The sequence below is a fragment of the Amycolatopsis sp. NPDC051102 genome, assembly GCF_040682815.1.
In the GTDB taxonomy this organism is placed as follows: domain Bacteria; phylum Actinomycetota; class Actinomycetes; order Mycobacteriales; family Pseudonocardiaceae; genus Amycolatopsis.
This window is the reverse complement of the sequence record NZ_JBFBBT010000013.1, coordinates 115344-173014: the sequence shown is the minus strand read 5'-3', so window position 1 is coordinate 173014 and position 57671 is coordinate 115344. Positions and strand designations below refer to the sequence as shown.

Here is a 57671-nt window from a genome sequence, read left to right as displayed (position 1 = left end):
CGGGCCGCAGCACCCGTACTGGGCCCTCGTCAACGACCTGCTCGGTTCGGTCCGGGAGCGGATCGGACGCCGGGACGACGTCGAAGAGACCGGCCTGCTCGCCCAGCGCAGCTACGCCTGGCGCGTCCTGCTGGAGTCCGACGCGGCCGGGGCGAAGATCACGATCCGCGACGCCGCGCGGGACGCCTTCGACCTGGCGCGCCGGTGCTTGAAGGCGGACAACCCCGCGGCCGCGTTGCGCGCGCTCGACACCGGCCGCGGCCTGATGCTGTTCGCCGCGACGGAGCTGGCGAAGGTGCCCGCCCGGCTGGCCGCCGCCGGGCACGCGGAACTGGCCCGGCGCTGGGAAACCGAGGGCGCCGGGTCCGGCGGTCTCCGCCGCGAAGTGCTCTCGGTGCTCACCGAAGAGGCCGGGGACCTGCTGGATCCGCCGAGCGTCGGCGAAATCCGCTCCGCACTCGCGCGTCTGGGCGCGGACGCGCTCGTCTACCTGGTCCCCGCCGAGCCGCCGTTGCCGGGCCTGGCGCTCATCGCGCCGGCCGACGGCCCGCCGGCGTGGATGGTCCTGCCCGAGCTCTCGGTGCGGGACGACGACGGCGCGGAGCGGTACCTGGCGGCCCTGGCCGCCCGGTCGGCTCGCGACCTCTCGCCCTCGCCCGACGACGAGCTCGTCGACAGCTTCGGCCCGCTGTGCGACTGGGCGTGGGGCGCGGCGATGGGGCCATTGCTCGACGGGTACTTCGGGGCGCGCACGCGCGACGGCGGCCCGGTGCCCCGGATCGTGCTGATCCCGATGGGTGACCTCGCGCGGATCCCGTGGCAGGCCGCACGGCGCCGGGACGGCGTGTACGCGGTCGAGCTGGCCGCGTTGTCGCAGGCGGTTTCGGCGCAGCTGCTGTGCGAAAACGCCGCCCGCGAACCGGTTCTCCCGTCCGGCGGGGGACTGGTGGTCGGCGACCCGGACACCGGCGACCCCGAGCTCGACCTCGACGCCGCCCGGCTCGAGGCGTACACCGTCCGGCAGGCGTTCTACCGGGGCGCGCGCTATGTCGGCCGCCGTCCCAACGGGACGGTCAGCCCGTCCGGGCGCGGTACCGCGGACGAGGTCCGCCGGTGGCTCGCCGATCCCGGCCCCGGCGCGGGGGCGATGCTCCACCTCGCCTGCCACGGTTCGTTCGCCGCCGGGCTCGAGGACGCGAAGGCGTTCCTGCGGCTGGCCGGCGGCGAGCTGTCCGCCGAAGAGATCCTGGAGCTGCTCGTGGCTTCGCCGGAGCGTCAGGTCGGGCTGGTCGTGCTGGCCGCCTGCAACACCGGGCGGTCGGTGCACGGCTACGACGAGGCGTACAGCCTCGGCACCGCGTTCCTGACCGGCGGGGTCCGGTCGGTCCTGTCCACCCAGTGGAGCATCCCGGACGCGCGGACGCCGGCGCTGATGTACCTGTTCCACCACTACTGCCGCCGGGAGGGCCTGCCGCCCTGGCAGGCGCTGCGGCAGGCCCAGATGTGGATGCTCGACCCCGGCCGGGTGCCGCCGACGGGCATGCCCGCGGACCTCGTGGCGGCCGTGCCGCCCGGCGAACCGGCGCCGGTGGCCGACTGGGCCGGCTTCCTCCACTTCGGACACTGACCGGGAAGGACGAACCGTTGACAGACACCGTCGCCGAGTTGCGGGCCGAGCTGGAGAAGCTGCACGGCCCGGCCAAAGTGGCTCCGCTGACCCGGCTCGCGCAGATCCTCGCCCAGCAGTACTGGCGGACCGGCCCGGGCCGGCCGGAGGCCCAGCCCGACCTGGACGAAGCCATCGCCGCGCTGCAGGAGTGCCTCGAACACCTGCGGGCCGGCGACAGCGTCCGCGGCCAGGTCGCCGCCCAGCTCGGCTGGCTGCTGGGCGCGCGGTACGGCGCGCACACCCAGGACGAGCGGGACCGGGTGGCCGGGCTGGAGGTGCTGACCGAGGCGCTGGAATCGCCGCACCTCACCCGGGTCCACCGGGAGATGTGCCAGGTCCAGCGCGGGCAGCTCTGGCTCGGCCGGGCGACCGGGGCGCTCCGGTCACCGGACATGGCGACGCAGCTCATCGGCGGGGGTGTCGCCCCGGAGGTCCGGGCGGACGTCGACCGCGCGGCCGCCTGCTTCCGGCAGCTGCTCGCCGACGGCCCGTCCTCGCGGGAACTCGCCGACGGCGTCGAATCGCTGCTGGCCGTGGCCGAGATCCTGCAGACCATGCTGAGCGGAACCGCCGGGGCCGGCATCGACGTGCCGGCGATGCTGGGGCTGATGACCAAGGTTCAGCAGCTCCAGGACCGGTTCCGGCAGGCGGTCCCCGGCCGCCGCGGCTCGGACACGTTCTTCTCGTTCGCGGACATGAAGTCGCTCATGGAGATCGAGCCGATCGACCGCCCGGTCGCCGTCGTCGTGCAGCCCGAGCCCGAGCCCGAGCCCGCGGAGCCGGTTCCGGCACCGCCGGCGCCCGACGGCGACCGGTTGCGGCGCTCCCTGCACGAAAAGCTGGGCGGTGCGGAGCCGATCTGGGCCCGCGCGGCCGAACTGCTCCGGCCGGACGCCCCCGCCCTGTCGGTCGAGGCCGTGGACGAGCTGGTCGCGTTGGCGACCATGGTCGCCGAAGGGCAGCCCACCGCCGTCGACCGGTTCGTCCTGGCCGTGGCCTTGGCGCTGCGGGACCGGCTCGACGACGGCGGCGACCGGGCCGATGCGGTGGCCGGGGCCGAGAGCCTGCTGGCGGCGGTGCGCGAGCTGCCCGCCGGGCACCCGGCCCGGCCGGTGATGCTGCTGTCGCTGGGGGCGTTCCTGGACGAGGAACGCCCGTTCGGCGGGCCGCTGGAGGTCGTGGCGGGCGAATTCGCGGACCGGGCCGACGCGGCGATCGCGGCCGGCATCGCCGATCCGGCGGACCTCGCGGCGCTGCACGCCCTGCGCTGCCTCTGCCGCGCCGCCGAGGCCGTCGCCGAGTTCCGGCGGGCCGCGGTGCCCCCGGACTACCCGTGGCGCAACGCGCTGAAGGCCGCCGCGCAGGAGGCCGGATGAGCACCCGCCGGGCGCTGCTGATCGGCGCGCAGACCGGCCGGCTGGCCGGCGTGGGCCGGGACGTCGCGGCGATGGCCGGGGCGTTGGCCGGCTGGGGCTTCGAAAGCACCCCGTGCCAGGGCGGGGAGGCGACCCGGGCCGGCATCCTCGCCGCGTACTCGCGGTTCATCGCCGGCACCCGCGAAGGCGATGCGGTCGTCGTCTACTACTCCGGCCACGGCGGCCGCAGCGTGGCGCCGTCGGGTGGCGCGGTGCCGTTCCTCGAGCCGGTCGACTACGACGAGTCCACTGTGGACGACTTCCGCGGCATCACCGCGCTGGAGCTGTCACTCCTGCTCCGGCAGCTGACGGCGAAGACGGACAACGTCACGGTCGTGCTCGACAGCTGCCACGCCGCCCACCTGTCGCGGGATCCGGAGAAGGTCGTCAAGGCCCGCGGCCCGCTGCCCTTCCGGCTGCTCGCCGCGCACCTGGATCGCCTGCGGCGCACCGAACCCGGGCTCGACGGGTGGACGCCGGCCGGCAACCCGCACGCCGTGCGCATCGTGGCTTGCGCGCCCGAGCAGTCCGCGTACGAGTACGTCAACCCCGAAGGACTCCGGGCCGGGCTCCTGACCGACACGCTGGTCCGGACGCTGGCCGAAGCCAAAGCCGGCGACGTGGCGGTCTCGTGGGCGACGGTCGCCGACCGGGTGCGCCGGCGGGTGCTCGCGCTGCTGCCCGTCCAGCGGCCGGAAGCCGAGGGACCGGCCCGCCGGCTGCTGTTCGACGTGGCCGAGACCGACCCGGTCGCGACGCTGCCCGCCGCGCTGGTCGCGGGCCGGGTGCGGCTCAGCGGCGCCGCGCTCCTCGGCGTCACGCCCGGCGACGAGTTCGTCATCCTGCCGGGCGAGTCCGACGGCCGGCGGCTCGGGGCGGTGCGGGTCGACCGCGTCGACCTGGCAGCCGCCTGGGGCGACCTGCGGCCACCGGCGACGGCCCTGCCGATCGGCGCGCGGGCCCACCCGGTCCGCACGGCCGCGCCGGTGCTGCCGGTCCGGGTCGTGTCGTCCGGTCCGTGGCCGGCTTCGCTCGCCCGGGCCATCGAGCTCGCCCCGCTGATCCGGTTGACCGGCCCCGGCGAGGACTGCCCCGTCGAGGTCGGCCACGACGCCGGCGGCTTGACGGTGCGCGACGAATCCGGGCCGCTGCACCGGCCCCGGCCGGCCGGGGAGGACGGGATCCGGCGGGTCGTGCGCGACCTGACCCGGCTGGCCAGGGCCCGCGCGCTGCGGCGCCTCAGCGAGGGACCGGGTGAAGCGCTGCCGCTGCCGGTGTCGATCGAGTTCGGGCGCGTCGAGGGCGGCCGAGCCGTGCCGCTGTCGCCCTGCGGTGCCGTGCTGCACGTGGACCAGCCCGTCTACGTCCGCGTGGGCAACGAAAGCCCGGACCCGGTGTACGTCTCGCTGCTCGACATCGGCGTGGCCGCGGGGATTTCGGTGCTGAACCCGGCGTCCCCCAGCGGCGTCCGGCTCGCCCGCGGCGGCCGGTACACCTTCGGCGGCAACGACCTGACCGGCTCCCTCAAGGGAGTGGCGCTCAGCTGGCCCGCCGACCTGCCGCGCGACCGGCCCCGCCCGGAGACGATCGTCGTGCTGGTGACCGCCGAACCGGTCGACAGCCGCGTGCTCGAACAGGACGGCGTCCGGGCGGCGGGTCCCGGTTTCGGGCGGAGTCTCCGTTCGCCCTTCGCGGTACGCACCATCGATTTCGACCTCGTCCCGGCCCAGCCCGACCCAGGGAGAATCCGTGAGTTCGTTGTCTGACCACCGGACGGCGGCCAGTGTCCCGCTGTTCCTCGACGTCTTCGTGCGGTCCGTCGAGCCGGCGCCCAACGAGATCGAGATCGGCCTCATCCGGTTCTCCGGCTGGCAGCTGCACCGGATCGATCCGCTGCCGGCCGGGTTCGCCGGGCACGCGGCCTACCTCGTCCGCGTGAACTACGAATTCGACGTGCCTGCCGGGGAAACGCCGCCGGCCTGGGCGGAGGTGCAGTTCGCCTTCGACGCCGCCGAGGTGATGGTGGTCGACGCGATCCCCCGCGCGGTCACCGGGCCCGAACCCGCGCGCACCTACGAGCTGACCGAGCAGCTCAACTTCGTCCGCCGCACCGACGGCCGTGCCCGCTGGGCGGCCGACGCGAGCGAAGCCAACGTCGCGCTGCCCGCCGTCGGATCGCCGGTGGCCTGCTTCGGCCTGGGGAACGCGCGGGTGCGGTGGCGGCATTCCGGCGGCGTCCAGGCCGGCACGCACACCGCGTGGCTGGTCCTGCTGACCCCGCCGGACCGCACCGAGCTGCCGGTCCTGGCCAGCGGGGCCTACCACCTCTCGGCGGACGGCGAATCCGGCATCCGCGCGAGCGGCGAACCGGATGCGTTCACCGTGCGCCTGCCCGAAGCGCCGGAACCGGACGTCCCGGCCACACCGGCGGGCGACGGCAGGCCACGGGTGTTCGTCTCGTACGCGCAGGAGTCCAAGGCGCACAAGAAGGCCGTCATGAAGCTGTGCCGGCTGCTGGTCCGGACCGGCGTCGACGTGCGCGTCGACCAGGACGACCTGGGCCGCCGCCGCAACTGGGACGAGTGGACCACGACCCAGATCCTGCGCACGGACTACGTGATCGTCGTGGCGTCGCCGGCGTACCGCGCGGTGGGCAACGGCGAACTCGCCGATCCCGCCCGCCACCGCGGCATCCGCTCGGAGTACAGCCGGCTGGCCGACCTCCTGCACCGAGACCGGGACCACTGGACGAGGAAGGTGCTGCCGGTCGTCCTGCCGGGCCGCTCGCCCGACGACATCCCGCTGTCGTTCCTGCCCGCGATCGCCGACTACTACGTCCTTTCCGACTTCACCCTGGACGCGGCGGCGGAGCTGCTGAAGGTCCTGTTCACCGACCCTGCGGGGTGAACCCGGCCCAGGTCTCGATGCCGGCCGGGCCGGAGCCGGCCGGGCGCAGCTCCTGCAGCGCGTCCGGCATCCCGTCGAGCGACGGCGACCCTTCGAGCAGGGCGACCTGGGCCTGACACAGCGCCTCCGCCGGCGCCAGGCCGTGGCGGCGCACGTTGTCGTGGAACAGCCACATCAGCGCGGCCGTCGACCAGCCGGCGGGCACCCGCCACAGGGAGCCGACGACGGTCCGGGCGCCGATGGCCAGGAAGGTCGCCGACAGCGACAACGCCTCGTCGTAGTCCACTCCGGACACCTGCGTCGTGCACCCGGCCAGGACGACCAGCGCGAGCTCGAGGGGCCGCGCCGGGCTCAGCTCCAGCAGCTCCCGCGCCGAGAGGGCGCCCCCGGCCAGTTCGATCCGGGACCGCAGCGGGCTGCCGACGTCCGCCACGGCGTGACAGGCCAGGTGCAGCAGCCCGAGCGGGCCGCGCAGGTGGTCCCGCACCTGGCCGGGGGAGCCCGGACCGGCCGGGGCGGGGACCCACCACCGTGCCCGCCCGGTGCCGCCCAGGAAGACGCCGCCGGGGTAGCTGGAGTCCCGGATGGTCACCGCTTCGGCCGCGCCGTCGGACAGGTTCCCCGCGGGATTCCCGACCAGCAGGGCGACGTCGCCGGGCACGTCCGGGCGCGCCACGGCTTCGCAGAGCAGCCGTCCCGAAGGGACGTACGAGACGGTCGCGTCCTGGACGAGGTGGCGGTCGCGGCCGTCGACCGGGCGGTACGCCGCGTGCCAGGGCACCAGCCCGAGGACACCGAGCGGCACCAGGACGAGCCGCGAATCCCGCCCGGCGTACGCGAGGAGCTCACCGGCCGCGGCGTCCCACGCCCAGCCGCAGACCTCCCGCAGTTCGGCCCGCCACTGCCGGTACTCGGGGCCGGCCGGGTGATCCGCGGCGTCCCAGGCGGCGTAGGCGTCCTGGTACCGCTTGACCGCCTCGGCCGTTCCCAGCGCGGGCAGCGGGCGCACCTCCGGGTCGCCCGCCGCGGGGACGAGGACGGCGAGGGAGCCGTGGTGGGCGTTCGCCGGCAGCAGGTAGGCGAGCACGTCGGCGCCCTGCGCCCGCAGCGCGTGCTGGAGCTCGTCGACGGTGGGCGGGCTGAGCAGGTCTTCGGAGTCCGCCGTCAGGGCGCGCAGCACCTTGCGCCGCAGGGCACCCCAGCCGGCGCCCGGACCGCCGTGCTCGGGCACCAGCGGCTGCTCGGCCCCGCCCGCGGACTCCCATTCGCGCGCGAGCCCGTCCTGGGCGAGGGTGCCCAGCTGCGCCGAGACCGACCGCGTCGTGTTCGCCGACCGCAGCACGAGGCTGCGCCGCGCGTCGACGATCTGCACGAGCTCGGCCACGGCCCGGTCGTCGACGCACCAGGCGGTGAGCCGGTCGGCAGCCTCCATCGCCGTGCGCGCGATCTCCATCGCGTGCTCGCTCTCCGACTGGATCAGCACCCGCCAGGCGGCGTTTTCGACGACTTTCCGGGCGAGCCGCCGGCTTTCGACGCGATCTTCCGGACGCCCACGGCGACGCAGCGCGGCGGCGAGCGACGTCGCCTGGTACCCGAGAAGCGGGCTGCCGTCCCGGCCGATGGCGGCGAGACTCACCCGGTAGGCGGCGATCGCGCGCTCCAGCGCTTCGGTGTCCCCCGGGGCCAGCTGGGAGAGGCTGTCGTGGGCGATGGCCCGCGTGCTCTGCAGCAGGATCGCTTCATCGCCGTGGACCGGCATCTCCGTGGTGGCCAGCCGGGCGCAGATGACCCGCAGCGCACCGATGTCCTTGTTCTCGAAGGCGGCGACCACCTCGGCGTTGATCGCCATCGGCTCCAGCAGGTGCCCCATCCACGTCCCGGCGCCGGCGGTACCGCGGATCGGGGGCGGAGCGGTGCCGAAAGCGGCCGCGCAGGCGCGGGTGATCGCCTCGACCAGGCCGAGGATCGGCTCGATGGCCGGTGACGGCGGCAGGGCGTCGAGCAGGTCCCAGGCGCTCCGGGCGAGCTCGTAGGTCTTCCGGGGGTCCTCCTTGGTGTGCACGGCCCGGGTCAGCTGGAAGAACCGGTGCATCGCCGCGGCTTCCGCGCGTTCTCCGGGCCCGGCCGTCTCGTCGTCGCACACATCGGCGAAGAGCGCCAAGCCCGCGTCCAGGGCGCTCAACGACCCGGTGACCGCCCCCACCATCGGGAGCACGGCGGTCATGAGGGCCACCAGATCGCCGCGGGTGTCCGACAGGGCCGGATCGGCGAACGCGTGCCGGAGAGAGGAGAAGTCCGCGTCACCGTCTCCGGCGACGACGCGGGCGGTGTTGTCGAAGAACTCGATCAGCACTCCGAAAAGCATCCGGAGCTCGGGTGGCGGATCCAGGACGAGCCCGTTCCGGAACAGCCCGCTCATCGAACCGATCAGCGTGCGGAACGCGTCGAGGTCGGCGCTCAGCTGGTCGCCGCCGTGGAGCACGAGGTGGTACCAGGACAGTCCGACCTTGTACGACAGCACCGCGGCCATCTCGGACAGCTCGCCCGCGGCCGCGGCGTGGTCGACGGCCGCGTGGGCCTCTCGTACCCAAGCCATGGCCGGTTGGGTGGCCAGGAACTCCCTCAGGTCCGGCCGGTTGCCGTCCTGGAAGGCCGCGTCGAGGCGCCGGGTGTGGAATTCGTACGTCAGGTCCGGGTCGGGGACGGGAAGGCCGATGCCGTGGCCGACCGCCTCGATCACCGCGTCCGCATGGCGCTGGTCGCCCGTCCGCTCGAACAGGTCGCTGTGCGTCTCGGCGAGCTGGCTCCACACGTACCACGCGTCCTCGGCGGCCGGGTCCTGCTCCGCGGCGCCGCGGGCCAGCCACTCGGTGGCCGCGGTGAGATCGGCGACGCTGCCGGTGTTCTGGCCGCGCTCGAGCAGCGCCTCGCCGTACCACGTCAAGATTTCCGGGTCGGCCGTTTCCACGGCGACGGCGAGGCTGTCGATGATCCGGTCGAGGTCGTCGGGGTCCGGTTCCGCCGCCTGGCCACGGCGGATCAGGACGAGCCTGGCGTATTCGAAGTGCCGCTCCGGCCGCGCGGGATCGTCGTACGGCGTGGCCCCGATCGCCGCCGACGCCAACGCGATCGCCGTGTCGAGGTCGGCCGGGTCCTCGTCCTTCAGGTGCCGTTCGCGGTGGAGGCCGGCGAGCAGCGACATCCCCTCTGGCAGCGCCGGGTGGCCGGCGGGCAGGTGGCCCAGCGCGTCGTCCACCAGCGTGATCGCGTGCCGCAGGTCGGTGTCCTTCGACAACAGGTCGTGCCGCGCGTCGAGCAGCCGGCCGCGGTGCAGGTCCAGGACCGCCCGGTCGGCCGGGTCGGCGAGCCGGTCGCCCAGCTCGGTGACGGCGGCCAGGGCGCCGTCGAGCTCCTGCCGGCGGGTGTCCGCGGAGACGTGCTCGTCGGCCCACAACGCGCCGAGCCGTTCCGTGCGGATGCCGGCCACCTCCAGCACCGCTTCCGCGAGCTCGTCGGCGTCACCCGCGGTCGCGACCGCCTGCTCGCCCCAGTACAGCGCCGCCGCCCACTGCGCGGGGTCGCCCGCGCCGGCGCGGTAGGCGTGGACCCGGGCCAGGGCGATCCGCCAGGAACACGCCAGCGGATCGTCGGCGGCGAAGGCGACGCCGTGCCGGAGCAGGAGGGCCGCGGTGTCCAGATCGGCCGCGAAGCCGGGGTCGGCCTCGTCGAGCACGTCGAGCAGCAGGTAGCCGAACGCCCCGGTGCGGGCCGGATCGACGGTGCCGGCGTCGTGCTCGACCAGCTTCGCCAGGTCGGCCGCCCACCGGCGGACCTCCGCCTCGCTCAGCCGGTCCTCGTCGGGCATCAGCCGAGCACCACGCGCCGGGAGCCGGCCTTCTCGGCCGAGTCGCGCACCTTGCCCGACGCCGGGATCGCCCGGTCGCGCAGCTGCCGGACCTCCTCGATGCGCTCCGGCGCCGAGCGCACCAGCGGCACGATGTTGCGGAAGGCGTCGCGGTAGAACTCGACCGGCACGTCCCGGTCGTCGGCGGCGGCGATCGCCTCGTACCCGATCTCCTTCACGGCCGCCTCGACGTCGGAGCCGGCGAACCCGTCGCTGAGCCGCACGAGCTCCTCGACGACGTCGTCGGCCACCGGGACGCGCAGGTACTTGCGCAGGTAGATCCGGATGATCTCCTGCCGCTCTTCGGCGTCGGGCAGGTCGACGAAGAACATGTCGTCGAACCGGCCGCTGCGCAGCAGTTCCTGCGGCAGCGCCCGGACGTCGTTCGCGGTCGCCACCACGAAGACCCGGGCGGGGGATTCCTGCAGCCAGTACAGGAACTGCCCGACCAGCCGCGTCGTGATGCCGGTGGTGTCGGTGCCCGAGCCCGCCAGCCCCTTCTCGATCTCGTCGATCCAGAGCACGCACGGCGCGACGGCGTCGGCGGTGGCGAGCGCCTCGCGCAGCCGGCCCTCCGACTGGCCGACGTACATGCCGAGCACCGACGCGATGTCGAGCCGGTACAGCGGCAGCTGCCAGTCGCTCGCGATCGCCTTGGCCGACAACGACTTCCCGCACCCCGGGACCCCCACCAGGAGCACCCCGCGGGGCGGGCGCATCCCGCGGTCGCGCAGGTCCATGGTGAGCAGCGGGCGCTTGCGGTCCAGCCACCGCCGCAGCCCGGCCAGCCCGCCGACGTGGTGGTCGCCGGCCCGCACCGGGACCCGCTCGATGCCGGACAGCTCGCTGAAGATCGAGTCCTTGGCCCGGCTCAGCTCGACCAGTTCGGCCTTGGTGATGGACTTCCGCACCACGAACGTGGCCAGGATGTTCAGCGCTTCGATCTTCGTGACGCCGGTGAGGATCGACGCGGCTTCCTCGCACTCGGCCGGGCCCCACTCGATCCGGATCTCGCCCGCGTACTGGTGCAGGAAGTCCTCGATCTCCGCCCGCATCTCGTCCACGTCCGGCAGGTCCAGCGTGACCGCCATCCCCATCCGCTGCAGGGTGTTCCAGGTCGGGTCGGCGGTGATCACCATGATGCACCCGCCGTGCTCCTCGGCCAGCTGGGCGAGGTCGACGAACCGCCGCGAGATCTCGTTGTCGTCGCCGAGGTGCTGGACATCGGTGAACACGACCGTCTGGTTCGCCCGCGCCTGGAACCATTCGCCCGCCAGGTCGAGCGCGCCGAGCAGCGACTTGTCGTCGGAGAGCACCTGCCGGTTCTTCAGGTCGCGCAGGCCTTGGCTGAGCGTGTGCACGACGATGTCGAGCTGCTTCTCCCGGGCCAGCTCCCCGAGCATCTCCAGCGCCCGCCCGCGTTCGACCGTGCGGACGGACACGAACGGGATCCGGGCCAGCAGGTAGGACTCGATGCGGGCTTTCGTTTCCGCCCCGTTGGGCATTTCGCTGTTCTCCCTAGTCGAGGATGACCCGCCGGCCGCGCGCCGGTCCGGCCGGCGGCGGTGCGGCCGGCCGGGTCAGTGCGGGCTCGAGGCTGTTCTGCCGGACGGCGTTGCGCAGTTCGGCCGGCGCGTCCCGCACGGCGTCTTCGAGGCTCTGCTGCGCCGACGAAATCGAGTCGCGGAGCGAATCGGCGAGGCTGGTCCGCAGCTCCGCCGGGAGTCCCGGGTGGACGGTGAACGCGACCAGCGGGCCGAGCCGTTTCCGCGCGTCCGCCAGGACGACCGCGAGCACGGTCACCGCCTGCTCCGGCCGGGCCGTCAGCAGCTGCTGGTCGCGCGAAAAGGCGGTCTGCCAGCGGCGCAGGCGGTCGTGGAACGCCTCCGCGACGTGCCGGGCCAGCCGTTCGGCCATCTGCGGCCCGAGGTCGGCGTCGATCGGCGTGAGGTGCCCGGCGGGCAGGTCCTCGCCCCGGCCGAAGGCCGCCAGCCAGCTCACCCACGCGGCGTACGGGCCGGGCGTCCGCTGCACGGCGTCACTTCCGGGGGTGCCGGTGGAGGAACTCGGCGGGCGGCAGCAGATCCCAGCCGGGCAGCTCCAGGGCGACCTCGTCGTCCCGGAGGACGTGCTTCGGGCCCGGTTCCTCCGGGCGCTCGGGGACTTCCGGACGGCCGGTGATCGCTCTCGGCATGTCACGCTCCTCGCTTCGCGCCGGGTGCCGGTGCGGCGAACGCCGCGCTGTTGAGCCGGTTCAGGTACGCCGTCAGGCTCGCGGCGAGCGCGAGCTCGCGCTCCCACTCGGCCCGGAGGTCCACCAGCTCGGCGATCCCGCCCCGCAGCTTCGCGACCGCGGCGGCCCGGCGTTGCTCGCCCTGGCGCCGCAGTTCCTCGCGGCGCGCGGGCAGCGCGCGGGCCTGGTAGGCGGACGCGCCGGCCAGACCGGCCGTGGCGAGCAGGAAGAACACCGCGAGCCCGGGGTTGTGCAGCAGCCCCGCCCACAACGCCAGCAGCAGGACACCGCCGGCGATGATCGCGCTCGCCAGCGGCGGCCCGGTGAACCGCACCTTGGCGACCGCGGCTTCGGTCTCGGCGTCGATGTGCGCCGCCAGCCCCGTGACGAGGTCCGTCTCGCCGGTGCTCTGGTCGATCCGCGCCGACCACCCCTCCAGCGCGAACTCGACGGCCGCGGGCTGCGCGCCGATGTTGGCTGCTTCCAGCCGCCCGGCGCCTTCGGCGATCCAGTCCTTCGCCAGCGCCACCGCGAACCGCTGGGTCCCCGGCGAGGTCCCGGTCCGCGGGTCGCCCACCGCCGCGTTGCTGAGCAGGGTGAGGAAGTCGACCGTCTCCTCGTGCAGCGGTGCGGCGGCCTGGACCGCCTTCGCCGCCTTGCCCTTGTCGCCGTCGGCCTTGACGATCTCCTGCAGCTCGTGTTCCTTGCGCCGCAACGGCGCTTCCTCGACGTCGTAGCCGGTGACGAGCCCGTCGAGGATCTCGTCGACACGTTCGCGCAGGTCTTCGCTCTGCGGCAGCTCGCCGGTGAACATCTTGCGGAACCGCTCCTCCGCGGCGCGGTGCACGGTCGCCCCTTCGTAGAGCTCCTTGAGCTGCGGCCAGGTCGGGCTGATCGCCGGGAGCACGGTGTAGCGCGGGTCGACCGGCCGCCGGTCGGCGTCGAGCAGGCGGGCCCACCGGTCCACCTGCCGGTCGACGATCCCGCGGTCGTCGGCGAGCCGTTCGTACCACTCGCCGAGCTGCCGCATCACCAGGTGCTTCGACTCGTGCCCGAACGCGCCGGTGCTGACCGCGTCGAGGATCACGGTGAACTCACGGGACAGCCCGGTGGGGTCCTGGCGCGCGGTGTACTGGCGCAGCCACCGCGCGGTGGCCTCGTTGCGGCGGTGCCGGCGCAGGACGAGCGCGAAGAAGAGGGCGGCCTTGTCGTTGTCCCGGCGGGTCGTCTCGGCCAGCGCCTTCCGCGCCAGGTCCGGGTCGTCGCGGATCCAGGCGGCGACGGCCACCAGCGCGGGCGCGAGCCAGTACTGCGGGGTCACCAGCATCAGCTCTTCGGAGAGCTGGCGCAGCGTGCCGTGCGTGACGATCCCGACGTCGAGGGCCTGCAGCGCGCCGGTGGCGAGCCGGCGCACCTCGGCGAAGTGCCCGAAGCTCGTTTCCAGCTCCTGCCGCACCTGGATGATCTCGGTGTGCGCGACCTGCAGGTTGTGCCGGAGCTCGTCGCGGCGCCGGTATTCGGTGAACTCCGCGCGCAGGTCCAGCAGCTCGCTGCGGGTGCGGTCCTGCACGTCGGCGACCCGGCCGATCGACTGCTGGAGCACGGCCTGCTGCTGGTTCAGTTCGTCCTGCGAGTCCGCCAGCCGGCCGACCACCCGGCTGATCTCTCTGACGGCGTTGGCGACTTGGGCGTCGTTCACGAATCACCTTCCAGGAGCACGACCGAGCCGTCCGCGCGCACGCAGACGAGCCGGTCCGGGTAGACCTCGACAGCCAGGTAGGCCGGTGACACGGCGAGGGTGCGGGCGCGTTCGAGCGCGGGCGGCAGCGCCTGCCCGCGGCGGTAGTGCTCGATGATCGACCCGTCCAGCGCCAGGGTGTGCACTTCGAACGGTTCGCCGAGAAAACACTCGGCCACGATCCCGAAGGGAATCGTGTGATATTTTTCCTCGAATTCCCGGCGTACTCCACCGACGAACTCGTCGATCTCGACCGCGCTGAGTTTTCCCGACGCGTCGAGGGCGCGAACCGCGCGGAGGTAGTTGCCGGACCGGCGGCCGGATTTCAGTCCGCGTCCGGCAGGCACCGCGCTGTTCGTCGTCCGCCGCGATCGGGAAAACGTCCCGTCCTGCCGGGTGATCAATGGTTTCGGCACCGTGCCGGCTCCTTGGGGTGAGGCATTCCTGTCCCTAGTCGCCGCGCCGGGCGCGGCTATTACGGCCGGTCTCGATGTCACCCGGATGGCGCAACGAGTCACCGGGTCGCGAGGGCGAGCAGCGCGGTGGCGGCCGCGAACCAGGCCGCGGCGGTGGCGGCCGCGGCGATCCGCGTGAGCCGCCCGGCCGCGGACAGCCGGGGCCGTAGGACCTGACCGGTACCGGCCAGCACCAGCTGCCGCACGACCACCCGGCCCGCCCGGTCACGCCGTCCGTAGACCTCGACGCCGGTGCCCGGCCCGGGCGGCGCCGGGGTCAGCCTGCCGGTCACGACGCAGCCGTGTTCGGTGCCCGTGACGTCCTTGACCACGAGGTCCGAGACGTCCGCGGTGCGCGCCCGCGCCCGCTCCTGCAACGCCAGGACCCACGGCCACCAGGGCGTTCCGGTCCGGCGGGCGGTCGCGGGCAGCGTCGACCGCAACGCGGCGCCGAGCAGCGGGAGCACCACCGCGGCGACGCCGCAGACCACCAGCAGCGGCCCGATCGGGGCGTGCGCGACCACGGCGACGGCCAGTGCCGCGGCCGTGAGCGCCGCCCCGGTCCGGGACGCCACCACCAGGCTCCGGCCGATGACCGGCTCCTGGCGGACGGCGCCGGCCCGCACCACCGTCCCGGTCGCCACGCGCCCGGGAACCCGCGGCGGCGGGCCGGCCGCGGCGGCGGTCCCGGCCGGGACCGCGCCGCCCGGGGCGGGCGGGTGACCGCCGCAGGCCGGGCAATCGGTGTCCGTCGTGCTCAGTGGGGTGCCACAGGAAAAACAGGAAGCGGGCATGATCGTCATTCCTCGCCATCGCGTGTTCGCGGTATCGGCCGGCGCCGGTGCGAAACAGAACACGAACCGGATGCGATTGTGTCGGGTGACGGCCCGCCCCGGAAGTCTCGATTGGGAAACACCGCACCCGGCGCGGCCTCCGAGGTGAAAGGTGCCCGAAGTGAATGGATCTCCGGTTTTCGACGACGCCGGGAACGAACCGGGAACGCGGGGTTCTCTGTGGGGCCCGGCGCGTGCTCCCGCCGGTTTTCCCGGCCGCGCGGAAGACCCGGGACCCGCGGCCGCGGGCCCGCCGACGGAGCCGATCCCGGTGGTCCGGCCCGAACCGCCCGGTGCGCCCTCGTTCGACGAGCCGTCGTTCGACGAGCCCTTGTTCGACGAGCCGTCGCCCGGCGAGCCGAAGAACCGCGGCCGGACCAGGCTCGTGATCGGCGGTGGCGTGACCGCGTTCGTCGCGGTGACGGCGGTCGTCGTGGTCGCCACAGTCACCTACAAGCCCGCGCCGGCATCCGGCTCCGGCAGCCAGTTCCTGGGCGCGGGCAGCGGCGCGGGCGCTTACTCCAGCTACGTCCCCACCGAAGCCCTCACCGGTACGCCGACGACCTCGGCGTACCCGACGGACACAGCGTCCACTTGGGACACTTCGGGGACATCGACCACCTCGGACACCTCGGCGGCCGAGTCGTACTCGCCGGGGGCGGTGCCGGACGGCTACCAGCGGGTGACCGGCCCGGCGGGCGTGTCGGTCAGCATTCCCGCCGGGTGGTCGGTGCAGCGGGGCGCGTTCGCGACGACGGACGAGGCCGACGCGCCCGACGGATCCGGCTCGCTCATCCGGTACAGCGGCAGCCCGACCCCGGTGATGTCGCTGCTCGACGCCGTGGAGCGGCTGGAGCGGACCACGCCCACCATCCGCACCGGTTACGAGCGGCTGCGGCTGGACGAGCTCTCCTCCGGCGACGTCGTCTGGGAATTCCGGTTCACCACCAAGGCCGGTGTCCAGCGCCACGCGCTCGGCCGGTACTGGCGCGCGGACGGCCACGACTACGCGGTCTACGCCTCGGTCGACGATTCGCTCTGGGCGGAGTTCCAGCCGACCCTCGACGTCCTGGTGCAGACCGCGGCCCCGAGGTGACCGGCCGGACCGGCTGCCACGAGGACAGCCGGCCCGGGGCGGACGGGACTCAGCCGCAGGAGATGCCGTTCAGGGTCGGGGACTGGAACGGTGGGGTGCCGCCCGCGTAGTTCGCGTTGTACCCCAGCGTTGCCGTTGCTCCCGTGCCCAGATTGCCGTTCCACGAGGTGTTGTCCACCTTGACCGTGTCGCCCGTGTCGGTCCACGTGCCGTTCCAGCCCTGGGTGACCGTCACGCCCGGCGCCGAGAACGTCAGCGTCCACTGCGTGATCGGTGCGCCGGCGTTCTGGATCACGATCTCACCCGTGTAGCCGGTCGGCCAGGAGCTGACCACCCGGTGCGTCACCTTGCACGTTCCCGGCACCTGCGTCGGCGTGGTGGTGGTCGGTGTCGTGGGCGTGGTCGTCGGTGTCGTGGGGGTGGTCGGCGTGGTCGGTGTTGTCGGCGTCGTCGGGGTGGTCGTCTGGACGGGGCCCGCCGCGACGGCGAGGTCGTACGCCCGCTGGGGGACGAACTGGCCCGCCGTGGCGATGCAGCCGTCCGCTTCGCCCGGCGGCTTGATCCACAGGAACGCGGCGATCTGGCCGTCTCCCGTCTGGTCGGTGCTCGGCGTGCCGATCGCGCGCCCGGCAGGGTCGCACCACTCGCTGCCCTGCGGGCCGTTGCCGTTGCGGCTCGTGTCGATGACCGCCTTCAGGCGTGAATCGCCGAGCTGGCCGAGGATCGCCTTGTCGTAGGCCACTTCGTCGCTCGTTGCGCGGTAGTTGGACACGTTGGTCGAGAAGCCGTCGGCGCTGTTCGAGACGTCCGCCGCCCGGAGCCGCGTGGCGGCGTCGCCTGCCGAAAGCCACGCCGAGTGCCCGATGTCGAAGTACACCTTCGCCTGCGAGGAGCCGGCTTTCAGCTTCTTGCCCGCGTACGCGATCGACGCCGTCGTCTGGCTCTGCTGGTCGCCGCTCTGGCAGTTCGTCATCAGGGCCAGCACGTCCGGCTCGAGCACGATCTCCGCGGGGCGGCCCGCCAGGCCCGCCGCCACCTGGTCGATCCACGCCCGGTACGCGTCGTGGGACGGCGCGCCGCCGCCGCTCGCGCCGCCGCAGTCGCGGTTGGGGATGTCGTAGACGACCATGATCGGGATCTTCCCCGCGGCCGCCGCGGCGCCGACGTAGGCGTCCACCTCGCCCCGGACCGTGGACGTGTTCGTCGTGGTGAACCACCTCGCCTGCGGCACCGAGGCGATGCGGTCACGGATGACCGCGGTCCGCGAGTCGCCGGGGTTCGCCGCGACCCACTTGGCCGCGTTGGTGCCCGGGTCGACGTAGAACGCCGATCCGGCCGCCTGCGCGGTGGTCCACGTCGTGATGACGACGACCCCGCTCGCGGCGAGGGCGGCGATCGCTCCGGCCGCCATTGGCCTGCTTCGCATGTAAGTTTCTCCTTCGACCGACTGGGTGGCGCTTCGTGCTCACGTCGGTGGTCACCCGGGTGCCCACATCCGCAACCGGCGATCCGGCCGGGTTTCCGGCCCGGACCTGGGCCGATCCGCCCGCCGCAGCCCGCCCCGCCGCAGCGGGGCCCGCCTTGCGTCGTCGCCGATCCGAGATTGCTGGGAGCGCTCCCAGCGACCCGGAACTGTAGCCGGGAAACCGGGATCGGAAAAGGGCCGGTTCGAACTCTTCGAATCCGGTGAAATCGTCGAACCGATTCGACCGCGTCACGGGTCGAGACGGCCCGACGGCGGGTCCGTGGGCGCGGACAGGCGACTGGGCGGATCCGGTTCGACCTCCGTTCTTCTCTTGTAGTAAGGAGAACGGGCGCGTACCTTCTTGCGTGGTCGAACCGGTTCGATGACCCAGGTCCCCTGCCCCGAAGGAGTAGCACGTGGACAGCAAGATCGGACGACGACGTCCTCGCCGCGGCCTGGCCGCCCTGGTGGCCGGCCTGGCCATCGCCGGGGGTCTCGCCGCGGCGGGCCCCGCCCAGGCCGCCGACGAAGCCATCTCGGTCGACTTCTCCGTCGCCGGTGGCGCGCCTGCCTACCGGGCGTCCGGCTGGATCTACGGCATGACCGAAAACGCCGCGGCGCCGGCGGACCACTTCTACCGCGACGTCAAGTTCCAGGCGATGCGCGCGGGCGGCGCGCAGCTCGACAGCCCCGGCGGCTGGGTCGCCGGGCGGTACGACCGGCGGTGGAACGCGACCCGCGCCCAGCTGCTGCGCACCCAGGCCCTCGGCGGCCGGTTCGTGCTGCTCGTGCACGACCTCTGGGGCGCGGACGGCGCGTCGATCTCCCGCTTCCCGGGCGACAACGGCGACTGGACGGACTACGACAGCTTCCTCACCCGGCTGATCTCCGACGTGCGCGCCGCCGGCGCGCCGGTGGAGTGGGACCTCTGGAACGAACCCAACATCTCGCTCTTCTGGAACCGCCCGCAGGCGCAGTACTTCGAGATGTGGCGACGCGGCTACCAGCGCGTCCGCGCCGCCTTCCCGGGCCAGCTCATCGTCGGCCCGAGCTGCGCGTGCGTCCCGTCGGCCGGCGGCTGGTGGACGCAGTACCTCGACTTCGTCAAGTCCGCCGGCGCGGTCCCGGACATCGTCAGCTGGCACTCGCTGCCGGGTGACCCGGTCGCCAACGTCGCCGCCGCCAACGCCACGCTCGACGCGCGTGGCATCCCGCACCCGCGTCCGTACCAGATCAACGAGTACGGCGCGACGAACGAGCAGAACCCGGGTGACGGCGCCTGGTACATCGCCCGCCTGGAGCGGGCGGGCGCGGACGGGCTGCGCGCCAACTGGGCGAGCGGGGCGAACCTGCACAACGACCTGGCCAACCTGCTGGTCCGCAATTCCGCCGGGCAGTACCTCCCCAAGGGCGAGTGGTGGGTCTACCGCTTCTACGCCTCGCAAACCGGCCAGATCGCATCGGTCGCGCCCACTGCGGCCTACGACGCCTTCGCGACGAAGGCGACCGGCAACGCGAAGGTCCTCGTCGGCGGCGGGAGCTCGACCGGCAACCTGGCGGTCACCCTCCGCGGGCTGGACACCACCACCGGCGTCGTCCAGGGCAACCAGGTCCGCGTGCTCGTCCAGCGCATCCCGTACAACGGCGGCGGCGCGGTCCAGGGGCCGGTGACGGTGCAGAACTCCGTGGTGGGCGTGTCCGGCAACGCCGTGACGGTGAACGTCCCGCACCCCGACGCGGACGAGACGTCCACCATCACCCTGCTGCCGCCCGGGGACAGCAGCTTCCAGTCGGTCGCCGTCGCCCAGCACTCGCAGCAGTGCCTGGACAACACGAACCTGGTGACCACGGACGGGAACCAGCAGCAGCAGTACTCCTGCGAGGGCGGCGACCAGCAGCTGTGGACCTTCCGCCCGGTGGCGGGCGCGGCCGGCACGTACACGGTCGTCAACCAGCAGACGGGCAAGTGCCTGGCGGTGAGCGGCGCATCGACGGCGGACGGCGCGGCGGTCCAGCAGTGGACGTGCGCCGACGGCGCGCCCAGCCAGCAGTTCACGCTGCGGAAGGTCACCTACGGCGGCAACGACCCCCGTGACTACCAGCTCGTCGCCCGGCACAGCGGCAAGTGCGTGGACGTGTCGGGGGTTTCGGCGGCACCGGGCGCGCCGGTCCTCCAGTGGACGTGCAAGCCGGTGAACCAGAGCGGCCCGCTGAACCAGACCTGGCGGCTGTGGGGGAAGTCGCCGGCCTGACCGGGGGAGCGGACGGGAACCGGGCGGGTGCGGCCCGGTTCCCGTTCACCGGAGTGGCGGGGGTGCGGTGCTGGTGCGGGCGGCGAGTTTCGGGGCGAGCAGCCGGATCCCGGGTGCCGTGACGCCGTCGAGCTGCCCGATGACCGTCTCCACCGCCAAAGCGCCGATCTCGCGGGCCGGGATCGCCACCGTGGTCAGCTCGACGGGGTGGTGGGCGGTCAGGCTCTCCGGGCAGACCGCCACCAGCGAGATGTCTTCGGGCACCCGCAGGCCCCGCCGGCTCAGGCCGGCCAGGATCGCCGGGAGCGCCGTTTCGTTGTGCACGACCAGGCCCGTGACGTCCGGGTGCCGGGCGAACAGCGCGTCCAGGCCGCGCTGCGTGCGCCAGTGCGTGTTGCCCCACGCCAGCGTCGTCGGCCGGACGCCGCGGCGGGCCGCCTCCGCCGTGAAGCCCCGGACGAGCCGGGTGGCCGAGCTCGTGCCGCGCCGGTAGACCGACGGCGGTGAGCCGATCAGGGCCACGTGGCGATGGCCGAGGCCGGCCAGGTGGCGCAGGCACAGCGCGCCCGCGGCGGCGAAGTCCAGGTCCAGGCAGCCGAGCCCGCGCGGGCGGTCCGGCACGCCGATCAGCACCGCCGGGCGGCCCAGCCCGTGCAGCACTCCCACCCGGGGATCGGCGGCTTCGGCGTCCATCACCACGACCCCGTCGGCGACGGACGAGGACACCGCGCGGCGCAGCGCCGCCGGGCCGTCTTCGGCGGTGAGCAGGAGCAGCGCGTGCTCGCGGGCGCCCGCTTCGGCGATCGCCGCCGTCACGAACTCCTGCACGACGACGTCGTGGGCGCCGGCGCGCAGCGGGACGACCAGGGCCAGCACGTTGGTCCGGGACCCGGTCGCGGGCCGGGTCCCGGTGCGCCGATGGTGACCGCGCTTGCGCATGGCTTTCTCGTCTACCCCCAGAAGACGGCGACCCGGCCGCATTGTCGAACCGCATCGACAACTCTGAAGCTAGATGACGTGCCGGAGATGCGCAAGGACGTCGAATCGATTCGATCATCGTGTCCGTGGCTCAGACCGCGGGCACCGTCCACTGCTGGTTCGCCTGGCCGTTGCAGGTCCACAGGACGAGCTTCGTGCCGTTGGCGGTGCCCTGGCCGCTCGCGTCCACGCAGAGGCCGGACTGGACGCCCGTGAGCGTGCCGTTCGCGTTCGCCGTCCACTGCTGGTTGGCCTGGCCGTTGCAGTCCCAGACGACCACCGCGGTCCCGTTCGCCGTGCCCCGGCCGGACGCGTCGAGGCACTTGCCGCCGGCCAGCGTCAGCTGCTGGGCCGAGGTGCGCGTCCACGTCTGGCTCGGTCCGCTCTGGCAGTCCTGCAGCAGCACCTGGGTGCCGTTGGCCGCGCTCCCGGCGTCCACGCAGCGACCGGACTGCTTGCCGGTGATCGGGCCGCCGCCGGGCGGGGTGCCGTCGCCGCCGGTGACCGTGAGCAGGACCGCCTCCCCGGCCGGGACCGACGTCGCGTAGCTGCCGGTGAAACTCCCGCGGTCGGCGCCGGCCCACACGTCCCGGACGGCCGCCGCACCCGTCAGGCCGAGCGACGACCACCGGGCGGTGATGGTCGCGGCCGAGCCGGTGCGGTTGAGCAGGACGACGGCCCGGCGGCCGGTGCCGGAGAGCACCTTCGAGTACACCTGCAGGCCCGAGGCGTCCTCGGCGACCTTCGTGCCCTGCCGCCCGAGCGCGTCCTGGTCGACGGCGATCATTTCGCGGTTCGTCAGCGCGGCGCGGGTGGCGGCGCTCATGTCGCTGAGCTTGTTGCCCGCGATCAGCGGAGCGCCCGAAACCGCCCACAGGCTCAGATGGGTCCGGTTCTGCGCGTCGGAGAAGCCGGACAGGCCGGCGACGAGCATGTCGGGATCGTTGTAGTGGCCGGGACTCTGCGCGCTCGGGTGCTGCGCGGCGTCGAAGTTGGCCAGCACGCGCGACATCGACGGCTTCTCGCCCCAGTAGATGATGTCGCCGCTGGTCCGCCAGAGGTTGGCGATGCCCGGCGCCCAGTTCCACGGCTGGTTGCCGCCCCATTCGCAGACGGAGAACGTCATCGGCCGTCCGGTCTGGGCGGTGGCGCGGGCGATCGAGTCGCTGATCGCGGTGTAGGCGGTGCGGGCGTTGAGTCCTTCGGCGTTGCCGCCGCACCAGTCGACCTTCACGTAGTCGAAGCCCCAGCGGGAGAACTGCAGGAAGTCCTGGTCGTAGTGGCCTTCGGCGCCGGTGCCGGGGTAGGCCGGGTGCCCGGTCGGGTAGTAGTAGCCGCAGCCGTTGCGGCCGGCGTCGGTGTAGATGCCCGCCTTCAGGCCCTTGCTGTGGATGTAGGCGGCGATGGCGGACATCCCGCCGGGCCACTTCGTGGTGTCGACGGTCATGTTGCCGCCCGAGTCGCGGCTGCCGGTCCACCAGCCGTCGTCGATGTTGACGTACTCGTAGCCGGCGTCCTTCATGCCGGAATTGACGAGGGCGTCGGCCTGCTGCTCGATGGCGGTGTGGTCGATCGCCCCGGCGAAGGAGTTCCAGGAGTTCCACCCCATGGGCGGCTTGGTGATCGGCGCCGCCGCCGCGCCCGACGGCGCCGCGGAAACGAGCGATGCGGTGACCAAGCCGGTGACCACCGCGATGATCCTCCACAAAGGACGGAGGTGGCGTGCGTGCGACAACGGAACTCCCCTCGGGACGGCGAGCCGGACTGCGGCAAGGGAATGTGAACGCTAACACAAAGCCGTTGGCAGCATTGAAAGTTTCACGGCGGTGGCGCCCCGCGAGCGTGCGGGGCGCCACCGGAGGATCAGCGCAGGGACCAGATCTGGTTGGCCTGGCTGCCGCAGTCCCAGAGCTGGAGACGGGTGCCGTTCGCGGTGCCCTGCCCGGTCGCGTCCAGGCACCGCCCGGACTGCGGGTTGCTGATGGTGCCGTTGCCGTTCACCTGCCAGTTCTGGCCGCCCGAGCCGTTGCAGCCCCACAGCCGCACCGGGCTGCCGTTGGCGGTCGAGCTGTTCGCGTCCAGGCACTTGCCGGTGGCGGGGTTGGTGAACGTGCTGCCGGTGCGGGTCCACTTCTGGTTGTTCCCGCCGTTGCAGTCCCACAGGGCGATCGCGGTGCCGTCGGCCGTGCCGTTCGCCTGGATGTCCACGCAGCGGCCGCTGCCCTGGCCCACGATGGTCTGCCCGCTGCCGCCGCCGTTGTTGCTGCCCGCGGTGACGTCGGCGGAGAACGAGTTGACCGCGAGGCCGACACCGCCGCTCCACGGTTCGAAGCCGGCCTGGATGCTGGTCAGGTACCAGGAGGTGTCGACGCGGGTGCGGGCGTCGACGTCCTTCAGGAAGTCCAGGATGTTGAACGACCAGCTCGAGATCGCGGACGTGGCCACGTAGGAGACCACGTCGTTGCCGCCGTTGTTGCCCTGCCAGACGTCCCAGCTCCGGCCGCCGATCGACGTGCTGCCGACGCGGCTGCCGACCGGCTGGACCCCGCCGGTGTGGTTCAGCCAGATCATCAGTTCCATCTGGTTGACGCCGGTGGTCTTGGCCGTGGGGTCCATCCAGATGTCGTAGGAGGCGTCGAAGACCGAATTGCCCACGTAGTTGTAGGAAATCGAGGTCGGCACGCTGCCGATCTGGCTCAGCTGGCGCGGCAGGTTCGTGCCCGGCGAGCAGTTGCCGTAGTGGCAGCCGACGTAGATCGCCGGGTAGGACAGCGGTGCGCCACCGGAGGTCGAGCCCTGCTGGGTCTGGATCCGGAACCCGTTGCCGGTGACGTTGATGCACTGCTGCGCGCTGCTGCCCCAGCGGTTGTTCATGACGACGTACTTGCCGCCCACGGTGGTCGTCCCGTACTGGTCGCAGATCAGGGTGTCGGCGTGCGCGGCCGGCGCCGCCGCGACGGCCGGTGCGACGAGCCCGGCCACGGCCAGCGCGGCCGCGGACAGGGCATACCTCAGCTTCATTGCTGTCTCCACTTCGTTCCGGCTCCTGGGAGCGCTCTCAGACGGAGTGACCCCGATGTAACCACGCCGGGGCCCGGAACGAAAGAGGCAGCGGTCGTGAGTGGTAAAGCGAGTTCTAACTCGCCTTACCACTCACGACCACCCGAGCCGCACCCGGCCGCGATAGTCCACAATGGACCGCGCTGCCTTCACGTGCGGGTCAGCGCAGCGCCCACTGCTGGTTCGGCTGGCCGTTGCAGGTCCACAGGACCAGCTTGGTGCCGTTGGCGGTGCCCTGCCCGGTCGCGTCCACGCACAGCCCGGACTGCACGCCGGTGATCGTGCCGTTCGCGTTGACCGTCCACTGCTGGTTGGTTCCGCCGTGGCAGTCCCAGACGATCACCGCCGTGCCGTTCGCCGTGCCCGCCCCGGACGCGTCCAGGCACTTCGACCCGGCGACCGACAGCTGCGCGCCGGTCCGGGTCCACGCCTGGCCGGTCCCGCCGCCGCAGTCCTGCAGTTGCACCTGCGTGCCGTTCGCCGCGCTCCCGGCGTCCGCGCACCGGCCCGACTGCGCGCCGACGACCTGCTTGGCCTGCGACGTCCCGGGGGTGCCGATGCTCCCGGGGACCGCCTGCAGCGCCGCGAACCACGTGGCGGCCATCTTGTCGTAGCCGGTGGCCGTCGGGTGGACGCCGTCGATCAGGTCGGCGGCGGTCAGCGCGGCGTGCATGTCGACCAGGTGCACGTGCTTGCCGGCGTTCTGGTGGCTCTGCACGATGCCGGGCACCGCCGCGTTGAACGTCCGCGCGGTGGCCTCCTGGCCGGCGTTGGCGATCGGGATGATCGTCGCGACGAAGACCTCGGCGTCCGGTGCCGTCGCCGTGATGTGGTCGATCAGCGCCGACAGGCGGCCGGGCGCCCCGCTCACGTTGTAGTTCTGCAGGACGTCGTTCGTGCCGATGTGCAGCAGGACCGTGTGCGGGGTGGTGGCGCGCAGCCAGGAGACGATGTTCGCGTCGATCTGGTCGATGCGCCAGCCCGGGTGGCCCTCGTGGTCGTGGTCGCCGAGCGTCGCCGGCCCGTTGTACTGGGAGCCGACGAAGTCCACCTGGTAGCCGCCGGCCGTGGCGCGCTGCCACAGCCCGATCCGGTACCCGCCGGGCACCTGGGTGCCGTCGGTGATCGAGTCGCCCAGCGGCATGACCCGCACCCCGCCGTTGGACTCCGCGGCCGCCGTGCCCGGCAGGAGGGCCCCGGCGACCAGGGCCGCCGCGGCGGCGAGCCACCGCAGTCGTGATGTCATCGCTGCTCCCTCTCAGACGCCGGTGATCGTCCACTGGTTGTTGGTACTGGTGTTGGGTGCCCACAGACCGGCGTCCGAACCGGCGGCTGTGCTGCCCATGCCGTCCAGCGCGGTGCCGGTGCCCCGGTTGACGATCTGGTACCGGCCGTTGCCCAGGCTGGTGAGCCGCCACTGCTGGTTGGTGCTGCCGTTCGACGTCGCCTCCAGGCAGGTGGCGCCGTTGGCGGAGTTGCCGCCGCTGTCGGCGACCAGCCCGTTGGTGCGGTTGACGAGCCGGTAGTAGCCGCCGCCCGCGTCGGTCAGCTGCCACTGCAGGTTCGTGCTGCCGTCCCAGTTCCACTGCTTGAGCCGGGACCCGGATGCGACGCTCCCGCCGCCGTCCAGCACCAGCCCGGTGGTCACGTTGGCGATCCGCGCCCAGCCGGTCGGCAGGGGACCGGTGCCCGGCGCCGGGATCGGCCCCGAGAACGTCAGCTTCACCACGTACGCCAGCGCGTCGAACGGCGGGTTCGACGACGGCATCGTGATGTGCAGCCCCGAGCCGTCCTGGCTGCGGGTGGGCAGGTTCGTGGTGGCGCCCGCGCCCGGGCCGAGCAGCTGGACCGACGCCAGCGTCGACAGGTTGATCCGGTTCGAGCCGAGGGTCGTGATGGTGAACGTGCTGCCCGGCCAGCCCAGCACGGTCGCGTACAGCACCGTGTTGTCCTTGCTGCGGGTGAACCGGATGTCGGTCCGGGTGCCCTCCACCGGGGTGGTGAACGAGCCGCCGCCCATCTTGGTCGGGCCCTCGCCGTACACCGACCACGCGCGGGTGGCGTAGAGCGACTCGCCGAACCGCTTCAGGTGGTCGCCGATGCCGAGCAGGATCGTGCGTTGCCCGGCGGGGATGGTGCCGTCGGCCATCGGGGCGATGTTCAGCAGCATGTTGCCGTTCTTGCTGATCCGGTCGATCAGCGAGTGCAGCATGGCCTTGACCGAGTAGTACCCGATGCCCACCGTGTAGCACCAGCTGGAACTGGAAATGCTGTCGTCGGTCAGCCAGTACGGGTTGAGGATGTCCCCGGGACCACCGCGTTCGAAGTCGAAGACCTCCCCGCGGGTGTTGAAGCCGTCCTTGTAGGAGGCGACGACGTCCTTGTTCCAGGCGACGGCCTGGTTGTAGTAGTGCGAGAGGAAGTTCAGCCGCTGGCTTTCGTCCACCAGGTTCAGGTCGAAGTCCTGGTAGATCAGGTCGGGCTGGTAGCCGTCGACGACTTCGCGGAGCTTGTCGTACCACAGCTGGTTTTCCGCGGCCCGGCCGTTCTGGCCGAACAGCCGCCGCAGCGACTCGGTCGGCTGGCTGGGCACGTGGTCGTAGTAGCCGTTGAAGTGGTAGGCGTGGTGCAGGGCCGTGACGAGCTTGAGGCCCTTGCCGCGGATCGCGTCCGCGTGCAGCCGCAGCAGGTCGAGCTGCGGGCCGGTGCGGACCGAGTTCCACTCGTTGGCGGTGCTGTTCCACATCGAGTAGCCGTCGTGGTGCTCGGCGACCGGCCCGGCGAACTTCGCGCCGGCGTCGGCGAACAGCTGCGCCCACTCGTTCGGGTCGAAGTTCCCGCCCGCGGACTTGAGCTTCGGGGCGAACTGGACCCAGTTGCCCGCCTTGTCCCGGGCGCCGTTGATGAAGTTCTGGTACGGCCAGGCCGACGGATCGCCGTACACGGCCTTGTGGTGGTTGTTCTCGTTGGACCCGCCGATGTACATGTTCCGCGGGTACCACTCGTTGCCGAACGCGGGGACGCTGAACACGCCCCAGTGGTAGTAGATGCCGAACTTGGCGTCCTGGAACCATTCCGGCGCGGGCGGGTGCTGGTCGACCGACGACCAGCTCGGGCTGTAACTGGATGGCCCTTCGGTGGCCCACACGGTCCGGACGCGGAACACACTGGCGGTGACGGCGACGCCGGTCACCGCGAGCAGCTTGCGGCGCGAGAGCTCGAACGAAGACATGCCGGGAAAGCCTTTCAGCCGAAGGTCCACTTCTGGTTGTTCGCCCCGGTGCACGTGGCGAGCTGGATCGGGGTGCCGTTGCCGGTGGCGGAGCCGGTGACGTCGAGGCACAGTCCGGATTGGACGCCGGTGACGGTGCCGTTGGCGTTGACCGTCCACTGCTGGTTGTTCTGCCCGTTGCAGTTCCAGATGATCACCTTGGTGCCGGGGGTGGTCCCCCGCCCGCTGGCGTCGAGGCACCGGGTGCCGTCGTAGACGGTCAGCTCGCCGGCGCCGGAGCGGGTCCACGTCTGGTTGGTGCCGCCGTTGCAGTCCCAGATCTGGACCGTGGCGCCGGGGGTGGTGCTGACGCCGCTGACGTCGAGGCACCGGTTCGCGCCGACGGCGTGCACCGGTCCGGCGACCGGGCCGCTCCCGGCGCCGTAGCCGGCGGCGGCCAGGCTGGCCTGCACCGCGTTCTCGGTGGCGTCGGTCGGGAAGCCGCTGGTCACCGCGCCTTCGAAGAACTCGCCGACGCCGGAGACGCTGTTGTCGCCGCCGGTGCCGAGCAGGATCGACGGCTCCAGCTTCATGGGCGAGTAGCCCCGCGGCAGCCCGCCGGAGTACGGGGTGGTGAGGCCGCCGGTGGTGGCGTCGCCGTACTTGAGGGTGAAGTTGCTGGTGCCGTTGTTCTTCAGCCAGGCGCTGACGAACGGGTGGTGCACCCCGGGGTTGTTCGGGTCCTTGTTCGACCCGGTGCCGGTGTGGTACATGCCGTTCTCCAGGTCGGCCTCGACCCACGGGCCGGTGCCGGTGCAGCCGTTGAACCAGCAGGCGGTGCCCCAGTAGATGGCGTTCATGGTCGCGTTGCCGGTGTCGTTGTGGGAGATCTCCCCGCTGCCGTAGTCGAAGCAGCACCACTGGTTGACGTAGTTCGAGGAGGTGATCATGTAGATCCCCTCCGGCTGCGCGCCGACCGGGACGTTCTTCGCGTTGTCGACCCGGTAGCCGACACCCTGGTTGACCTTGATCCCGTACGCGGGGTGCCCGCCCACGGTGACCGGCAGCGCCATCGCGTCCGCGCCGATGTCGGACCCGTTCGGGCCCGGGCCCTTCCAGAACCCGCCCCAGGAGATCGGCAGGTCGTTGTGGTTGGCCGTCTGGTCGTAGATCTTCGTGACCGTGCACTTGGTCCCGGCGCAGAACGACACCTGCGGGGCGGAGTCGGCGACTCCGCCGGCCTCGAGCAGTCCGATGTCCAGGTAGTGCTGGTCGGAGGCCCGCTGGATCTGGTAGAGCGGGCCGGCGTAGGCGCCGAAAAGCGCCCGGGTGGTGCTGTGCGCGGTGACGCACGGGGTGCCGCCGGCGGCGTAGATGTCACACGCCTGCTGCGCGGCGGCCTGGGCGGCCGGGCCGAGCCCGAGCAGCGTGCCGGCGACGAGCGGGAGCGCCGCCACCGCGGTCAGCAGTTTCCTTCTCAGCGTGGATTTCATGACAGAACCTCTCTGGTTCGCGATCAGCCGAAGGTCCACTTCTGGTTGTTCGCACCGGTGCAGGTGGCGAGCTGGATCGGGGTGCCGTTGGTGGTGGCGGAGCCGGTGACGTCCAGGCACAGCCCGGACTGGACGCCGGTGATGGTGCCGTTGCTGTTGACCGTCCACCGCTGGTTGGCCTGGCCGTTGCAGTTCCAGATCACGACCTTGGTGCCCGGGGTGGTGCCCTGGCCGCTGGCGTCGAGGCACCGCGTGCCGCTGTAGACGGTCAATTCCCCGGCACTCGAGCGGGTCCAGGACTGGTTGGTCCCGCCGTTGCAGTCCCAGATCTGGACGGTGGCGCCGGGAGTGGTGCTGACGCCGCTGACGTCCAGGCACCGGCCCGCGCCCGTCGCGCGCACCGGGCCGGCGACCGGGCCGGGGCCGCTGCCGCCCGGGCCGGCGGCCGCGATGACCTGCTGGGCGCCCGACGGCCAGTTCGTGCCGCTCACCTGGACGTTGCCGGTCAGCACGTTGTTGTGCGGCGATCCGGTGGCCACCTGCGTGGCGCCACCGTTGTACCAGTTGCCGCTGAAGGTGTTGTCGTTGGTGTTGTTGCTGCCGTTGGCGTTGGTGAACGCCCACACCCCGGAGTCCTGGATCACGTTGGCCGACAGCGTCACGTACCTGGAGCCTTCGTCCAGGTACAGCCCGACCGTGCGGTTGTTGTCGTAGATGTAGTTGTGGTCGATCGAGCTGCCGGGGTTGGCCGAAAGGTTGTAGATGCTGCCGCCGTCGTGCATCAGCTTCTTCGTGCCGTGCACCCGGTTGTAGCTGACGACGGTGTCGCGCAGCGTGGTCGGCGTGGTGTACACGGGCTGGTAGTCGTAGAGGCCGCGGTTGCGGTAGTCCTGGCTGCCGCCGGCGTCGTTGGCGCCCCAGCCCCAGCCGACGTCGATGCCGTCGTAGGTGAGGTTGGCGACCTCGTTGTGCGTGATGACGGTGTGCGTGGCGTAGGTCGACAGGATGCCGGCCATCTCCCGGTAGTCCAGGGCGACCCGGGTCACGGTGTTGTTCGAGATGGTGATGTCCCGGTTCGTCATCGCCGCGTTGGACGGGTGGTGCGCGTCGGTGCGCACGCCGCCGACGATCACCCCGCCGCCCGAGTCCTCGGTGAACGTGTTGTGGTCGACCGTGATCGACGACGCGCCCAGACCGATGCCCGATGCGTGGGCGTTCGCGTCGTTGCCGATGCCCAGCGCCACCTGGCCGAGGTGGGTGAAGGTGTTGTCGGTGAAGGAGATCCCGGTGGCGGCCGAGACCTGGACGGCGGCCGGGGCCTGGGCCCAGCTGCCGCGGGCGCCTTCGAACTGGCGGCAGCCCGACTGGCAGGAGGTCAGGAAGTCACCCGGCATCGGCACGGCGGCCGGGAGGAACGTGCCGGTCTGCTGGTTGGCGTAGCCGACCGACGTGCTCGGCGTCAGCCAGGTGGTGTGCTCGAAGTGCAGGCCCTTGAAGGCGATTCCGCGCACCGGGTTGTCGTAGCTGCCGCTGATCTGCAGCAGCGACGTCAGCCGCGGCAGTTCGACGTCGTGGCTCGAGGGCACCCAGCCCGCGGGTGCCTTGTAGTAGAGCTTCCCGGCCTGCGGGTCCAGGTACCACTGGCCGGTGGTCTTGAGGAAGGAGTAGGAGTTCTCGAGGAACAGCTGGCCGCCGCCGAAGGGCTTGGCGAGGGTGTCGTAGCCCCAGTTGTTGTTGTTCCAGGCGGGCTGCTGCATGGTGATCGTGGTGCCGCTGACGTGGTCGACGGGGGAGTACCGGTCGGTGAACGAGTTCTGGCTCTCCACCTCGATCCGGTTCTGCTGCGGCAGCGTCGCGAGGTAGTTCAGCGCGGAGTTGGTGATGTTCATCCCGGTCGTGGTGAACTGGACGTCGTTGCGTGACAACGTGATCGCCGCGCGCGGAGCCAGCGCGCCGTCGACGAAGAGCTGCCGGGAGTCGGCGCCCTGCGGCACGGACGCCACCCAGATGTTCTGGCCGGAGTCCTGCACGGCCCACCCGCCGACCTGGCTGCCGCCGGACAGGATCGGCGTCTGGCCGGCCGCGGCCTGCCAGGTGACGGTGTGGCCGTTCTGCCCGGAGTCGGCGCTGGTCAACGCCAGCGGCGCGGACAGCCGGTAGGTGCCCCCGGCGAGCTCCACGACGACGTCGTTGGCCGCGGATTGGGCCCGCGCCAGCTGCTGGGCCCGGGCCGGCGTCGCGACCGGCTGGTCGGGGGTGCCGGGGTTGGTGTCGTTGCCGTTCGGGGCGACGGCGATGGTGACGGTGGCGGCGTGCGCGGGTGGCGCGGCGAACGCGGACACCGCGAGGGCGGCGGCGATCGCGGCGACCACGGATCTGGTGCTCGGCGGCATGGCGGGTACCTCTCGGGACGGGGTTACGGTGCGTCGAAGGGGGTGCGGTACGACGGCGGGCGGGTGCGCAGGCCGAGGTGCAGGGTGAGCCGGACGGTGGTGGAGCGCGGCAGCCGCACGGTCAGCCAGGGGCCGTCGACGCGGGTTTCGGCCGACGTCACCCGGGGCTCCGAATGCCCGTAGTCGTAGAGCCCGCCGATCCAGGACGGGTCTTCGCAGACGGTGTGGTGCACCGTGCGGATGGTGTCTTCGCCGAACGCGCCCGCCTGCACGATCACCGTGCGGTCCGCCCGCGGATCGAGGTTGACCAGGTCGACGACGGTCGCCTCGGGGTCGATCCGCGACACCAGCGCGGCGACCGAGGGCGGCAGGCCGGGCCGCGCGGCCTCGGCGTCGTAGTAGCGCACGCGGGCCTGCTGCAGGCCGCCGTTGTAGAGGACCTGCGGGCCGCCCCAGGTCAGCTGCACCAGTGCCTCGGTGACCACCGGGTTGGCCTGCTGCCACACGTGGATGTCGGCCTCGGCCACGTCCTGGCCGCGGTGGCGCTCCATCCGGGCCAGCCGGTGGCGGACCTGGGCCTGCGCGGCCGCCAGGATGCGTTCCGGGTACGTCGGGTCGTCGCCGGCCAGGAAGGCGAACCACGGCTCCTCGTGCCCGGCCTCTTCCTTGCTCCGGAACGGCCGCACGGTCCGCCAGTCGTGCCCGGCGGCCGCCCGCAGCCGTTCGATCCGCTGCCGGTCGGCGGCCGTGGCGGAGTGGTGCCACAGCGCCATCGGCACGGCCAGCAGCATCGGGTTGTAGTCGAACCAGCCCCGGTCGGCGTACCGGTAGGGCACGTGCAGCGTCGGCGTGCCGGTGTCCGGGCCGAGCTGGGCGGTCCAGCGGGACTGCAGGCTGGAGTCCGCTTCGGTGAACGCCATCACCTTGCCCTGGGCGATCACCTCGTCCAGGGCCGGGCGGACCAGGTCGAGGAAGGACTCGTCGCCGGTGGCCGCGGTCGCGGCGAGCGCGGCCACCGTGGCGGCCTGCCCGACGCTGTACCAGCCGTGCGGCCACGACCAGCCGTAGTGGCCGCCGTACCAGCGGCCTTCGAAGAGCCCGCCGACCGTGCCGTCCGGGGCGACGTTGTCCGGCACGATCCCGCCGTTGGCGCTCGCGCGGGCGCACCACGCCCCGACGTACTCGGCGATCCAGTCCCGGTACCGCGGCTCGCCGGTCAGGATCAGGGCGTTCAGCACGAGCCCGGTGGCGGCCAGGTTGACGGCGGTGTCGCCGACACCCGCCCGCCGGCGCAGCTGCTCGCCCAGGCGGGGATCCTCGTCGCGCGGGGGCTCGCCGGCCCCCGGCGGCAGGACCCAGTCCAGCGGGAAGCCGTACATCCGGGCCTCTTCGGGCAGCCACGGGTAGGACCGGCCGTCGAACAGGCCCTCCCGGTGCCGGTCGCTGCCGTTGTGCGGCCGCCGGATGATCCGGTGCACCGGGTCGTAGTTGCCGTGCGCGGGGTCGACGTAGAGGTCGGCGAACCGCCGCGCCCGCTCGGTCCAGCGGCCGGGGGCGGCCAGGCACAGGAAGTAGAACAGCAGCAGGCTTTCGCCCTGGTGGAACCAGTCGTACCCGCGCTCGTACTCCTGTTCCAGCATGCCGAGCTCGGCCAGCTGGCGGGTGACGCCCTCCCAGTGCCGTTCGGCCGCCGGGAGCAGGTCGTCGGCGCCGCCGAGCAGGTAGAGCTGCGGCCAGTTGAAGAAAGTTTCGTAGAAGTCGTCCACCCCGTCGCGGGTGGTGAGCCGGCCGCCGTAGGCCAACCGCCCGTCCGGCCCGGTGAAGTCGCCTTCGAACGCGCGCCAGGCGCGGTCGAGCAGGTCGAACAGGCCGCGCTGGGCCACGGCCCAGCCGGGGGGTTCGAGCAGCGGCACCGAAGCCGTGATCACGGGATCCATCCCGGTGTCCTCCGATCGCGGTGCGGGGTCAGTTCTTGGTGGCTCCGGCGAGCATTCCGGTGACCAGGAAACGCTGGGAAAACAGGAAAACGACGAGTACGGGGGTGATCGCCAGCAGCGTGGCCAGCGCCAGCACCGGCCGCTCGATGGCCAGGCCGCCGGCCGTCGGGTTGAACTGCGGGACGTCGTTCAGCAGCGTGCCGAGACCGACCTGGACCGGGAAGTCGTCGCTCTCCGGCAGCATCACGTACGGCAGGAAGTAGTTGGTCCAGTTGGCCACGAAGCTGAAGAAGCCGACCAGCGCGACCACCGGCATCGCCAGCGGCAGCGCGACCCGGCGGAACACGCCGAACTCCGTGCAGCCGTCCAGCCGCGCGGCGTCCAGCAGTTCCGCCGGCACCGCCGTGGAGAAGTAGATGTAGGCGAGGTAGACGCCGAAGGGGTAGAACGCGTACGGCAGCACGATCGACCACATGGTGCCGATCAGGTGGGCTGTGTTGAGCTCCAGGAACAGCGGCACCACGAGGGTCGCGTTCGGCATCAGCATGACGACCAGGGTGGTGACGAGCAGCGCGCGCCGGCCGCGGAACTCGGTCTTGGCCAGCGCGTACCCGGCGGGGACCGCCACGCACAGCGTGATCACCAGCGCGAAGAAGGAGTAGAGCGCCGAGTTTCCCAGCCACCGGAAGATCGCGTTGCCCTGGTACGCGGTGAGCGCGTCCCAGTTGGCGGCCAGCGCCCGCCACGAGCCGACGGACAGCGGGTGGCCGTGCACGAGCTGGTCGTCGGTCTTCGTGGCGGCCAGCACCAGCCACAGCACCGGGAGCACGAAGAACAGGAAGAACAGGGCGAGCACGGCACCGGGCACCGGGTTCGGCAGCCGGCGCCGCCGCCTCGCCGGAGCCGGCACGCGGACCGCCACGGGCGGCCGTTCGACGTCAGTCCGCATCGAAGAACCTCGACCTGGTGACGAACACGGCCGCGACGACCAGGCTGACCACCAGCAGCTCGACCGAGACCGCGGCGGCGGTGCCGACGTCGTTGTTCTGGAAGGCGAAGTCGTAGGACAGCTGGTTGGGAGAGTAGTCCCGGCCGGCCACCCCGACACTGGCCTGCGACAGCAGCTGGGGCTCGACGAACAGCTGGGTGCCCCCGGCGAAGGCGAGGATCACCATGTAGACGATCCACCGGCGCAGCAACGGGATCTGGATCCGCCACGCGGTCTGCCACGCGCCGGCGCCGTCGATCCGGGCCGCCTCGATGACGTCCGGCGAGATGGTGTTCAGCGCGCCGTACATGACGACGATCCAGCCGCCCGCCCCGGTCCAGAACGCGATCAGGGTGAACAGCACCGGCAGGTGCTCGAGCGCGACGACCTGGCCGAAAGTTTCGAAGCCCAGGGCGCGCAGCAGGAACGCGGCCGGGCTGACCGCGGGGTCGAGCATGAACAGCCACACGAGCACGCTCGCCGCGCCGACCAGCGCACCCGGGAGGTAGTACAGGAACCGCAGGGCCTTGCCGGTCGTGCGGGTGCCCAGGCGGTGCAGCAGCAGGGCCAGCCCGACCACGAACACCACCAGCGTCGTCAGCCAGCACAGCAGGTACCCGGCGACGTGCGCGACGGCGGCAGCGAACCGGAAGTCCCCGGCGGCGGTCGCGAAGTTCGCGAGGCCGGTGAAGCGGCCGCCCGCGTCGGTGACGGCGAAGGAGATCGCGTAGACCGTCGGCACGACGCCGAACGCGGCCAGCAGCACGACGTAGGCGGCGACGAAGCCGTAGCCCGCCCGGTGCCGGGCGACCGGCGCGCTCATTGCTCCGTGACCTGGTACCCGTTGGACCGGGCGTAGTTGACGATCGCGGCCTGCCACGCGGGCAGCAGCGACGCGATGCTCTTGCCCGCCGTCAGGCCCGGGGTGACCGTGGCCGCCCAGATCGCCTCCTGGCTGAACTGGCCGTAGCCCCAGCCGGGCCAGACCTGACCCGCTGCGGCCTGCAGCGGCCCGGCGATGTCGCCGGCGTAGTAGCCGGAGGCCGCCTGGTTCGCCAGCCACGTCTTGGCCGCGCCCTGGTGTGCCGGGTAGCCCGGGGCGAGCTTGCCCTGGTAGTCGTCCGAGGTGGTCACCCAGACCAGGAAGTCCGTGGCGGCCTTGAGGTTGTGGCTGTGCGCCGAGAGCAGCCACGTCCCGCCGCCGACGTTGCCCACCGACGGCGCCGGATCGCCGGGCCACTGCGGCATCGGGGCGACGGCGATCTGGCCCTTCGGGGTCTTGAAAGTTCCTTGGAACAACGCGCCGCCGTACCAGGACGGGCCGGGCATCAGCAGGATCTTGTCCGCCGAGTTCTTGTCGAAGTCCGAGCTGAACACGCTGCTGGTGGACATGCTGCCGGCCTTGACGAGCGAGTCGAGCAGCTGCGCCATGCGGGCGCAGTTCGGCTCGGTGGCGGTCACCGTGACGGCCTTCGCCCCGGTGATCCGGTTGGCGCCGCACTTGCTCGCCCACAGGTAGATCTCCGGCGTGAAGGTGTCACCCGCCGCGCCCACCAGGTACCCCGGGTGCTCGGTGGCGACCTTCCGGCCCAGTGCCTCGTACTCCGGCCAGGTCGCGGGTACCTGGTAGCCCCACTGCTTCAGCAGTGTCGCGTTGTACCAGAGCACGGTCTGGGAAAGGTCGTTGCGCAGGCAGTAGACCGAGCCGTCCACCGTGCACGGGTCGTTCGCGCCGGGCGCCCATTGGTCCAAAGTGGACTTTGGTACCAGGTCCTTGTCCAGTGGTGCGGTGAAGCCCGCCTGCCGGGCCCAGGACACCTCGTTGTTCTGCGAGCTGAACACCACGTCCGGCCAGCCGTTGCCGGTCCGGTTGAACAGGCCGACCTTGGTCTGCAGGTAGTTCGAGCCGTTGGCGTCCCCGTCGTAGCTGACGATGTCGAGCTTCACGTCGGGGTGCTGCTTCTGGTACAGCTGGGCGGCGGCCATCCGGGTGGAATCGACCCACACCGTCAGCGGGCCGCCGGTCTGCGGCGCCGGCGTGAAACCGCTCTGGGCCGGGGTGCCGCCGCCGTTCCCGCACCCCGCGGCGACGGTCATGGCGAGCGCCCCGGCGAGGACGGCCGCCCGGTTCCTGCCCTTCATCAGCTACCCCACTTCGTCGTGGCACCCGCCAGGGGCAGGCGATTCCGGTGAAGGATGAGTACGACTCATTCGATCCGGCCTGGGTAGCCGCGATTTCGACGGTTTCACTGCTGCGCCAAGGAATTCGCGGTTCCGGCCCGGTGATCCATGAGAACAGCACGGCCGCACGGCGTCAAGGACGGCCCTGCTCATTGCCCCGCTTGCCGCGCGCCGGATGTAACTTTCACACCGGGCGAGCAAGGCTTGACCGACCGGCGGGGCCGCGAGGTAGGGTGCTCAGCCGGTGAGCAGTAAGTCATACTCATCGAGTGACCCGTGACGAGCAAGTCGCACCGCCTGTCCCGTACCGGCCCGGCTACGAAGTGGTGGCCGAGCAGATCCTGCGGCTGATCGCCGAACTGGCCCTGCGGCCCGGCGACCGGATGCCGACGGAGAACGAGCTGGCGGCACGGATGGGGACCAGCCGGACCGTGGTGCGGGAGGCCGTCAAGATCCTCTCCGCGCTCGGCCGGGTGCGAGCGCACAAGGGGCGTGGGCTGTATGTGTCGGACGACGAGGGCATGCTCGGCGGGTCCCGCTGGGGTGCCTTCTTCCTCCCGGCCGACCTCGATCACGTCTACATGCTCTTCGAGTTCCGCCGGATCCAGGAGACGGCCGCCAGCCGGCTGGCGGCGGCCAACGCCACCCCGGCCGAGCTGCGCGCGATCGAGGCCGCCGCCGAGACCTGCCGGCACGGGCACGTGAGCAGCGAGCCGTCACTGTTCGACCGCGGCGACGACGACTTCCACCTCGGGATCGCCGCCGCGTCGCACAACCAGTTCCTCGTCGCCGCCGTGCGCGAAGCCCGCCGCCTGCAACGCCAGTCGAACATCATCGGCATGTCCGGCTCGATCGGCGGGCACGCGGCGGGCGCGATCGAGGAGCACACCGCGATCTACCGGGCGATCCGCGACGGCGACCCGGACGCGGCGGCCCGGGCGGCCGCCACCCACCTCGACAACACCCTGGAGGACTACCGGCGGGAGATCCAGCGGCGGCTCTTCGGCCAGTGAGCGGGTTCCCGGAGCACGGCTCCGGGGCTCAGTGCTGCGCAAATTCCATTGTGGACCGGATCGCCGGATTCGTTGCAGCTGAGTAAGTTTCACCTTCCGGCCGCGTTGTTCGTCAGCCGCTTCTGCCGCGTGTTTTGCCTGTCCACGCACGACTTTCGTGAAGTTTCGGGCCGGATTGCTTCTGCCGGTGGGAAAATTGCTCATTGACCACCGTGGCCGGTCGCTCCTATCTTGACTGGGTCCGTTCGGTTCGGTAGCCGGACGATTTCACCGCGTACCCGCCGTCCTCCTGAAAGCAGCGAAATGTGAGCGCTAACACCTCGCCGACGAGCCGCCTCGCCCGCGTCCTCCTCGCGGTGCTGCTGGTGCTGCCCCTGACGGCGCTGCTGACCGCCGGCCCGGCCGCGGCCGCCGCGCTGACCCGGGTGACCGGCTTCGGGAACAACCCGACCAACCTGAACATGTACCTCTACGTGCCGGACAAGCCGGCGGCCAAGCCCGCCCTGCTCGTGCTGGTGCACTACTGCAGCGGCTCGGCGAGCGCGATCTTCAACGGCAACGGGCACGACTACGCGACGGCGGCCGACCGGTACGGCTACCTCGTCGTCGTGCCCGAAGCCACCCGGGACGGCCACTGCTTCGACGTCTCCACGAAGGCGGGGCTGACCCGCGACGGCGGCAGCGACTCCACCGGCATCATGGCGATGGTCGCCTGGACCCGCCAGCACTACGACGTGGACCCGGCGCGGATCGTGGTCAGCGGCTTTTCTTCCGGCGCCATGATGACGAACGTCCTGGCCGCCGAGTACCCCGACGTCTTCTCCGCCGCTTCGGCGTTCTCCGGCGTGCCCGCCGGGTGCTTCGCTACGACCGACGGTTCGCTGTGGAACAGCCAGTGCGCCGGCGGGAACGTCATCAAGTCCGCGCAGCAGTGGGCGGACCAGGCGCACGCGATGTACCCGGGGTACACCGGCGCCTACCCGCGGATGCAGCTGTGGCACGGGAACACCGACACCACCCTGGCGTATCCCAACTACGGCGAAGAGATCAAGCAGTGGACGGCCCTGCACGGGCTGACGCAGACGCCGTCCTTCACCGACCACCCGCAGTCGTCCTGGACGCGCAACCGCTACGGCGACACCAGCACCCACGCGACCGTGGAGGGCATCACGATCGCGGGCACCGGCCATACCCTGCCGCAGACCGGGATGCTCGCCTACGCCATCTCGTTCCTGGGCCTCGACGGCGGCGGGAATCCCGCGCCCACCGGCGGTCCGGTGCGCTCGGTGGCCGCCGGGCGGTGCCTGGACGTGCCGGGCCAGTCGACGACCCAGGGCACGCGGCTGCAGGTCTGGGATTGCCACGGCGGCACCAACCAGGTGTGGACCGCCACCACCGCCGGGGAGTTCACCGTCTACTCCGGTGACTCGCGGCGCTGCCTGGACGCCGAAGGCGGCGCGACGAGCCCGGGCACCGCGGTGATCATCTGGGCCTGTCACGGCGGCGCCAACCAGCAGTGGCGCGCCAACGCCGACGGCACCGTGACCGGCACGCAGTCGGGGCTCTGCCTGGAGCTCCCGGCCGGCTCGACCGCCAACGGCACGGCGGTGCGCCTGGGCACCTGCTCCGGCGGCCAGAACCAGAAGTGGACCACCCCGGCCGCCGCCTGAGCGGCGCCCCGCACGAGGAAGGACATCGAGATGTGGCGACGTTTCCGCAGCACCGTGGTCCTCGCCGTGCTCGGGGTCGTGCTGGGGCTGGTGGCCGGTCCGGTGGCGTCGGCGGAGGCTAACCCGTACCAGCGCGGCCCGGACCCGACGCCGGCGAGCATCGCCGCCGACCACGGCACGTTCGCCACCGCGCAGACGACCATCCCCAAGGGCAACGGGCTCGGCGGCGGGATCGTGTACTACCCGACGGACACCAGCCAGGGGACGTTCGGCGCCATCGCCATCGCGCCCGGCTACGGGACCGAGTGGCGGTGGTACGGGTGGCTCGGCCCGCGGCTGGCCTCCTTCGGGTTCGTCGTGGTGGGCATCGAGACCAACAGCCTCAGCGACTACGCCGACGCCCGCGCCGACCAGCTGCTCGCCGCGCTGGACTGGCTGGTGACGAGCAGCCCGGTGCGCGACCGCGTCGACCGGACCCGGCTCGCCGTCGGCGGCCACTCGATGGGCGGCGGGGGCGCCCTCGTCGCGGCGTCGCGGCGGCCGTCGCTGCTGACCGCCGTCGGCATGGCGCCGTACGTCCCCGACGGGATCCTGACCGGCACCAAGGTCCCCACGATCCTGTTCGGCGGCCAGGCCGACACCACGGTCACCCCGGCCTACCTGGCGAGCGCGTACGCCACCATCCCGGCCACCACCCAGCGCGCCTACGCCGAGATCGCCGGTGAGGGCCACGGCTTCGCGGCCGGGGGCGGCGGCGGGAACTCGGGCGCCTTCGCCCGGGTGATGACGGTCTGGCTCAAGGTGTTCGTCGACGCCGACACGCGCTACTCGGCGTTCCTGTGCCCGTCGCTGTCGAACACCGGCGGCATCTCGAAGTACCAGGCGAGCTGCCCGCTCGGGCCGCCCGGCGGGACGACCCCGCCGCCGCCGGCGTCCCGGCTGGTCAACGCCGCGGCCGGCCGGTGCCTGGACGTCCCGGGCCTGTCCCAGGCCACCGGCACGCAGGTGGCGCTGTGGGACTGCAACGGCGGCGCCAACCAGCAGTGGACGACGACCGACGGCAAGCAGCTGACCGTCTACGGCAGCAAGTGCCTGACCGCCGACGGCACGGCGCCGGGCGCGCGGGCGGTCATCGGCGACTGCGGCACCGGACCGGCGCAGCAGTGGACCGCCGGCACCGGCGGCACGCTCACGAACGTCCAAACCGGACTGTGTCTCGACGCCTCCGGCGCCGGGACCGCCAACGGCACCAAGGTGATCCTGTGGACCTGCAACCACGGGGCCAACCAGCAGTGGAACCGCACCTGATTCACCCCAACCCCTGGAGAACAAAGATGTTCGAAGAGCAGAGGGAGCCACGTGATGGTGAGGTATAAGGCCCTGTTCGCGGCCTTCGCGGCGGGAGCCCTGCTCGCGCTGGCCGGCCAAGCTCCCGCGCAGGCCGCCGCCCCCGCGGCGGCGACGCCGTCGGCCGCGGCCGCGGGCACCGCGGGCTGCGGGAAGGCGCCCGGGCTGACGAGCGGCAGCCACACCATCTCCAGCGGCGGCCAGAACCGCAGCTACATCCTGCGGGTGCCGAACAACTACGACAACAACCACAACTACCGGCTCTTCGTCGGCCTGCACTGGCGCGGCGGGACGGCCAACGACGTCGACTCGGGCGGGACCGACGGCTACAACTGGTCCTACTACGGGCTCCGGCGGCTGGCCGACAACGCGGGCAACGGCACGATCTTCGTGGCGCCCCAGGGCAACGGCAACGGCTGGGCCAACCCCGGCGGCCAGGACGTCACCTTCATCGACGACCTGCTGCGCCAGCTCGAGTCGGCCCTGTGCGTCGACACGTCCCAGGTCTTCGCCGGCGGGTTCAGCTACGGCGCCGCCATGAGCTACGCCCTCGCCTGCGCCCGGCCGACGGTGTTCCGCGCGGTCGCCGTGTACTCCGGGGCGAACCTCAGCGGGTGCAGCGGCGGCACCCAGCCCGTCGCCTACATCGGGCTGCACGGCCTCCGCGACAACGTCCTGCCGATCGCGTCCGGCCGCGCGCTGCGCGACCAGTTCGTCCGCAACAACGGCTGCACCCCGCAGAACCCGCCGGAACCGGCCAACGGCAGCCTGACCCACATCGTGACCGCGTACTCCGGCTGCCGCGCCGGATACCCGGTGGTCTGGGCCGCCTTCGACGGCGCGGGCCACGACCCCGGCCCGCGGGACGGCTGCACCTGCGACGGCTGGCAGACCTGGACCTCGGGCGAGGTGTGGAAGTTCATCACGCAGTTCGACTCGAACACCCAGCCGCCGGGACCGCCGGTCCAGACCGGCGTCAACTACAAGCTGGTGGCCCAGCACAGCAGCAAGCTCGTCGGGATCACCGGCGCGTCGACGGCGGCCGGGGCGCTCATCGAACAGGAGTCGGCCAACGGCGGCCTCAGCCAGCAGTTCGACTTCGTGGATTCCGGTGACGGCTACTACCGCGTCCGGGCCCGCCACAGCGGACTCGTGCTGCAGGCCGCGAACGCCGACAGCGGCGCGGACGTCAGCCAGCAGGCCGACACCAACTCGACCGCCGAGCAGTGGCGGGTGGTCGACCAGGGCGGCGGCGCGGTGAGCTTGGTTAACCGGTTGAGTGGCTTGGCACTGGACGTGTGGGGAGTCTCGACCGCCGACGGCGCGCGGATCTCCCAGTGGACGTTCACCGGCAACCCCAACCAGCGGTTCCTGCTCCAGCGGGCCTGAGCCCGCACCGGGTGTCCGCCGGGAATGTCCCGGCGGACACTCCTTTCCCTTGCTGCGAAGGGATATCCTGGAACGTGCCCACGGACAGAGTCGTCTTGGGAGGTGCCACCGTGTCCGCTGCCGAGTCATCCGACCTCCGCCCCACCCTGGCCGACGTGGCCCGGGCGGCGGGAGTGTCGACCGCCACCGCGTCCCGCGTGCTCAACGGTTTTCCGCGGGTGAGCCCGGAGCGGCGCAAACAGGTCGAGTCCGCGATGCTGGCGCTGGGCTACGCCCGGCAACGCGCGGCGCGGGCGGCCCCTCCACCGCAGACCGGGTCGATCGCGCTCGTGGTGTGCGAAGAAGCCCTGCGGTTGTTCACCGACCCCTACTTCCCGCGGATCGCGGCCGGGGCCGACCGCGAGCTGTCGGCGGTCGGGATGCAGCTGGTGCTGCTCACCGTGCCGGCGACGGAGAACTACCAGGCGCCGGTGCTGCGCTACCTCGACGGCGGCCACGTCGACGGGGCACTCGTCGTCGGCATGCACGGCCGCCGCCCGCTCGACCTCGACTGGGTCGACATCCCGGTGGTGTTCGGCGGCCGCCCGGTCCGGCAGGCGGAGTCCGGCCGGCTGTCGTACGTCGACGTCGACAACCAGGGCGGGGCGCGGCTGGCAACCCAGCACCTGCTCGACGCGGGCCGCCGGACCGTCGCGACCATCGCCGGGCCGCAGGACATGACCGCGGGCGTGGACCGGCTCAACGGCTACCGGCAGGCGATGGTGTGCGGCGGACGGCACGACCTCGGGCTCGTGGTGTTCGGCGACTTCGGGCAGGCGTCCGGCGAGCACGCCACGGCCCGGCTGCTCGACCGCCGTCCGGACGTCGACGCCATCTTCGCCGCCTCGGACATGATGGCCGTCGGGGCGATGCGCGCGCTGCGCCGGGCCGGCCGGGACGTGCCGGGCGACGTCGCCGTCATCGGCTTCGACGACCTGCCGATCAGCCGGCGGACGGATCCGCCGCTGACCACCGTGCGCCAGCCGGTGGAGGAGATGGGTGCCCGGATGACGGGCGAGCTGCTGGCCATGATCGCCGGCGCCGCCCCGCGGCAGCGCACGGTGCTCGACACCCGGCTGGTGCTGCGTGAATCGGCCTGAATCGTCCCTTGTGGACGCCAAGCGAGGAGGACCCGTGCGCGTGTTCGTGCTGCTGGCCGCGATGCTGGTGACGGCGCTGGCCGGCGTGACGCCGGCTTCGGCCGCCCCGGCGGCCCTGGTGAGTTCGGCGTCGGGGCGGTGCCTGACCGTCCGGGGCAACACCGACACAACGGGGGCGGTGCTGGAGATCCAGGACTGCGGCAATCAGGCCGGGCAGGCGTTCGAGTTCACCGCGACCGGCGAACTGCGGACGATGAACAGCTCCCGGTGCGTGGACGCCTACGGCAACCGGACCGCCCCCGGCACGGCCGTGATCAGCTGGTCCTGCACGGGCGGGGCGAACCAGCAGTGGCGGCAGAACGCGGACGGGACGATCACCGGTGTCCAGTCGGGACTGTGCCTGGACGTCAACGGCGCCGGCACGGCCAACGGCACCGCGGTCATCCTGTGGACCTGCCACGGCGGGGCCAACCAGCAGTGGACCGGCGGGACGACCCCGCCACCGCCGTCGGGCACCGCGCCGTGCGACATCTACGCCTCGGGCGGAACGCCGTGCGTCGCCGCGCACAGCACCGTCCGCGCGCTGTACGGGACCTACGCGGGCAACCTGTACCAGGTCCGGCGTTCGTCGGACAACACGACCCGGAACATCGGTGTCCTGGCGGCGGGCGGCAACGCCGACGCCGCCGCGCAGGATTCCTTCTGCGCGGGCAGCACCTGCGTCGTCACGGTGGTCTACGACCAGTCCGGCCGCGGGAACGACCTGTGGTACCAGGGCTCGAGCGTCGTCCCGGGGTCCAGCCAGAGCAGCCCGGCGAAGGCGACGTCGGAGTCGCTGACGGTCGGGGGCTCGAAGGCGTATTCGCTGTACATCAACCCCGGCAACAGCTACTGGCGCGACGGCCACCTCACCGGCGTGCCCACCGGCAGTGCCCCCGAAGGCATGTACATGGTGACCAGCGGGACGCACGTCAACAGCGGCTGCTGCTTCGACTACGGCAACAGCGAAACGACGCGCAAGGCCGACGCGGCCGGCGCGATGGACGCGATCAACTTCGGCACGGAGTGCTGGTTCGGCGGCTGCAGCGGCGGCGGCCCGTGGGTGCAGGCCGACCTCGAGTGGGGCCTGTACCCGGGCGGCAGCCAGTCGTGGAACCCGAACCAGCGGGCGCTGCCGAGCAAGTTCGTCACGGCGATGCTGAAGAACAACGGCACGTCCCGGTTCGCGCTCAAGGGCAGCAACGCCCAGTCGGGCAGCCTCACGACCATGTGGGACGGCGGGCTCCCCGGCGGGTACAGCCCGATGAAGAAGCAGGGCGCGATCGTGCTGGGCAGCGGCGGTGACTGCTGCAAGCCCGGCGGCGGGGCGAACCTGAGCGCGGGAACGTTCTACGAAGGCGCCATGGTCGCCGGCTACCCCTCGGACGCGACCGAAAGCGCCGTGCAGGCGAACATCGTCGCGGCCGGCTACCGCTGACCCCCTGATCCCCTCCGTCGGAAGAGAGAGCTCGCATGCCCGGAACCCTGCTCCGGCGGCTTCGCACGGCCGCGGTCGCCGCGGTCGTCCTCGCCGCCGGCGTCGTAGCCGCCGCCGCGCCGGCCCAGGCCGCCACTGCCATCACGCTCGACGGTGGCTCGGCCGGCCGTACCTTCGACGGCGTCGGCGCGGTCAGCGGCGGTGGCGGCAACAGCCGCCTGCTGATCGACTACCCGGAGCCGCAGCGCGGCCAGATCCTCGACTACCTGTTCAAACCGGGGTACGGCGCCGCCCTGCAGATCCTCAAGGTGGAGATGGGCGGCGACACGAACTCCACCAGCGGCGCCGAACCCAGCCACGCGCACTTCCGCGGCGACCTCGACTGCAACCGCGGGTACGAGTGGTGGCTGATGGAGCAGGCCAAGGCCCGCAACCCGGGTATCAAGCTGGTCGGCCTGCCGTGGGGTGCGCCGGGCTGGATCGGCAACGGCACCTTCTTCTCGAACGACCTCGTCGACTACTACCTGTCGTGGCTGGGCTGCGCGAAGCAGCACGGGCTGACCATCGACTACCTCACGACCGTCCAGAACGAAAAGCAGTGGAGTGCCGACTGGACGGTCACCATGCGCAATGCCCTCAACGCCAACGGGTACAGCGCCGTCAAGGTCATCTCCGGCGACTCGTGGCCGGGGGACTGGGGGCCGGCGAGCGCGATCTCCACGAACACGGCCTACCGCAACGCGACCGACGTCCTGAGCGCCCACTACACCTGCGGCTACCTCAGTGCGCAGACGTCGTGCAGTGTGCCCTCGAACGTCACCGCCACCGGCAAGACGCTGTGGTCCAGCGAAAACGGTTCCCAGGACTACAACGACGGCGCCAAGCCGCTGGCCCGCGGCATCAACCGCGTCTACCTCGACGGCAAGATGACCGCCTACCTCAACTGGGACCTGATCGCCGCCGTCACCCCGAACATCCCGTGGCCGACCGTCGGCCTGATCCTCGCGAACCAGCCGTGGTCGGGCTACTACGCGGTCGGCAAGGACACGTGGGCGCTGGCGCACACCACCCAGTTCACCGCGCCGGGCTGGAAGTACCTCGACGCCTCCAGCGGCTACCTCGGCGGCAACCGCGCCAACGGCAGCTACGTCACGCTGAAGTCGCCGAACAACAGCGACCACAGCACGGTCATCGAGACGATGGACGCCACCTCGGCCCAGACGCTGAACTTCACCACCACCGGCGGCTTGTCGACCGGCCAGGTGCACGTGTGGGCGACCAACCTGAACTCGAACAACGCGGGCGACCACTTCGTGCACAGCACCGACGTCACGCCGTCCGGCGGGGCGTTCTCGCTGACCGTCCAGCCCGGCTACCTGTACACCGTCACGACGACCACCGGGCAGGGCAAGGGCACCGCGACCAGCCCGCCGCAGGGCTCGCTGAACCTGCCCTACAGCGACGACTTCGACGGGTACGCGAAAGGCAAGGAAGCCAAGTACCTGATGGACATGGAGGGCGCGTTCGAGACGGCGTCGTGCGGCGCCGGCCGCGCGGGGGTGTGCGTGCGCCAGGCGTCCACGCAGAAGGCGATCCCGTGGAAGAAGACGACCGACCCGTACGCGTTGCTGGGCAACGTGGCCTGGAGCAACTACACGCTCAGCACGGACGTGCTGCTCGAGAAGTCCGGGTACGTCGAGCTGCTCGGCCACGCCGGCAACCAGGACACCGGCAACCAGGGCGCGCTGAACGCGTACTACCTGCGGGTGAGTGACACCGGTGCCTGGTCACTGCGGCGCAACAACACCAGCCAGCAGAACACGACGCTGCGCACCGGCACGACGACCGCGCTCGGCACCGGCAGCTGGCACAAGCTGTCCCTGGGCTTCTCCGGCGGCACCATCACCGCTTCCGTCGACGGCACCGCGCTCGGCACGGTCACCGACGGCACCTTCCCGGCCGGCCAGGTCGGGATCGGCACGGCACAGGGGGAGACCGCGCAGTTCGACAACCTCGTGGTCGCGGGCTCGGGCGGCGGGTCGACGTCGGTGCTGCGCAACACCGCCGCCGGCCGCTGCCTCGACGTCCCGAACGTGTCCCAGACCAACGGCACGCAGGTGGCGCTCTGGGACTGCAACGGCGGCAGCAACCAGCAGTGGACGCTGACGTCGGGGAAGCAGCTGCAGGTGTACGGCAGCAAGTGCCTCGACGCCGAGAGCGCCGGCACCACAGCCGGCACCCGGGCGATCATCTGGGACTGCACGGGCGGCACCAACCAGCAGTGGACCGCCGCCGCCGACGGGACGATCACCGGCGTCCAGTCGGGGCTGTGCCTCACCCCGAGCGGGAACGGCACGGCAAACAGCACCCCGGTGACCCTGCAGACCTGTACCGGTGGCGCCGCCCAGAAGTGGGCGCGGAGCTGACGACGGAGGGAGTTCCGGCGATGATGGTAAGACCACGAAGGAGAAGATGGCTGCCGACCGCGGGGGCCGCGCTGGCCCTCGCCGCGGGCGCGGTGACCGGACCGGCCACGAGCGCCCAGGCGGCCACCCAGGGGCCGTGCGACATCTACGCGGCAGGCGGCACGTCCTGCGTCGCCGCGCATTCGACGACCCGGGCGCTGTACGGCGCCTACAGCGGCTCGCTCTACCAGGTGCGGCGCGCCTCGGACAGCAAGACGCAGGACATCGGCGTGCTGAGCGCGGGCGGCGTCGCGAACGCGGCGGCCCAGGATTCCTTCTGCGCCGGGACGACCTGCCTGATCACGGTCATCTACGACCAGTCGGGCCGGAACAACCACCTCACCCAGGCGCCACCGGGCGGCTTCCAGGGGCCGGCGGCGGGCGGGTACGACAACCTCGCGAACGCGGCCGCGGCGCCGACGACGGTCGGCGGCCAGAAGGCCTACGGCGTCTACGTGGCGCCCGGTACCGGCTACCGCAACAACAACACCAACGGCGTCGCGACGGGTGACCAGCCGGAGGGCATGTACGCGATCTTCGACGGCACGCACTACAACGGCGGCTGCTGCTTCGACTACGGCAACGCCGAGCGCAACAGCCGTGACAACGGCAACGGCACCATGGAAGCCATCTACTTCGGCAACATCAAGGTCTGGGGCTACGGCGCCGGGAACGGCCCGTGGATCATGGCCGACCTGGAGAACGGCCTGTTCTCCGGCGTCAACCAGCACTACAACGCCAACGACCCGAGCATCAGCCACCGCTACCTGACGGCGATCATCAAGGGCGAGTCCAACCACTGGGCCATCCGCGGCGGCAACGCCCAGTCCGGCGACGTGTCCACTTTCTACAACGGCGTCCGCCCCAACGTCTCGGGCTACAACCCGATGCGCAAGGAGGGTGCGATCATCCTCGGCACGGGCGGCGACAACAGCATCGGATCGGCGGGCACGTTCTACGAAGGCGTGATGACGTCCGGCTACCCCTCCGACGCCACGGAAAGCGCGGTCCAAGCCAACATCGTCGCGGCGGGCTACGGAACCGGCGGCAGCAACACCGGCACCGGCCCGGTGCACGCGGTCGGCGCGGGCAAGTGCCTGTCGGCCCCGAACTCGACCCAGGGCACGCAGCTGCAGATCGCGGGCTGCGCGAGCCAGGCGGGCCAGACCTGGACCCGCACGGCGGACGGCAGGCTGACGGCCACCCTCGGCGGCGCGACGCTGTGCCTGGACGCATCGGGCCAGGGCACGAGCGCGGGCACCAAGGCGGTGACGTGGCCCTGCAACGGCCAGGCCAACCAGCAGTGGACGGTCAACTCGAACGGCACGGTGACCGGCGTCCAATCAGGACTGTGCCTGGACGTGACAGGCGCCTCCACCGCCGACGGCGCCCCGGTGGAGCTGTGGACCTGCAACGGCGGCAGCAACCAGCAATGGACGTTCGGCTAGCACTCTGTCCATGAACGTCGGCCGGTTCGGTGACACGCCGATCCGCACCCGGGCGGGCCTCGACACGTTCGAGGCCCGCCCTCCCGACGTGTCACCAGCGGCTCGGTTTCCGGTAGGCGAGCCCGAGCTTCTCGGCTCCGTTCTTGCTGCCGCCGATGATCTCCGCAGTGGTCTTCGGGTCGATGTTGCGGATGGACTCGACGACCTCCGCGGCCGTGGCCACCGGGTCCCGGTCGCGAACGTCGACGAGGAGGCCGAACTGCACCGATGGTTCGTCGGCCGAAGTCTTCCGGGCCGGGTAGCCGAACGTCAGGCGTGCGGTGTCGAAGTCCTTCAGCCATGCGGTGCACCAGCCGGGACGGCAGTTCCACCGGCCCAGGATCGCCGGGTCCGCGCGGAACTGCTCGGCGACGAGCCGGGCCACAGTCCGGGCCGGCCATTCCCAGTCGTGGTCCTGCTCGGCCCGGGTGATCTCCCGGTCGTACTCGGCCGCGTCGAATCGGGTCTCTTGCGGAAGGTCGCCTGGCATCGAGGAGCGCCAGTCCTTCCAGATCACCTCCGGCCCTTCGCGCGTGATCGTGACGTACAGCCCCCCCCGCAGCAGCCCTCGGTGCAGTACGCCTCAGCGAGCCTGACCTCCTGAGGATCGCTCGTTGCGCGTAGCCGCCCGCTGTGGACGAGTTGTTCCGGGCTCTCGGCGGGCCCCATGTCGAAGGCGTTCGCGACCACCGGCATCCCGTCGATCACGATCCTCGCCTCGGCCACGGGGAAGCCGATCGGTTGCGGATCGGGCACCACGACCTGGATGACGAACCGCCCCTCCGGCACACCGCCCTTGGCGCTCTGCGCGATGACCCACGCTGCCCGCCTGGCCTCGACCGGATCACCGGACCGCGCGTTGCGGCGGAGTTCTTCCAGCCACGGGCGAGAGGACAGCACGCTGCTGATTCGGTCGAGGAGGCGGCCACGTGACTCGCCGGCCACCGGGGCGGCCGGGCCGGTGCGCAGGTCCTCGGCGACCATGGCCAGCAGCGCGGCCCGTCCGAGGGTGGGCGGCCGCCGGCCGGCGAGGGCAACCCAGTGTCGGTAGGCGTCCAGCGCGTCGGGGTAGCGGCTGATCTCGGACTGGTAGTTGCGGGGGCTGGTCATCGCGAGCAGGAGGCTCCCCGCTTGATCCCACAACGCATCGTCGACAGGGTGCCTGCCGAGCATCTCCGCCAGCCCGTGCGCTTCGGTGATCGTCCGCGCGAGGTCGCTGGACAGCAGTTCCCGTGGTGTGGACCGCACCCAGTCGCGGATGACCGGATCCCGGTTGCCGGCCAGTGACTCCACGGCGCGGATTCGGACATGGTGCCGTGATCGCTCGGCCAGCCAGATCACGTCCTGCTCCGCGCCGGGGATCTTCGTGAGTGCTTCCAGGGAAAGGTGGTCCGCGAAGCGCAACCGCCCGATGACCTTCATCAGGGGGACGTCACGCTGTTCGGCGTGGCCGACCAGCAGGCTCAATCCGACCAGGACTGCCCGCCAGTCCGTGCCGTTGCCCACCAGCCACCGGGCGACCTCCAGCAGCTGCGGGGACGGCTCCGGCACCACCTCTCCGACCCAGGCCGCATCGCCGGGGTTGATCGGCAGGCGAGCGCACACGCCGTGCAGATCCTGGGCCGGCAACGACGGGACGACAAAGAAATCGCGCAGAGCAGCTGTCAGGGCCAGCTTTCGCTCTTCGTAGGGCACATGGAGCCGGTCGCCGCCGCCACCAGGGAACGGACGCCCACCGTCGGGCAACGGGTCATCCGGGGTGAGCCGGTGCAGCCGCCGTGCATGCTCGAACAAGGAAACCGGGCGGTCGAGCGCACTGCGCTCGCTGGACACGCTCACCGGCCGAGTACGGTCTCGATTCTCTCAGACATACCGGAATGATACATACCCGGGCGCGGCCGCGGCACGCACTCACGGGTCGGGCGGGCACCAGGTGTCGGACGTGGGACCGTCGGCCGCGCCGCAGAAGCCGTGCACCGACTTGTCGACTTCGCCGCCGGACACGCCCATCACCGCGACCGGCTTGTTCTGCGGCACGTTGCGGCCGATGTCGCCGCCGTAGTCGATCGTGCCCGTGACGCCTTCGAGGTACTTGTTGACCTGCTTCGTGCCCGGGCGTGACGTGTGGATGGCGGTGATCTCGCGCCAGATCGCGCCCGGGGTCACCGGGATCTCGGCCGCCGTCTCGCGCAGGTACGCCGCCGCCACGATCATCACCTGCGCGGCGTCGTAGGCCAGTGCCGCGTGGCCGTCGTACGAGCGGCCCTCCGGTGTCCGCTCGAACGGGAACAGCGTCTGCTCCAGCGTCGTGTAGAAGTCGAGGGCCGTGCCGCTCGGCTCGGTGATCGGCGAGGTGGCGAACGACAGGTAGTAGTAGGGCAGCGCCCGGTTGCGCTGGCGTTCGCCCTGGTCGGCGACGAACCGCGTGACGTCGTCGTCGCCGATCACGGTCGCCCGGCTGCCGCACTGCGCGGCGCTGCTGAGGAACTGGCCGAAGTCGGGGACGCCCCGGCCGGCGAAGAACACGAGACCGTCGAACGAACACGTGTCCCGGCCCGCCGCGCCGGCGTTGCCCAGCAACGTCTCGCCGTAGCGCACGTGCGAAGCCGGCCCGCCGAGGCCGCCGTCCGGGGTGAACGCCCGCGCGTCGGCCTGGAAGTGCCTGTCCCGGAACGACTTCAGGACGTCGTCGCGCAGGTTGGTGCTGTACACGTCGGCGTCGTCGTCGGAGTAGTAGACGCGGACCGCGCGCGGGCCCGGCAGCTGCTCGGCGAACCCCGCCGCCACCGCCGCCTCCCGCCGGTTCTGCGGGGTCACCTGAAAGTACATCGGGTTCAGGTCGGCCAGCGGGTCCGCGGACAGCGTCGAGGCGACCATCGGCAGCCCGGCGTTGGTCAGCGCGGCGATCGTCCGCTGGGTCGGCTCGCTGCTCAGGTCCAGCCCGACGATCCCGACGATGCTCTGGTCCTGTTCGGCCTGCAGCCGCAGCTGGTTCGCCACCCGGACGCCTTCGCGCATGTTGCGCCCGCCGTTGGCGATGAGCAGCCGGACGATCGGGTCGGCCGAGCCCGGCGCGTTCAGCTGCCGCAGCTGCGCGACCGCGAGGCCCTCCAGCGATTCGCGCTCGCTGGTCAGCCCCTCCGCGAGGTTGTTCGACGACGTCAGCGCCTCCAGCGCGACGAGGGTGATGTACGGCCGTTCCGGGTGGGCCCGGTGCAGCTCCTCCGCCCGGTGGTTCTGGTCCAGCACGACCGCTTCGACCTGCCGGATCGTCGCGTCCGACGGCTGGAAGACGTCCTGGGCGCCGTCCGTGGTGCCGACGCACTCGCCGCCCGTCCAGGTCAGCCAGGGATTGCCGGAGCGGCAGTGCTCGGCGTAGGTGTCGTGCGAGCGGTAGACGACGAACCCGGCGACCAGCGCGACGACCACGACCGGCACGCCGATCCGCGTCCACCGGCTGGCCCACCACGGTGGCCGGACCTGCCGGCGGAACCGGTAGTCGCTGCCGAGGGTCTGCAGCATCTGCCGGACCTTCGGCTCGTCTTCGTCCGCGGGCGGCCGGACGCCGATCGGCAGGTACCAGGCGGTCGGCCGCCGCTCCCGCCGGTCGCGTTCGAGCTGGTTCTGCCAGGCGACGTAGGCCGCCCGCGCCTGCCCGGCCTGGAACTGCGGGCGGTGCGCGGTCGGCTTCGCGTCCGGCGGCGGCGCGGGGCTGGCGCTGACCACGAGCAGCGGGTCGAACCGCCCGACCTGGTTGCGGACGGAGTTGATCAGCTCCAGCAGCCGGTACCCGCCGTTGCCGACGCTCACCTCGTCCAGCAGCAGGACGGGGTAGGTCATCCGGCGCCGCCGCCACACCCGCCACGGCCGCAGCCGGTAGGCCCGCCGCAGGTCTTCGAGGAAGGCGTTGAGCAGCAGCCGGCAGACGTATTCGGGGGCTTCCTCCTGCCACTGCCCTTCGGTGAGCCGCCGCGCGAACCGGACGAAGCTGCCCGACATCTCCGGCGCGAGGTGTGGCTGCCGCAGGAACCACCGGTACCGCCCGGACAGCACCGGCACCCGCCCGGTGACGGCGATCCGGAAGGTCAGCAGGGTCAACCCGCGCACGAGCAGCGAGAAGACCTTCCAGATGCCCTGGTTCTCCGGCAGCTGCTTGACGGCGTCCTCGGCGGACGAGCTGAACCGCTCGGCGAGGCTGATCCGCCGGATGGCCCGCCGCAGCACCCCGTCGGGATCGTCCCGGCCGTCGTAGTCCTGCAGCATGAGCCAGTAGACGAGGTCGAACAGCGGGAACGGCAGCCGGCTGGTGTGCGCCGACGCGCTCTCCCCGAGTTCCTTCCGGGCTTCGCGCAGCACGTCCCGGACCACCCTGACCGAGTTGGCGGTCGCGGGCCCGGCCTCATCCCGTCCTTCGTGCCCGGCGAGCCCGGGCCGCGCGTACCGGATGCTGCCCTGCGGCTTGGCGTTCCGGAGCCGTTCCGCGACAGCGGCGATCACGTCCGCGCTTTCGGCGGGCCGGACGAGGCACACCATGGGCAGCCCGCGCCGTTCGGACCGTTCGTCCTGGTAATCGGTCCAGTGGCATTGTTCGTCGAGTTTTCGCGGCCGGTCCCCGAACCGCGGCCGCAGGCACAAGGCCCCGATCACCTTGACCAGCACGTCGGCGCCGAGAAAGCCGAGTGGTCCCGTTCTCCCCATCGGATCAGAGTGGCACATTTGCGGTGAAACCGGTTCCGCAAATCTACCGACAAAAGATGGTCAGCTGCGGTCGTGCAGCGTGATCCGGTAGCCGTCGGGGTCGGCGAAGGTGAACGTCCGCCCGAAGGGGCCGTCGACCGGGGCGGAGACGATCGGGTGGCCGTCGGCGGCCAAGGCGTCGTGGATGGCCTGGACGTCGGTGGCGTGGAGCCAGATCGCGGCCCCGATGCCGGGCTGGGCGACGGAGGCGAGATCGGTGCCGGGAACGACGTCGCGGAGGGCGAACGTGATCGGCTTCGTCTCGAAGACGATGGCGTGCGGCGGCCCGGCCGGCGAGCGGACGAGACCGAGGTACTGCTCGTAGAACGCCTGCGAAGCGGCGAGGTCGCGCGCTTGGAGCGAGATGAAGTCGGGGCCGGTGACGGGCATGGTGGTGCTCCTTCGTTCGTGTCAGGTTTCTGACACGCGAACTGTATGTCAGAATGCTGACATGAGTCAAGACGGTGTCGACCTGCAGACGTCACTGGGCTACCTGCTGAAGGAGGCGTCGAGCGCCCTGCGCGTCGCGATGGAGGAGGTGCTGCGGCCGCTCGGCATGAGCGTGACGCACTACTCCTGCCTGGAACTCCTGGCCCAACGGCCGGGCTTGTCGAACTCCGAGCTCGCGCGGGGCGCGTTCGTCACCCGGCAGACGATGAACGTGCTGCTCCAGGCCCTGGAGCGGGACGGCTACGTGACCAGGCCCGCGGAGGCACCCGTGGGCAAGGCCCTGCCCACGCGCCTCACCCCGCGCGGACGGCGGAGCCTGGAGAAGGCGAGCGCGGCGGTCCGGTCGGTCGAGGTCAGGATGCTGGCCGGGATGACCGAGGCCGAGCAGGCCACCGCGTTCCGGAGCCTGCGCAGCATGATCCGTTCCCTGCGCGACGGCTAGTGCTCACAACTGCGCCCGCGCGTCCTCGAGATCGGTGTCCAGCGCGTGGTAGACGGCCGGGCGGCGCCGGCGCAGCCACACCGCGACGGCCAGCCCCGCCAGCGCGACGACCAGGAGCAGCCAGGGCAGCTGCGGGACGACGCCGTTGCTGGAACCGGCCAACGTCGGGAAGTTGAGGATCGCCAGCGTGACGATGAGCCCGAGGCCCGCCGCGCCGAGACCGGGGGCGATCAGCGTCCGCACGAGCCGCGGGTCGCGGGTGCGGCGGAAGTGGACCAGGATCGCCAGCGCCGCGAGCAGCTGCAGGGTGAGGATGCCGAGGGTGCCGAAGCCGGTCATGCTGGCCGTCAGGTCGGCGACCGGGTCGAGGCCGGCGAGCCGGAACACCAGTGCCACCGCCGAGCCGAAGGCCAGCTGCGCGATCGCGGCGTCCTGGGGTGCGCCGTTGCGGGCGCGGGTCCGGCCCAGCAGCCGCGGCAGGACGCCGACGCGCCCGAGGGCGTAGAGGTAGCGGGTGGCCGAGTTGTGCAGGGCCAGCAGGGCGGCGAACAGGCTGACCACGAGCAGCAGCATCATCACCTCGGTCAGCGCGCCGCCGAGGTAGTCCCGCGAAACGGAGAACACCAGGTCTCCGGCGGACAGGTGCGCGGCGGCGACGTCCTGGGCCTGCGCCACCCCGATCGCGGTGACCACGGCCCAGGTGGTGAAGGCGGCGAACACCCCGATGAACCCGATGGCGATGTAGGTCGCCCGCGGGATCGTCCGCTTCGGGTTCTTCGCTTCCTCCCCGAACAGGGCGGTCGCCTCGAACCCGATGAAGGCGTTGGCGGCGAACAGCAACGCGAGCCCACCGGCGCCCTGGAACAGCACGGACGGGTGGAAGACGTCGAACGAGAGACCGTGCCGGAACAGCACGCTGAAGTCCATCACCAGCAGGATCGACACCTCGAGCACGAGCGAAACGCCCAGCACCTTCGCGCTGACGTCGATGCCCCGCCGGCTCAGCAGGAAGACCAGCACGACGGAGACGGCGCTCCAGACGACCCAGTCGACGTCCAGCCCGAAGACGTCCTTCAGCACGGTGCCGGTGAAGAACCCGCTCGTCCCGATGGCGCCGGCGACGAAGCAGTTGTAGCCGAGCATCGCGACGAACCCGGCGACGAGCCCCATGGTCTTGCCGAGGCCCTTGACCACGAACGCGTAGAAGCCGCCCGCACTGGTGAGGACTTTCGACATCTGCGCGTACCCGACGGCGAACAGCAGCAGCACGACGGTCGCCACGACGAACGCGGCCACCATTCCGCCGCCGTTGCCGACGGCGATCCCGATGGCGGCGATCACGACCATGCCGGTCAGCGGCGCCACGGCGGCCAGCACCAGGAAAACGATGCCGGGCACCCCGAGAACGTTCTCGGCCAGCGCGGTCCGGCCCGGCGCGGAACTGGTTCGGCTCATGGCCGGAAGTATGGGACGGACGGCTCGGCGGAGCTTGTGTCTGCGCGCGCGATCCTTGTCCCTCAGCGTGCGCTCCGCCGTCAGCTCGGCCGCGGCGGCAGGGCGATGACGTCCGCGGGTCCCGCCGGCCTCGGGTATGGCGGCTGCCCGGTCAGCACGCGCACCAGATCCTCGGCACCCTCGACGCTGAAGCTGTCGACCCGGAAGTGGTCGACGGTGTGCGGTTGCAGGAACAGGGGGATCTCGTCCGGGCTCCGGCCGGGCAGGACGACCCGGAGGATCCGCCGGGTGCTGCGGCTCCGTTCGGTGTGGACGAGTTCGCGCAGCACCGACATCTCCGACTGGAGTCCCCGGTTGCGGGTGTCGTCCGTTTCGCCGTCGCCGACGGCCCGGCACGCCGGGGAAGCGATGACGAGGACGTAGTCCGCCGCCTTGAGCTGGCGGAGGGCCCAGACGTACCAGTCCCGGGCGATTTCCAGGTCCCAGCGGTCCATGTGCACGTCCAGGCCGCAGGACACCAGGAACTCCGCCAGCGCGACGACTTTGGCGATGTGCGCGCTGTCTTCGTGGGCGTAGGAAAGGAAAACCCGCGGCGGGTCGCCCGGCCCGGCCGCCCGCGGCGGCGTCGCCGGGGAGGCGGCGACGTCCGCCGCGCGGGCCGCCAGATCGAGGCGGAACGTCCGGGGCACGGTCGCCGGGGCGTCGCCGAAGGTGACCGCGGGCGGGAGGTCGTACCGGGCGGACGCGGTGACGGCGACCTCGGTGGCGTCCGCGGCGGTGAGAACGGTGATCCACGCCGTGTACGAGCCGGGCTCGGGATCGCCGAGGCGCCAGCGGATCTCGCCGCTGCCCCGGCCGAAAACCCGCACCGGCGCGGAAATTCCGGGAAGGTGCACGTCGTGGCCGGCCGGCGAAGGCGTCGCGACGAAGGAAAGGTGCCGGTCCACCGTGAAGCCGGTCTCCGGCTGGGGACCACCGGCGGCGCGCGGTACCGCGTCGACCACGACCGGGCGATGCGTTTCGCCGCCCTCGAAGGCGAAGCCGACTTCCAGCCACGGCGGCACGGGGACGTCCGGAGCCAGCCACAGGTCGAAGTTGATCTGCACCAGGTGGGCCGCGTACCCCGGGAAGCCCGCGGGAGCGGGGACCACCCGGTGGACCTGCCAGCCGCCCAGCCGCACCGCGCCGATCTCGATGGCGGCCGGGGCGTGCGAGAGGTGCCGGGGAGCGCCGCGGACGAGCACGAGCCCGACCGGTCCCGCGGGTTCTGCGAGCACGCCGTGCCTCCTCTCGAGGTGCGAGGATAACGGCTACGCGGCCCGATCATCGGAGGACGACGTGGGCGATCCCGCACTCGAGGCGATGCTCACCGAGCTCGACCGGCGGGTGATGGCCTACGGCCGGGACCAGGACGCCGGCCTCGTCCTCGACGACCCGGCCGCGGACCTGCTCGCGCGCGTCTGGGCGCAGGTCGACGCCGGCGAGCTGACCACCGCTGCGGCGTTCGTGCTGGCCCGGTTCCACTGGTGCCGCTATCTCGCCCTGCCGGAGGGCGCCGACCTGCAGGACCAGGCGTACGCGCTCGAGCTGTTCACCTCGCTGCTGGACGCCGACCCCGAGCTGGTGCCCGGACCGCTGCGGGAACAGCTCGCGCGGCCCGGCCACGTGCCCGGTTCCGCGTACAACAGCAGCGGCGCGGGCTTCTACGAGATCTACGAAACAAGCGGCGATCCCGAAGTGCTCGACGTCGCACTGGGCATGTTCGCCATGGCGGTCGCCGCGGCGCCCCCGGAGGCGCCGCAGACCGGGTCGTTCCTCGCCAACGCCGCGGGTGCGCACCTGGCCCGCTTCGGCATCGCCGGCGACCCCGCGGATCTGGACGCGGCCATCGGCTTCGGCCTCCGGGCGGTCGCACACCCGGGCGGGTCCCCCGAGTCGCGTGCCGCGGCCGCCGGCAACCTCGCCGCCGTCCTGCGAACCCGGTTCGAGCGCGATGGTGACCGCGAGGACCTCGATGCGGCCGTGGACGCCGCTCGCCGCGCAGCCGAACTGCTGCCACCGGAGCACCCAGACGCTCTCTCGCACCTCGCGGGTGCCGCTCTGGCGCTGCAAACCCGCTTCCAGCACCGGCACGACCGCACCGACATCGACGAGGCCGTCACCCTGGCCGAGCGGTGCGTGGCGGCCTCCGCACCCGGCGACCCCGAACGGCCGTCGCACCTCAGCGCGCTCGCCAACTGCTGCTTCGTCCGCTACGAACGCTTCCGCGATCCCGCCGACCTGGACGTCACGGTCGAGGCCAACACGACCGCCGTCCGCGACACGCCGCCGAGCCGGCCGGCCCGGCTCGGCTACCTGAGCAACCTCGGGACCGCGCTGCGCGAGCGGTACC

General features: G+C 72.0%; 41 protein-coding genes (2 of these 41 cut by a window edge). 16 read left to right on the top strand and 25 right to left on the bottom strand.

Going from position 1 to position 57671, the window contains the following annotated elements; translation table 11 throughout:
• The 4 genes in view from AB0M93_RS31485 to AB0M93_RS31470 are tightly spaced (at most 17 nt apart) and all read left to right on the top strand, a layout consistent with a single transcriptional unit that may run on beyond the window.
• Window positions 1–1627: the 3' portion of a CHAT domain-containing protein gene (locus AB0M93_RS31485; RefSeq protein ID WP_364279919.1), read on the top strand. Its footprint begins 1061 nt before the window's first position; the window shows 1627 of its 2688 coding nt (coding positions 1062–2688); its start codon lies beyond the left edge, outside the window; the stop codon is at window positions 1625–1627.
• A 17-nt stretch (window positions 1628–1644) separates the two neighbouring features.
• Window positions 1645–3045 (top strand): hypothetical protein, encoded by a 1401-nt coding sequence (locus AB0M93_RS31480; protein WP_364279916.1) that lies wholly within the window; start codon window positions 1645–1647, stop codon window positions 3043–3045.
• Window positions 3042–4850, top strand: coding sequence for a caspase family protein (locus AB0M93_RS31475; protein ID WP_364279913.1), 1809 nt, complete (start codon window positions 3042–3044; stop codon window positions 4848–4850). The genes AB0M93_RS31480 and AB0M93_RS31475 overlap by 4 nt, the downstream gene beginning before the upstream one ends.
• Window positions 4834–5991, top strand: coding sequence for a toll/interleukin-1 receptor domain-containing protein (locus tag AB0M93_RS31470; protein WP_364279910.1), 1158 nt, complete (start codon window positions 4834–4836; stop codon window positions 5989–5991). Before AB0M93_RS31475 ends, AB0M93_RS31470 begins: the two co-directional genes overlap by 17 nt.
• Here the strand turns inward: AB0M93_RS31470 and AB0M93_RS31465 are convergent.
• The 7 genes from AB0M93_RS31465 to AB0M93_RS31435 form a co-directional block, all read right to left on the bottom strand.
• On the bottom strand, window positions 5972–9856 hold the full coding sequence (locus AB0M93_RS31465) for a CHAT domain-containing protein (protein ID WP_364279907.1): 3885 nt from the start codon (window positions 9854–9856) through the stop codon (window positions 5972–5974). The genes AB0M93_RS31470 and AB0M93_RS31465 overlap by 20 nt on opposite strands.
• Window positions 9856–11400, bottom strand: coding sequence for an AAA family ATPase (locus tag AB0M93_RS31460; RefSeq protein ID WP_364279904.1), 1545 nt, complete (start codon window positions 11398–11400; stop codon window positions 9856–9858). The genes AB0M93_RS31465 and AB0M93_RS31460 overlap by 1 nt, the downstream gene beginning before the upstream one ends.
• A 13-nt stretch (window positions 11401–11413) precedes the next feature.
• Window positions 11414–11929, bottom strand: coding sequence for a hypothetical protein (locus tag AB0M93_RS31455; RefSeq protein WP_364279901.1), 516 nt, complete (start codon window positions 11927–11929; stop codon window positions 11414–11416).
• Between the two features lie 4 nt (window positions 11930–11933).
• Window positions 11934–12089 (bottom strand): hypothetical protein, encoded by a 156-nt coding sequence (locus AB0M93_RS31450; RefSeq protein ID WP_364279898.1) that lies wholly within the window; start codon window positions 12087–12089, stop codon window positions 11934–11936.
• Window position 12090: 1 nt separating this feature from the next.
• On the bottom strand, window positions 12091–13827 hold the full coding sequence (locus tag AB0M93_RS31445) for a hypothetical protein (protein WP_364279895.1): 1737 nt from the start codon (window positions 13825–13827) through the stop codon (window positions 12091–12093).
• The gene (locus AB0M93_RS31440) at window positions 13824–14282 is read right to left on the bottom strand and encodes a hypothetical protein (protein ID WP_364279892.1); all 459 of its coding nucleotides are present in this window, start codon (window positions 14280–14282) and stop codon (window positions 13824–13826) included. The genes AB0M93_RS31445 and AB0M93_RS31440 overlap by 4 nt, the downstream gene beginning before the upstream one ends.
• A 98-nt stretch (window positions 14283–14380) precedes the next feature.
• Window positions 14381–15115: a hypothetical protein gene (locus AB0M93_RS31435; protein WP_364279889.1), complete on the bottom strand. Its 735-nt coding sequence runs from the start codon at window positions 15113–15115 to the stop codon at window positions 14381–14383.
• A 310-nt stretch (window positions 15116–15425) separates the two neighbouring features.
• Between AB0M93_RS31435 and AB0M93_RS31430 the strand changes: the two genes are divergently transcribed.
• Window positions 15426–16250: a hypothetical protein gene (locus AB0M93_RS31430; RefSeq protein WP_364279886.1), complete on the top strand. Its 825-nt coding sequence runs from the start codon at window positions 15426–15428 to the stop codon at window positions 16248–16250.
• A 49-nt stretch (window positions 16251–16299) separates the two neighbouring features.
• On the opposite strand, the gene AB0M93_RS31425 is transcribed toward AB0M93_RS31430, so the two are convergent.
• The gene (locus AB0M93_RS31425; RefSeq protein WP_364280154.1) at window positions 16300–17661 is read right to left on the bottom strand and encodes a glycoside hydrolase family 6 protein; all 1362 of its coding nucleotides are present in this window, start codon (window positions 17659–17661) and stop codon (window positions 16300–16302) included.
• 470 nt (window positions 17662–18131) lie between these two features.
• Here AB0M93_RS31425 and AB0M93_RS31420 point away from each other — a divergent pair, with 470 nt between their 5' ends.
• Window positions 18132–19967 (top strand): RICIN domain-containing protein, encoded by a 1836-nt coding sequence (locus AB0M93_RS31420; RefSeq protein WP_364279884.1) that lies wholly within the window; start codon window positions 18132–18134, stop codon window positions 19965–19967.
• 45 nt (window positions 19968–20012) lie between these two features.
• On the opposite strand, the gene AB0M93_RS31415 is transcribed toward AB0M93_RS31420, so the two are convergent.
• The 11 genes from AB0M93_RS31415 to AB0M93_RS31365 all read right to left on the bottom strand — a co-directional run bounded on the left by AB0M93_RS31415 (window position 20013) and on the right by AB0M93_RS31365 (window position 36169).
• Complete coding sequence (locus AB0M93_RS31415; RefSeq protein ID WP_364279881.1) at window positions 20013–20906, bottom strand: LacI family DNA-binding transcriptional regulator; 894 nt, start codon at window positions 20904–20906, stop codon at window positions 20013–20015.
• A 130-nt stretch (window positions 20907–21036) separates the two neighbouring features.
• Complete coding sequence (locus AB0M93_RS31410) at window positions 21037–22635, bottom strand: ricin-type beta-trefoil lectin domain protein (protein ID WP_364279878.1); 1599 nt, start codon at window positions 22633–22635, stop codon at window positions 21037–21039.
• 173 nt (window positions 22636–22808) lie between these two features.
• Window positions 22809–23966 carry a ricin-type beta-trefoil lectin domain protein gene (locus AB0M93_RS31405; RefSeq protein ID WP_364279875.1) on the bottom strand — a complete coding sequence of 386 codons (1158 nt, stop codon included), beginning with the start codon at window positions 23964–23966 and terminating at the stop codon, window positions 22809–22811.
• 199 nt (window positions 23967–24165) lie between these two features.
• A complete protein-coding gene (locus tag AB0M93_RS31400; RefSeq protein WP_364279873.1) occupies window positions 24166–25251 on the bottom strand; it encodes a ricin-type beta-trefoil lectin domain protein in 1086 nt (361 codons plus the stop codon).
• Window positions 25252–25263: 12 nt separating this feature from the next.
• Complete coding sequence (locus tag AB0M93_RS31395; protein ID WP_364279870.1) at window positions 25264–27237, bottom strand: alpha-L-fucosidase; 1974 nt, start codon at window positions 27235–27237, stop codon at window positions 25264–25266.
• Between the two features lie 14 nt (window positions 27238–27251).
• Window positions 27252–28709: an arabinofuranosidase catalytic domain-containing protein gene (locus tag AB0M93_RS31390; RefSeq protein WP_364279867.1), complete on the bottom strand. Its 1458-nt coding sequence runs from the start codon at window positions 28707–28709 to the stop codon at window positions 27252–27254.
• Between the two features lie 23 nt (window positions 28710–28732).
• The gene (locus AB0M93_RS31385; RefSeq protein ID WP_364279865.1) at window positions 28733–31102 is read right to left on the bottom strand and encodes an RICIN domain-containing protein; all 2370 of its coding nucleotides are present in this window, start codon (window positions 31100–31102) and stop codon (window positions 28733–28735) included.
• Window positions 31103–31125: 23 nt separating this feature from the next.
• A complete protein-coding gene (locus AB0M93_RS31380) occupies window positions 31126–33039 on the bottom strand; it encodes a hypothetical protein (RefSeq protein ID WP_364279862.1) in 1914 nt (637 codons plus the stop codon).
• A gap of 28 nt (window positions 33040–33067) precedes the next feature.
• The gene (locus tag AB0M93_RS31375; protein WP_364279860.1) at window positions 33068–33988 is read right to left on the bottom strand and encodes a carbohydrate ABC transporter permease; all 921 of its coding nucleotides are present in this window, start codon (window positions 33986–33988) and stop codon (window positions 33068–33070) included.
• The gene (locus AB0M93_RS31370) at window positions 33978–34850 is read right to left on the bottom strand and encodes a sugar ABC transporter permease (RefSeq protein WP_364279857.1); all 873 of its coding nucleotides are present in this window, start codon (window positions 34848–34850) and stop codon (window positions 33978–33980) included. Before AB0M93_RS31370 ends, AB0M93_RS31375 begins: the two co-directional genes overlap by 11 nt.
• Window positions 34847–36169 (bottom strand): extracellular solute-binding protein, encoded by a 1323-nt coding sequence (locus AB0M93_RS31365; protein ID WP_364279853.1) that lies wholly within the window; start codon window positions 36167–36169, stop codon window positions 34847–34849. The genes AB0M93_RS31370 and AB0M93_RS31365 overlap by 4 nt, the downstream gene beginning before the upstream one ends.
• A gap of 308 nt (window positions 36170–36477) precedes the next feature.
• Between AB0M93_RS31365 and AB0M93_RS31360 the strand changes: the two genes are divergently transcribed.
• The 8 genes from AB0M93_RS31360 to AB0M93_RS31325 all read left to right on the top strand — a co-directional run bounded on the left by AB0M93_RS31360 (window position 36478) and on the right by AB0M93_RS31325 (window position 48156).
• Window positions 36478–37221: an FCD domain-containing protein gene (locus tag AB0M93_RS31360; RefSeq protein WP_364279850.1), complete on the top strand. Its 744-nt coding sequence runs from the start codon at window positions 36478–36480 to the stop codon at window positions 37219–37221.
• Window positions 37222–37526: 305 nt separating this feature from the next.
• Window positions 37527–38891: a PHB depolymerase family esterase gene (locus AB0M93_RS31355; RefSeq protein WP_364279847.1), complete on the top strand. Its 1365-nt coding sequence runs from the start codon at window positions 37527–37529 to the stop codon at window positions 38889–38891.
• Between the two features lie 30 nt (window positions 38892–38921).
• On the top strand, window positions 38922–40199 hold the full coding sequence (locus AB0M93_RS31350; protein ID WP_364279844.1) for an RICIN domain-containing protein: 1278 nt from the start codon (window positions 38922–38924) through the stop codon (window positions 40197–40199).
• A gap of 54 nt (window positions 40200–40253) precedes the next feature.
• A complete protein-coding gene (locus AB0M93_RS31345; protein WP_364279841.1) occupies window positions 40254–41627 on the top strand; it encodes an RICIN domain-containing protein in 1374 nt (457 codons plus the stop codon).
• Window positions 41628–41737: 110 nt separating this feature from the next.
• Window positions 41738–42766, top strand: a complete 1029-nt coding sequence (locus tag AB0M93_RS31340; protein ID WP_364279838.1) for a LacI family DNA-binding transcriptional regulator — start codon at window positions 41738–41740, stop codon at window positions 42764–42766.
• A gap of 34 nt (window positions 42767–42800) precedes the next feature.
• Window positions 42801–44243 (top strand): arabinofuranosidase catalytic domain-containing protein, encoded by a 1443-nt coding sequence (locus tag AB0M93_RS31335; RefSeq protein ID WP_364279835.1) that lies wholly within the window; start codon window positions 42801–42803, stop codon window positions 44241–44243.
• A gap of 35 nt (window positions 44244–44278) precedes the next feature.
• Window positions 44279–46669, top strand: a complete 2391-nt coding sequence (locus tag AB0M93_RS31330; protein WP_364279833.1) for a ricin-type beta-trefoil lectin domain protein — start codon at window positions 44279–44281, stop codon at window positions 46667–46669.
• Between the two features lie 20 nt (window positions 46670–46689).
• Window positions 46690–48156 (top strand): arabinofuranosidase catalytic domain-containing protein, encoded by a 1467-nt coding sequence (locus AB0M93_RS31325; RefSeq protein ID WP_364279830.1) that lies wholly within the window; start codon window positions 46690–46692, stop codon window positions 48154–48156.
• 91 nt (window positions 48157–48247) lie between these two features.
• On the opposite strand, the gene AB0M93_RS31320 is transcribed toward AB0M93_RS31325, so the two are convergent.
• From AB0M93_RS31320 to AB0M93_RS31305, 4 genes are all read right to left on the bottom strand, one after another.
• Window positions 48248–48712, bottom strand: a complete 465-nt coding sequence (locus AB0M93_RS31320) for a hypothetical protein (RefSeq protein ID WP_364279828.1) — start codon at window positions 48710–48712, stop codon at window positions 48248–48250.
• Window positions 48709–50028, bottom strand: coding sequence for a hypothetical protein (locus AB0M93_RS31315; protein ID WP_364279826.1), 1320 nt, complete (start codon window positions 50026–50028; stop codon window positions 48709–48711). Before AB0M93_RS31315 ends, AB0M93_RS31320 begins: the two co-directional genes overlap by 4 nt.
• Before the next feature lie 78 nt (window positions 50029–50106).
• A complete protein-coding gene (locus tag AB0M93_RS31310) occupies window positions 50107–52893 on the bottom strand; it encodes a hypothetical protein (protein ID WP_364279823.1) in 2787 nt (928 codons plus the stop codon).
• Between the two features lie 60 nt (window positions 52894–52953).
• Window positions 52954–53322, bottom strand: a complete 369-nt coding sequence (locus AB0M93_RS31305) for a VOC family protein (protein ID WP_364279821.1) — start codon at window positions 53320–53322, stop codon at window positions 52954–52956.
• Between the two features lie 61 nt (window positions 53323–53383).
• Between AB0M93_RS31305 and AB0M93_RS31300 the strand changes: the two genes are divergently transcribed.
• A complete protein-coding gene (locus AB0M93_RS31300; RefSeq protein ID WP_364279818.1) occupies window positions 53384–53824 on the top strand; it encodes a MarR family transcriptional regulator in 441 nt (146 codons plus the stop codon).
• Window positions 53825–53827: 3 nt separating this feature from the next.
• Here AB0M93_RS31300 and AB0M93_RS31295 read toward each other — a convergent pair whose 3' ends face one another.
• Entirely contained in the window at window positions 53828–55279 is a 1452-nt protein-coding gene (locus tag AB0M93_RS31295) for an APC family permease (protein ID WP_364279816.1), read from the bottom strand.
• An 80-nt stretch (window positions 55280–55359) separates the two neighbouring features.
• Window positions 55360–56556 carry an SEFIR domain-containing protein gene (locus tag AB0M93_RS31290; RefSeq protein WP_364279814.1) on the bottom strand — a complete coding sequence of 399 codons (1197 nt, stop codon included), beginning with the start codon at window positions 56554–56556 and terminating at the stop codon, window positions 55360–55362.
• A 61-nt stretch (window positions 56557–56617) separates the two neighbouring features.
• Here AB0M93_RS31290 and AB0M93_RS31285 point away from each other — a divergent pair, with 61 nt between their 5' ends.
• A protein-coding gene (locus AB0M93_RS31285; protein WP_364279811.1) for a CHAT domain-containing protein crosses the window boundary here: on the top strand, window positions 56618–57671 show its start. 3062 nt of this gene lie beyond the right edge of the window; only the first 1054 of its 4116 coding nucleotides appear in the window; its start codon is at window positions 56618–56620; the stop codon falls past the right edge of the window.

What these genes read in the sequence shown, in the direction of transcription:
- AB0M93_RS31375 (WP_364279860.1), bottom strand. Translation starts at nt 33,988, where the DNA reads ATGCGGACTGACGTCGAACGGCCGCCCGTGGCGGTCCGCGTGCCGGCT.
- AB0M93_RS31295 (WP_364279816.1), bottom strand. Translation starts at nt 55,279, where the DNA reads ATGAGCCGAACCAGTTCCGCGCCGGGCCGGACCGCGCTGGCCGAGAAC.
- AB0M93_RS31300 (WP_364279818.1), top strand. Translation starts at nt 53,384, where the DNA reads ATGAGTCAAGACGGTGTCGACCTGCAGACGTCACTGGGCTACCTGCTG.
- AB0M93_RS31395 (WP_364279870.1), bottom strand. Translation starts at nt 27,237, where the DNA reads ATGTCTTCGTTCGAGCTCTCGCGCCGCAAGCTGCTCGCGGTGACCGGC.
- AB0M93_RS31415 (WP_364279881.1), bottom strand. Translation starts at nt 20,906, where the DNA reads ATGCGCAAGCGCGGTCACCATCGGCGCACCGGGACCCGGCCCGCGACC.
- AB0M93_RS31305 (WP_364279821.1), bottom strand. Translation starts at nt 53,322, where the DNA reads ATGCCCGTCACCGGCCCCGACTTCATCTCGCTCCAAGCGCGCGACCTC.
- AB0M93_RS31365 (WP_364279853.1), bottom strand. Translation starts at nt 36,169, where the DNA reads ATGAAGGGCAGGAACCGGGCGGCCGTCCTCGCCGGGGCGCTCGCCATG.
- AB0M93_RS31385 (WP_364279865.1), bottom strand. Translation starts at nt 31,102, where the DNA reads ATGCCGCCGAGCACCAGATCCGTGGTCGCCGCGATCGCCGCCGCCCTC.
- AB0M93_RS31450 (WP_364279898.1), bottom strand. Translation starts at nt 12,089, where the DNA reads ATGCCGAGAGCGATCACCGGCCGTCCGGAAGTCCCCGAGCGCCCGGAG.
- AB0M93_RS31475 (WP_364279913.1), top strand. Translation starts at nt 3,042, where the DNA reads ATGAGCACCCGCCGGGCGCTGCTGATCGGCGCGCAGACCGGCCGGCTG.
- AB0M93_RS31400 (WP_364279873.1), bottom strand. Translation starts at nt 25,251, where the DNA reads ATGACATCACGACTGCGGTGGCTCGCCGCCGCGGCGGCCCTGGTCGCC.
- AB0M93_RS31405 (WP_364279875.1), bottom strand. Translation starts at nt 23,966, where the DNA reads ATGAAGCTGAGGTATGCCCTGTCCGCGGCCGCGCTGGCCGTGGCCGGG.
- AB0M93_RS31465 (WP_364279907.1), bottom strand. Translation starts at nt 9,856, where the DNA reads ATGCCCGACGAGGACCGGCTGAGCGAGGCGGAGGTCCGCCGGTGGGCG.
- AB0M93_RS31380 (WP_364279862.1), bottom strand. Translation starts at nt 33,039, where the DNA reads ATGGATCCCGTGATCACGGCTTCGGTGCCGCTGCTCGAACCCCCCGGC.
- AB0M93_RS31435 (WP_364279889.1), bottom strand. Translation starts at nt 15,115, where the DNA reads ATGCCCGCTTCCTGTTTTTCCTGTGGCACCCCACTGAGCACGACGGAC.
- AB0M93_RS31390 (WP_364279867.1), bottom strand. Translation starts at nt 28,709, where the DNA reads ATGAAATCCACGCTGAGAAGGAAACTGCTGACCGCGGTGGCGGCGCTC.
- AB0M93_RS31350 (WP_364279844.1), top strand. Translation starts at nt 38,922, where the DNA reads ATGTGGCGACGTTTCCGCAGCACCGTGGTCCTCGCCGTGCTCGGGGTC.
- AB0M93_RS31330 (WP_364279833.1), top strand. Translation starts at nt 44,279, where the DNA reads ATGCCCGGAACCCTGCTCCGGCGGCTTCGCACGGCCGCGGTCGCCGCG.
- AB0M93_RS31325 (WP_364279830.1), top strand. Translation starts at nt 46,690, where the DNA reads ATGATGGTAAGACCACGAAGGAGAAGATGGCTGCCGACCGCGGGGGCC.
- AB0M93_RS31310 (WP_364279823.1), bottom strand. Translation starts at nt 52,893, where the DNA reads ATGGGGAGAACGGGACCACTCGGCTTTCTCGGCGCCGACGTGCTGGTC.
- AB0M93_RS31460 (WP_364279904.1), bottom strand. Translation starts at nt 11,400, where the DNA reads ATGCCCAACGGGGCGGAAACGAAAGCCCGCATCGAGTCCTACCTGCTG.
- AB0M93_RS31345 (WP_364279841.1), top strand. Translation starts at nt 40,254, where the DNA reads ATGGTGAGGTATAAGGCCCTGTTCGCGGCCTTCGCGGCGGGAGCCCTG.
- AB0M93_RS31370 (WP_364279857.1), bottom strand. Translation starts at nt 34,850, where the DNA reads ATGAGCGCGCCGGTCGCCCGGCACCGGGCGGGCTACGGCTTCGTCGCC.
- AB0M93_RS31425 (WP_364280154.1), bottom strand. Translation starts at nt 17,661, where the DNA reads ATGGCGGCCGGAGCGATCGCCGCCCTCGCCGCGAGCGGGGTCGTCGTC.